General features: G+C 69.3%; 44 protein-coding genes (2 of these 44 running past the window's edge). 23 read left to right on the forward strand and 21 right to left on the reverse strand.

The window, feature by feature from the left end:
- Together F4560_RS08440 and F4560_RS08445 are read left to right on the forward strand one after the other, a co-directional pair.
- Window positions 1–354 carry the 3' end of an SGNH/GDSL hydrolase family protein gene (locus F4560_RS08440; RefSeq protein ID WP_184918359.1) on the forward strand. The gene continues 1,563 nt to the left of window position 1, outside the view, so 354 of the gene's 1,917 nt are visible here — the last part of the coding sequence; its start codon lies off the left edge, out of view; it ends in the stop codon at window positions 352–354.
- A gap of 55 nt (window positions 355–409) precedes the next feature.
- The gene (locus F4560_RS08445; RefSeq protein WP_184918361.1) at window positions 410–1,174 is read left to right on the forward strand and encodes a TylF/MycF family methyltransferase; all 765 of its coding nucleotides are present in this window, start codon (window positions 410–412) and stop codon (window positions 1,172–1,174) included.
- Between the two features lie 264 nt (window positions 1,175–1,438).
- On the opposite strand, the gene F4560_RS08450 is transcribed toward F4560_RS08445, so the two are convergent.
- From F4560_RS08450 to F4560_RS08470, 5 genes are all read right to left on the reverse strand, one after another.
- The gene (locus F4560_RS08450) at window positions 1,439–2,764 is read right to left on the reverse strand and encodes a ricin-type beta-trefoil lectin domain protein (protein WP_184918363.1); all 1,326 of its coding nucleotides are present in this window, start codon (window positions 2,762–2,764) and stop codon (window positions 1,439–1,441) included.
- 70 nt (window positions 2,765–2,834) lie between these two features.
- A complete protein-coding gene (locus tag F4560_RS08455) occupies window positions 2,835–3,533 on the reverse strand; it encodes a hypothetical protein (protein WP_184918365.1) in 699 nt (232 codons plus the stop codon).
- A gap of 81 nt (window positions 3,534–3,614) precedes the next feature.
- Window positions 3,615–7,088: a ThuA domain-containing protein gene (locus F4560_RS08460; protein WP_184918367.1), complete on the reverse strand. Its 3,474-nt coding sequence runs from the start codon at window positions 7,086–7,088 to the stop codon at window positions 3,615–3,617.
- Window positions 7,089–7,441: 353 nt separating this feature from the next.
- The gene (locus tag F4560_RS08465) at window positions 7,442–8,215 is read right to left on the reverse strand and encodes a FadR/GntR family transcriptional regulator (protein WP_221483405.1); all 774 of its coding nucleotides are present in this window, start codon (window positions 8,213–8,215) and stop codon (window positions 7,442–7,444) included.
- Window positions 8,216–8,487: 272 nt separating this feature from the next.
- On the reverse strand, window positions 8,488–11,352 hold the full coding sequence (locus tag F4560_RS08470) for a glycosyl hydrolase family 95 catalytic domain-containing protein (protein ID WP_184918369.1): 2,865 nt from the start codon (window positions 11,350–11,352) through the stop codon (window positions 8,488–8,490).
- 379 nt (window positions 11,353–11,731) lie between these two features.
- Between F4560_RS08470 and F4560_RS08475 the strand changes: the two genes are divergently transcribed.
- Both F4560_RS08475 and F4560_RS08480 read left to right on the forward strand, forming a co-directional pair.
- Window positions 11,732–14,551, forward strand: a complete 2,820-nt coding sequence (locus tag F4560_RS08475; protein ID WP_184918371.1) for a PQQ-dependent sugar dehydrogenase — start codon at window positions 11,732–11,734, stop codon at window positions 14,549–14,551.
- A gap of 140 nt (window positions 14,552–14,691) precedes the next feature.
- On the forward strand, window positions 14,692–16,389 hold the full coding sequence (locus tag F4560_RS08480; protein WP_184918373.1) for a ThuA domain-containing protein: 1,698 nt from the start codon (window positions 14,692–14,694) through the stop codon (window positions 16,387–16,389).
- A gap of 207 nt (window positions 16,390–16,596) precedes the next feature.
- Here F4560_RS08480 and F4560_RS08485 read toward each other — a convergent pair whose 3' ends face one another.
- Window positions 16,597–17,652 (reverse strand): LacI family DNA-binding transcriptional regulator, encoded by a 1,056-nt coding sequence (locus F4560_RS08485; protein WP_184918375.1) that lies wholly within the window; start codon window positions 17,650–17,652, stop codon window positions 16,597–16,599.
- A gap of 642 nt (window positions 17,653–18,294) precedes the next feature.
- Between F4560_RS08485 and F4560_RS08490 the strand changes: the two genes are divergently transcribed.
- The 8 genes from F4560_RS08490 (at window position 18,295) to F4560_RS08525 (ending at window position 28,963) form a co-directional block, all read left to right on the forward strand.
- Complete coding sequence (locus F4560_RS08490; protein WP_184918377.1) at window positions 18,295–19,563, forward strand: ABC transporter substrate-binding protein; 1,269 nt, start codon at window positions 18,295–18,297, stop codon at window positions 19,561–19,563.
- A gap of 159 nt (window positions 19,564–19,722) precedes the next feature.
- Window positions 19,723–20,487 carry a carbohydrate ABC transporter permease gene (locus tag F4560_RS08495; protein ID WP_312868838.1) on the forward strand — a complete coding sequence of 255 codons (765 nt, stop codon included), beginning with the start codon at window positions 19,723–19,725 and terminating at the stop codon, window positions 20,485–20,487.
- Window positions 20,487–21,314 (forward strand): carbohydrate ABC transporter permease, encoded by an 828-nt coding sequence (locus F4560_RS08500; protein WP_184918381.1) that lies wholly within the window; start codon window positions 20,487–20,489, stop codon window positions 21,312–21,314. The genes F4560_RS08495 and F4560_RS08500 overlap by 1 nt, the downstream gene beginning before the upstream one ends.
- 1 nt (window position 21,315) lies before the next feature.
- Entirely contained in the window at window positions 21,316–22,521 is a 1,206-nt protein-coding gene (locus tag F4560_RS08505; RefSeq protein ID WP_184918383.1) for a mandelate racemase/muconate lactonizing enzyme family protein, read from the forward strand.
- A 164-nt stretch (window positions 22,522–22,685) separates the two neighbouring features.
- Window positions 22,686–25,043, forward strand: coding sequence for an RICIN domain-containing protein (locus F4560_RS44245; protein ID WP_246477759.1), 2,358 nt, complete (start codon window positions 22,686–22,688; stop codon window positions 25,041–25,043).
- Window positions 25,044–25,262: 219 nt separating this feature from the next.
- Window positions 25,263–26,780, forward strand: coding sequence for an arabinofuranosidase catalytic domain-containing protein (locus tag F4560_RS08515; RefSeq protein WP_184918387.1), 1,518 nt, complete (start codon window positions 25,263–25,265; stop codon window positions 26,778–26,780).
- 81 nt (window positions 26,781–26,861) lie between these two features.
- Window positions 26,862–27,986 carry an RICIN domain-containing protein gene (locus F4560_RS08520; RefSeq protein WP_312868844.1) on the forward strand — a complete coding sequence of 375 codons (1,125 nt, stop codon included), beginning with the start codon at window positions 26,862–26,864 and terminating at the stop codon, window positions 27,984–27,986.
- Window positions 27,987–28,207: 221 nt separating this feature from the next.
- Window positions 28,208–28,963, forward strand: a complete 756-nt coding sequence (locus F4560_RS08525) for a GH12 family glycosyl hydrolase domain-containing protein (protein ID WP_221483406.1) — start codon at window positions 28,208–28,210, stop codon at window positions 28,961–28,963.
- An 86-nt stretch (window positions 28,964–29,049) separates the two neighbouring features.
- Here the strand turns inward: F4560_RS08525 and F4560_RS44250 are convergent, their stop codons facing one another.
- A complete protein-coding gene (locus F4560_RS44250) occupies window positions 29,050–30,456 on the reverse strand; it encodes a glycoside hydrolase family 10 protein (protein WP_246478233.1) in 1,407 nt (468 codons plus the stop codon).
- A 462-nt stretch (window positions 30,457–30,918) separates the two neighbouring features.
- Between F4560_RS44250 and F4560_RS08535 the strand changes: the two genes are divergently transcribed.
- Together F4560_RS08535 and F4560_RS08540 are read left to right on the forward strand one after the other, a co-directional pair.
- Window positions 30,919–32,712, forward strand: a complete 1,794-nt coding sequence (locus F4560_RS08535; protein ID WP_184918390.1) for a glycoside hydrolase family 6 protein — start codon at window positions 30,919–30,921, stop codon at window positions 32,710–32,712.
- Between the two features lie 77 nt (window positions 32,713–32,789).
- Window positions 32,790–34,061 carry a glycoside hydrolase family 6 protein gene (locus tag F4560_RS08540; protein WP_312868847.1) on the forward strand — a complete coding sequence of 424 codons (1,272 nt, stop codon included), beginning with the start codon at window positions 32,790–32,792 and terminating at the stop codon, window positions 34,059–34,061.
- 81 nt (window positions 34,062–34,142) lie between these two features.
- Here the strand turns inward: F4560_RS08540 and F4560_RS08545 are convergent, their stop codons facing one another.
- Complete coding sequence (locus F4560_RS08545; protein ID WP_184918394.1) at window positions 34,143–34,403, reverse strand: hypothetical protein; 261 nt, start codon at window positions 34,401–34,403, stop codon at window positions 34,143–34,145.
- Window positions 34,400–35,212 (reverse strand): phytanoyl-CoA dioxygenase family protein, encoded by an 813-nt coding sequence (locus tag F4560_RS08550; protein WP_184918396.1) that lies wholly within the window; start codon window positions 35,210–35,212, stop codon window positions 34,400–34,402. The genes F4560_RS08545 and F4560_RS08550 overlap by 4 nt, the downstream gene beginning before the upstream one ends.
- A gap of 70 nt (window positions 35,213–35,282) precedes the next feature.
- On the opposite strand from F4560_RS08550, the gene F4560_RS08555 reads away from it, so the two are divergent.
- Window positions 35,283–36,053 (forward strand): helix-turn-helix transcriptional regulator, encoded by a 771-nt coding sequence (locus tag F4560_RS08555; RefSeq protein WP_184918398.1) that lies wholly within the window; start codon window positions 35,283–35,285, stop codon window positions 36,051–36,053.
- A 4-nt stretch (window positions 36,054–36,057) separates the two neighbouring features.
- On the opposite strand, the gene F4560_RS08560 is transcribed toward F4560_RS08555, so the two are convergent.
- The 3 genes from F4560_RS08560 to F4560_RS08570 are packed head-to-tail and all read right to left on the reverse strand — an operon-like array spanning window position 36,058 to window position 39,073.
- Complete coding sequence (locus F4560_RS08560) at window positions 36,058–36,696, reverse strand: response regulator (protein ID WP_184918400.1); 639 nt, start codon at window positions 36,694–36,696, stop codon at window positions 36,058–36,060.
- On the reverse strand, window positions 36,693–37,895 hold the full coding sequence (locus F4560_RS46035) for a sensor histidine kinase (protein ID WP_184918402.1): 1,203 nt from the start codon (window positions 37,893–37,895) through the stop codon (window positions 36,693–36,695). Before F4560_RS46035 ends, F4560_RS08560 begins: the two co-directional genes overlap by 4 nt.
- The gene (locus F4560_RS08570; RefSeq protein WP_184918404.1) at window positions 37,892–39,073 is read right to left on the reverse strand and encodes a DUF418 domain-containing protein; all 1,182 of its coding nucleotides are present in this window, start codon (window positions 39,071–39,073) and stop codon (window positions 37,892–37,894) included. The genes F4560_RS46035 and F4560_RS08570 overlap by 4 nt, the downstream gene beginning before the upstream one ends.
- Before the next feature lie 619 nt (window positions 39,074–39,692).
- Between F4560_RS08570 and F4560_RS08575 the strand changes: the two genes are divergently transcribed.
- Window positions 39,693–39,830 carry a hypothetical protein gene (locus F4560_RS08575; RefSeq protein WP_184918406.1) on the forward strand — a complete coding sequence of 46 codons (138 nt, stop codon included), beginning with the start codon at window positions 39,693–39,695 and terminating at the stop codon, window positions 39,828–39,830.
- Window positions 39,831–40,238: 408 nt separating this feature from the next.
- Window positions 40,239–41,933 carry a GAF domain-containing sensor histidine kinase gene (locus F4560_RS08580; RefSeq protein ID WP_184918408.1) on the forward strand — a complete coding sequence of 565 codons (1,695 nt, stop codon included), beginning with the start codon at window positions 40,239–40,241 and terminating at the stop codon, window positions 41,931–41,933.
- Here the strand turns inward: F4560_RS08580 and F4560_RS08585 are convergent.
- From F4560_RS08585 to F4560_RS46040, 6 genes are all read right to left on the reverse strand, one after another.
- Window positions 41,930–42,583, reverse strand: coding sequence for a response regulator transcription factor (locus F4560_RS08585; RefSeq protein ID WP_221484106.1), 654 nt, complete (start codon window positions 42,581–42,583; stop codon window positions 41,930–41,932). The genes F4560_RS08580 and F4560_RS08585 overlap by 4 nt on opposite strands.
- Window positions 42,584–43,164: 581 nt before the next feature.
- Window positions 43,165–43,437 (reverse strand): DUF6544 family protein, encoded by a 273-nt coding sequence (locus tag F4560_RS08590; RefSeq protein ID WP_184918410.1) that lies wholly within the window; start codon window positions 43,435–43,437, stop codon window positions 43,165–43,167.
- An 88-nt stretch (window positions 43,438–43,525) separates the two neighbouring features.
- Entirely contained in the window at window positions 43,526–44,722 is a 1,197-nt protein-coding gene (locus F4560_RS08595) for a globin domain-containing protein (RefSeq protein WP_184918412.1), read from the reverse strand.
- 592 nt (window positions 44,723–45,314) lie between these two features.
- Window positions 45,315–46,268, reverse strand: coding sequence for a transposase domain-containing protein (locus F4560_RS08600; protein WP_221483408.1), 954 nt, complete (start codon window positions 46,266–46,268; stop codon window positions 45,315–45,317).
- A 279-nt stretch (window positions 46,269–46,547) separates the two neighbouring features.
- Window positions 46,548–46,787, reverse strand: coding sequence for a hypothetical protein (locus F4560_RS08605; RefSeq protein WP_184918414.1), 240 nt, complete (start codon window positions 46,785–46,787; stop codon window positions 46,548–46,550).
- A gap of 1 nt (window position 46,788) precedes the next feature.
- Complete coding sequence (locus tag F4560_RS46040) at window positions 46,789–46,959, reverse strand: hypothetical protein (protein WP_184918416.1); 171 nt, start codon at window positions 46,957–46,959, stop codon at window positions 46,789–46,791.
- Between the two features lie 843 nt (window positions 46,960–47,802).
- On the opposite strand from F4560_RS46040, the gene F4560_RS46045 reads away from it, so the two are divergent.
- Both F4560_RS46045 and F4560_RS08620 read left to right on the forward strand, forming a co-directional pair.
- Window positions 47,803–49,113, forward strand: coding sequence for an RICIN domain-containing protein (locus F4560_RS46045; RefSeq protein ID WP_221483409.1), 1,311 nt, complete (start codon window positions 47,803–47,805; stop codon window positions 49,111–49,113).
- Window positions 49,114–49,211: 98 nt separating this feature from the next.
- Window positions 49,212–50,720, forward strand: a complete 1,509-nt coding sequence (locus F4560_RS08620; RefSeq protein WP_184918417.1) for an RICIN domain-containing protein — start codon at window positions 49,212–49,214, stop codon at window positions 50,718–50,720.
- Here F4560_RS08620 and F4560_RS08625 read toward each other — a convergent pair.
- The 3 genes from F4560_RS08625 to F4560_RS08635 all read right to left on the reverse strand — a co-directional run bounded on the left by F4560_RS08625 (window position 50,693) and on the right by F4560_RS08635 (window position 52,926).
- Window positions 50,693–51,625: a helix-turn-helix domain-containing protein gene (locus F4560_RS08625; protein ID WP_312868858.1), complete on the reverse strand. Its 933-nt coding sequence runs from the start codon at window positions 51,623–51,625 to the stop codon at window positions 50,693–50,695. The two genes, F4560_RS08620 and F4560_RS08625, sit on opposite strands and share 28 nt — an antisense overlap.
- A gap of 9 nt (window positions 51,626–51,634) precedes the next feature.
- Window positions 51,635–52,468: an alpha/beta fold hydrolase gene (locus F4560_RS08630; protein ID WP_246477761.1), complete on the reverse strand. Its 834-nt coding sequence runs from the start codon at window positions 52,466–52,468 to the stop codon at window positions 51,635–51,637.
- 86 nt (window positions 52,469–52,554) lie between these two features.
- Complete coding sequence (locus tag F4560_RS08635; protein ID WP_184918419.1) at window positions 52,555–52,926, reverse strand: winged helix-turn-helix transcriptional regulator; 372 nt, start codon at window positions 52,924–52,926, stop codon at window positions 52,555–52,557.
- 96 nt (window positions 52,927–53,022) lie between these two features.
- Between F4560_RS08635 and F4560_RS08640 the strand changes: the two genes are divergently transcribed.
- The 4 genes from F4560_RS08640 to F4560_RS08655 form a co-directional block, all read left to right on the forward strand.
- Window positions 53,023–53,862 (forward strand): SDR family oxidoreductase, encoded by an 840-nt coding sequence (locus F4560_RS08640; RefSeq protein WP_184918421.1) that lies wholly within the window; start codon window positions 53,023–53,025, stop codon window positions 53,860–53,862.
- A gap of 212 nt (window positions 53,863–54,074) precedes the next feature.
- Window positions 54,075–55,409 carry a hypothetical protein gene (locus tag F4560_RS08645; protein WP_312868861.1) on the forward strand — a complete coding sequence of 445 codons (1,335 nt, stop codon included), beginning with the start codon at window positions 54,075–54,077 and terminating at the stop codon, window positions 55,407–55,409.
- Window positions 55,410–55,485: 76 nt separating this feature from the next.
- A complete protein-coding gene (locus tag F4560_RS08650; protein ID WP_221483410.1) occupies window positions 55,486–56,718 on the forward strand; it encodes an AAA family ATPase in 1,233 nt (410 codons plus the stop codon).
- Window positions 56,715–57,671: the 5' portion of a vWA domain-containing protein gene (locus tag F4560_RS08655; RefSeq protein WP_184918425.1), read on the forward strand. Its footprint extends 267 nt past the window's final position; 957 of the gene's 1,224 nt are visible here — the first part of the coding sequence; the start codon lies at window positions 56,715–56,717; its stop codon lies beyond the right edge, outside the window. Before F4560_RS08650 ends, F4560_RS08655 begins: the two co-directional genes overlap by 4 nt.

The raw sequence follows: 57,671 nt of genomic DNA on the forward strand, positions 1-57,671 counted from the left end.
CGTGCGCACACCGAGGAGAGCCGCTTCCTCTTCATCGCGGCCGGACCGGCCGTGGTCCACGTCGAGATCACCATGCGGCTGGGCACATCCGGGGAGGGAACGACCCAGGTGCTGATCAACGAGCACGAGGTCGGCAGCTTCGAACTCGGCGACCGCTGGCACCTCTGCCGGTTCTCGGTTCCGGCCGAGCAGGTGGAGACGGGCCGCAACGAACTGGTGATCCGGTGGCAGCGAAGCCTGATCGAGACGACCCCTTTGCCGATCCTTGCCCGACGGATCGAACAAGGTCTCGGCCAGGAACTCTCGATCGTCTTCGGCGAGGTGCACTCGGTGCATGCCACGGCGGCGGCGTGAGCGTGGCGAACGCGTAGTGGCCAGTCGAGGCGGTTTGCACAGCGGAAAGGTGCGGATGAAGGCGGACGGTCAGCTGTATCTCGATCTCATGAAACGCACCCTGACGAACACGATCTACCGGGGTGTGCCGGTCGCCTGGGTCGAAGGCCAGCCGGTCTTCGACACAACGCGCCGCGAGCACGGCACGCCGTGGCTGAACATCGCGCACACGATGGTGAGTGTGAGAAGGCTGGACAACCTCCAGTTCTGTCTGGAACGCGCGCTCGCCGATGGTGTGCCCGGTGACTTCATCGAGACGGGCGTGTGGCACGGCGGTGCCTGCATCTTCGCCCGTTCCCTCTTCAAGGCACACGGGGTGCAGGATCGCACGGTCTGGGTAGCAGACTCGTTTCAGGGAGTGCCGACCACTACAGCCGGCAGTCACCCGATGGACCAGGAGCTTGCGTTGCACGAGAAGAACGCCATGCTCGCGGTCAGCGAGGAGACCGTTCGGGAGAACTTCAGCCGGTACGAACTCCTCGACGAGCAGGTGTCTTTCCTGAGTGGCTGGTTCGCCGACACTCTTCCTGGCGCCCCGATCAGCCAACTCGCGGTCATCCGGCTGGACGGTGACCTGTACAGCTCGACGATGGACGCACTCGAGCACCTGTACCCGAAGCTTTCGCCCAGGGGGTACGTCATCGTGGATGACTACGGCATACCTGCTTGCGCGACCGCGGTGCACGAGTACCGGGAGCAGCACGGCATCGAAGACGAGATCTGCTTCATCGACCCCTACTCGATCTACTGGCGACGCAGCACTGGCTCTTCTGGCTGGTGAGCACCTCTGGCCGGTGTCAATGCGGAGGTGGAAGGTGTCCGCATGACGTAGCACCAGCAGTTCGACGGACCTCGGGCTGGCGATGGCCGGCTCGTTCCTGTCCACCATCCCGCTGGTCGTGGTGTTCATCCTGGTCGAGCTGCGCATGGTCGCGGGCATCCTGGACGGCGCTTTCAAGGGCTGATGCCGCGGGCCTGTCACCGGCCACATCCCGCCGACTCACGGTCGGTGGGATGTGGCCGGTGACGACGATCAGCGAAGCGCTTAGGCGCGGGCCCAGCGCTGGTTCGCGCCGGTGTGGCAGTTCCACAGGATCACTGTGCTGCCGTTGGCGGTGGCGGCGCCGTTGACGTCGAGGCACAGCCCGTTCTGGGCGTTGCTGACGGTGCCGTTGCTGTTGACGTTCCACTGCTGGTTCGTGCCGCCGTGGCAGTCCCAGATCTGCACCCGGGCGCCCGCGGCGGCGTTGGCCGGCGTGTCCAGGCACTTGCCCATCACCTGAAGCGCCTTGCCGTTCAGGGTGAACTGCTGGTTGGCGCCGCTGTTGCAGTCCCAGATGATCATCGCGGTGCCGTTGGCCGAGTTCGCGCCGTTGACGTCCAGGCATCGGCCACTGGCCTCACCGCGCAGCCGGAACGTGGTCGGGTCCGGACCCGGACCCGGACCCTGGTCACCGGTGAAGAACTTCCACACCTCGCCCTTGACCCAGCTCCTGGCGCCGCTCTCGCAGCCCGCGCACCCGTCCACGGGTCCCTGCTGGTGACCGCCGTCGAACGGCGCCCAGACCACCGGGTACCCGGTCCGGCACCCGGAGTAGGCGGTGCTGATGTGCGTGTTGCTGCCCCGGGCCGGCTCCGGCGGGTTCTGCGCCGTGCAGCCGTTGTTGCGGACCCACCTGTCGCGCTGGGCGCGTCCACCTCCGATGTTGTCGCTGAGGCCGTGGATGCCCATGTAGGCGACGGGTGCGGTGCCGCCCGAGCACCCACTGATCTCACCGGGCGAAGCGATGGCGGCGATGGCGCGGAACATCGTCGGCCGGGAGCACGCGAGCGAGATGCTCATCGCGCCGCCGTAGCTGAAGCCGAGCGAGAAGCGCTGCGTGGTGTCGACGCAGAGATCGTCCTCGATCCGCTTGATCATGGCGTCGACGAAGTTGACGTCCTCGCCGCCGGAGTTGCCCCAGCCGTTGTTGAGGCCCTGGGGCGCGACGAAGATCGCCGTGTTGTTCGACAGCTGCTTCAGTCCGTAGTGGGCGTAGACGGCCCCGTCGCTCCCGCCACCGGCGACCTGGTTCATGGTGCCGCCCAACCAGTGGAACCCGAAGACCAACCGGTGCTGGTAGGTGTTGTTGTAGGTGTCGGGGACGCTCAGGATGAAGCTGCGGGTCTTGCCGCCGCTCTGGATCGTGTGCGTGCCGCTGCGCAGGGTCGGTGTCTTGCCGCACCCAGGGGTCGCGGCGGCGGTGACGACATCGGCTGCGACGGGTGCCCGCGCGGGTTCGGCGCCGGCGACATCGGCGCCGGTCAGGAGGAGCACGGCGGCGGCGCCGATCAGCGTCCAACGCCGGTGGAGGCGGTTTTCCTTTGACACGTGGGTGCTTCCGTTCTGTGTGGTGTGCCTTCTTGATGGGTGCACGCCGGCTGATGGGTGCGAGCCGACGTCACCCGCTGCCTTCCGGCGCGGTGTCGGCCGGGATCGTGCCGGAGTCCGGGCCGGACGGCAGGTACACGTGCACGTGCCCCTTGCCGGCGTCGACGCTGATCACGTCCAACTGGAGCGCGGCGACCGACCAGGTGCGCAGTGCCAGCGTGCGTTGGGCGCCGGCCAGGGTCAGCAGGTCGCGCGCCAGTGGCTCGGGAGCGGTGACCGCGGTGGCGAAGCCGTCGACCGCGGCGGCGAGTTGTTGGACGGCGGTGCGCATCCCGGTGCGGGCGACGTTCACCCCGTTGCCCGCGGACGGTGTGTCCACGTAACGCTGCGTCTCCGCGGACACCACCTCGCGCCAGCCGCGCACCTCGTCGATCGTCGGCGCGGTCGGCGGTGCCGTGTCGGGGAGCGGGGACGCTTTCGCCATGGCTTCCAACACCGGTGTCAGGCGTTCCCGGCCGCCCTTGGCCAACTCGATCAACGTCCCGACCTGGTCGATGTCGCGCCGTGCCTCGGCCTCCTTCAACTCGGCGATCCGGCGTTCCGTCGCGTCCGGCCCCGATGTCCACGAGCCGGACACGAACGCGACGGCGAACCCGAGCGCGAACGTGGTGACCAGGGCGGTGGCCGATCCCCACAAGGAACGCGGTGCCTCAGGACGGCGTGCGGGCTTGCCCGGCCGTGCCCGCCCCACCGACGTGGTCCTGCCCATGACCGTCCTCCTTGCCGTGCGGTGAGATCTCGCGGTGGAGGTCCGCGGCTCCGGCGCGTGCCGGAGCCGCGGACCGCCCGCTCAGGACAACGTCCACCGTTGGTTGGCGCCGCCGTTGCAGGTCCAGATGATCAACTGGGTGCCGTCGGCCGAACTGCCGCCGTTGGCGTCGAGGCACTTGGCGCCGTTGCGGATCGTGCCGTCGGACTGCACGGCCCAGTTCTGCGCGGACGAACCGTTGCAGGTCCACAGTTGCACCAGCGCGCCGTCAGCGGTGCTGCCACCGTTGACGTTGAGGCACTTGCCCAGGGCTTGGAGCGTCTGCCCCGTGCGCGCCCACGTCTGGTTGGCGCCGCCGTTGCACGTCCAAAGCTGGACCTTGGCGCCGTCGGTGCTGCTGTTGCCGTTGACGTCGACGCACTTGCCGCCGACGCCGACGATGCGGCTGGTTCCACCGCCGGGACCCGGTGTGCCGACCCCGTTTCCGGTGAAGGTCATCGAGTCCAGGTCGTACGTGGTGCCCGTGCCGGTCTTGAACACCACGAACAACTGCGTGGTGCCACCGGGATTGGTGACGTTCACGGCGGGCGTGCTCGCGTAGTTGTCCCAGCCGCCGGTGCTCGGAACCGGAACGGTGGCGATCAACGCCCCCGTCGGCGAACCGGCGCGCAGTTCGACCGACCCACCACCGCCCGGCGACGACAGCCGCAGCGACACCTGGTTGATGCCGGTGAAGTTGTACGGGGTGAACGAGATCCAGTCGTTGTTGCCGATGTCCCCGACCCGCGCGCCGGACTCCGCCCCGGCCTGCGCCACCACGCGCACGCCGGACGAGCCGGTGAAGTACTCGGCCTGCTTGCGCTTGGGCTGGAGCAGGACCTTGCGGCTGCCGTCGAGCGCGGGCACCCCGGTCGTGCCGTTGTCGGTGTACTTGCTCGCCGCCACCCAGAACGAGTTCAGCTCGGCGTGCGCGGTGTCGGTCTCGGCCTTGAGCGTGCCCGAGCAGCCCGGGATCGGTGAGAGGTCGTGCCCGTGCTGGTCGTGCCCCAGGGCGGGGGTCGTGGTCACGCGAGCGCAGTCGATCGTGGTGTCCTCGGGATCGGTGACCGTGACCGTGTACGGGATCGAGTCACCCCAGCCGAACATGCCGCCGTCCGGGATGCTCAGGTTGACCGTGGGCGCGGTGTTGCCCGAGGTCACGATCACGCTGGTCACACCGGTCTTCCCGCCGACGTCGGTGACGGTGAGCTTGGCGTTGAACTGTCCCCTGGCGGTGTAGGTGTGCGTGGGGTTGGCTGCGGTGGACGTGCCGCCGTCACCGAACTCCCACCGGTACGTCACCGGGCCGCCTTCGGGGTCACCGGAGCCCGCGCTGGAGAACCGCACCGACAACGGCGAGGTGCCCGAGGTGGGCGTCGCCGTGGCCGTCGCGACAGGACTCCGGTCACCGCTCTTGTAGTCGATCCGGTAGAGCCCGGAGTCCGGGTTGTCCCGACCGTAGCCGGATCCCCACTCCAGCAGGTACATCGCTCCGTCGGGGCCGAACTTCATGTCCAGCGGCGACTTGAAGCTCAGGTTCGACAGGAAGTCGTTGATCTTCAACAGCTTCCCGTCCTGGCCGACCCGGAACTCCCACATCCGGTTGCGCGACCACTCGCCGAAGAACGGTGTCTGGTCGAAGTAGGCCGGGAACTTGGTGGCCGACGGGTTGTTCGCGTCGTACTGGTAGATCGGGAACGCGCCGGGCGCCTCGCCGCCGCTGGGGCTGCCCAGCTCCGGGAACTTGTTCCCGTTCGCGCCGTTGCCGTACCAGACGTCGGCCTTGCGCGCGGCCGGCAGCTCGGTCAGGCCGGTGTTGTTGGGGGAGTTGTTCACCGGCCGGTCGCAGTTGAACTTCGCGCCCGACTGCCCGGTGGCGAAGTTGTAGTCGTTGAACGGGATGTTGTCGCCGATGCAGTACGGCCAACCGTAGAAGCCCGGTGACGTGATGATGTTCCACTCCACGGTCCCGCCGGGCCCGCGGTTCGCGTTGTCGTTGGCCGCGTCGGGGCCGTAGTCGGCCGCGTAGATCGCGCCGGTCGTCGGGTGCACCGAGAACCGGAACGGGTTGCGGAAGCCCATCGCGTAGATCTCGGGCTTCGTCCTGGCCGTGCCCGGTGCGAACATGTTGCCGGCCGGGATCGTGTAGGTCCCGTCGGTCTCGGGGTGGATGCGCAGGATCTTGCCGCGCACGTCGTTGGTGTTGGCCGACGTGGCCTGGACGTCGTTGCTCGCCCAACCCGGCCGCTCGTCGATCGGCGCGTAGCCGTCGGAGCGGTGCGGCTGGACGTCGTCACCGGTGCCGATGTAGAGGTTGCCGTTCGGGCCGAACGCGATGTAGCCACCGGTGTGGCCGGGCTCCGGCGCCTGCCGTGACGACGGCACCTTCATCAGCACCCGTTCGCTGGCGATGTCCAGCGTGTCGCCGTTGACGGTGAACCGGGAGACCCGCGCGATGTCCTCGTTGCCGCCCGCCGGCGAGTACATCAGGTAGATCCACCTGGTGGTGGCGAAGTTCGGGTCGAGCGCGAGCCCGGTCAGCCCGTCCTCACCGCCGGTGTAGACGTTGAAGGTGGCCGCCGTGACGGTGGTGCGGGTGCTCGGCTTGTAGACCTTGACCTTGCCGCCGTACTCCGCGTAGAACACGCGGCCGTCCTTGGCGACGTCCAACGCCGCCGGCCCGACCGTGTTGTCGTCCAGCGCCACCTTCTCGAAGCTGCCCCACGAGGTGGGACCGCAGTCGGCCTGGACCTTGGCGCCCGCCGACTCCACGCCGCCCTTGACGTGCTCGCGGAACAGCGGCTCGGAGTAGCTGGACGCCTGGTGGCCCATGGCGGTGGCCCACAGCCGACCGCCCTCGAAGTTGCGGCACCACGAAATCGGGTGGTCGTAACCCATCCGGCTCGTGCCGGGGTCGTACGTCGTCTCGTCGGCGGTCACCAGCACGTGCGCGTTGCCGCGGACCGAGCGGGTGAAGTTGTACCACTCCTCGGTGCGCGTCCAACGGTCCGGCAACGCCGTGCCGGACGGGTGCTTGCGGTCGGCGACCTTGGCGGTGCCGGACACGGTGGCCGAGTGCTGCGTCATGGTCGCGCCGAGCATCTGGTCCCACCACGGGAACTGCTGCTCGACGTTCATGTCCGTCGCGTTGTGGATCGCGACGAAACCGCCACCGGCGCGCATGTACTTCTGCGCCGCGGCGCGCTGGGCGTCGTTGTCCCACACCATGCCGGACGTCTGGAGCATGACGACCACGTCGAACGTGGCGAGCGCGGCGTCGTTGAAGACCGAGGAGTCCTCGCTCTTGGTCAGCTCCCAGTCGTTCTGGGCGGCCAGCTGCTCGAACATCGTGATGCCCGCGGGGATCGAGTCGTGCCGGTAGGCCCCGGCGGCGGTCTTGCTGAACAGCAGGACGTGGAACCCTTCGGGGTGCGCGGGCGCCGGCGCGGAAGCCAGGCCCATCAGCACCAGCACGCAGCCTGTGATCGAAAGAAGGCGCGCGAATCTGTGTCGCATTGCCACTCCTCTGGGGCATCGAACGGCGACTGGCTGGATTACGCGGCGGCGGTGTACGTGTGGGTCAGGGTATGTGTCTGACTCATTTTGGAGGGCTGAGCGTGCAGGTCCAGCCGGCGCGGCACGGCACGGTGCAGGCTCAGTAACGCATTCCGGTTAGCCGGTAGAGGTGAGACCTTCGCAGGGCTGGATCGCCGGCAGACTGACACGTGTCATACAGAAAATCGCGTGGTCCTCGGCGATTTGTAGCACACATCCGCGCGGCGAGTCCAGATGTGCCAACACCGCGCGGAACCGGTGTCCAGGTCGTCGTGGACGTATCCCGGAGCGCTCGTGGGCCCGATCCCGGAGCGTCAGCCGAAGAGGCGGCGCTGGATCTCGCGGCGGTAGTCCTGGAGCGTGTTGTCGAGGTGGAGACCGGCCGCCGCCGCGGCGGCTTCGGGGTCGCCGGCGCCGATCGCCCGGTAGATCGCCAGGTGTTCCTCGACCGCCTCGGCCGCGTGGCCGCCGACGGAGCCGTGCAGCCCGATGGTGCTGGACTGGCGCTGGAGGCGGCGGGCTTCGCGCACCGCGGCCACCAGGAACTGGTTGTGGGACGCCGCGGCGACGGCGAGGTGGAAGTCCTCGTCGCCGCGCTCGAACAGCGAGGTCTCGGAGGTCAAGTGACCCTGCCGGCACGTTTCGGCGGCGTCGGCGATGGCGCGCAGTTCGGCGGGAGTGGCATGGGTCGCGGCCAGTCGGCTGGCCGCGGTCTCCTGCACGCGGCGGAACTCGAAGAGCATGTAGACGTGGTCGAGGTTGGTCGGCAGGAAGAAGCCTCCCCAACGGGAGGAGCCGAGCATTCCTTCGTCGTCGGCCACGTAGAGCCCACGGCCCTTGTGCGCCCGCACCCGTCCGATCGCGGAGAGGATCTTGATGGCTTCCCGCGCCACCGTCCGGCTGGTGCCCATCCGCGCGGCCAGCTCGTTCTCGGTCGGCATCCGGTCGCCCGGTTGCAGCCCCAGCTCGGCGATCAGCTGGAGGATCTGCTCCGCGACGAGCTCGTAGCCCGGCCGGTACGGACCGGGCGCCGGGGTGGCGTCCGGTTGCCCGGTCGGACCGTCCGGCACAAGTGCGCCATCCGTCAACGCCGCTCCTTTGTGACGGGTCGCCTGAAGAGTGTGTTGGCAGTTCACCGCTGTCCGCCCAGCCTACATCCGGGTAGGCCGGCCGGTGTCGAGCGTGCGTCGCGGTGTCGGGCACTACACGTCCCATGATCGTACTTGGCGCGAACGGATGTGCGATCAGCCGGGCAACGAATAGGTATACGTATTCGTCCCCTGGCTTGTGGGTTGCCGTGGGCGGTCGTGGCCGCAACGCCGCACGAATGCGGCGTTGCGGCCACGCGGGACAGCGGTGGTCAGGCGCGCTGGAGCAGGAATCGCTGGTTGTCGCCCCCTCCTGGGGTCCATTGCGAGATGCGCGCGCCGTCGGTGGTCGACGCGCTCCACACGTCCATGGCCAGGTTGCTGAGGCGGTTGACCAGGCTGATGACACCGCCGCCCTGGTCGACCACACGCCACTGCTGGCTCGTGGCGTTGGTGTCCGGCTGCTGGGTGATGTCGGCCCCCGTGCTCGCGCTCGCGACCTGGAGCACCAGCCCGCTGTGCCGAGCCCGGACGCGGTAGTAGCCGCCGCCCGAGTCGACGAAGTCGAACTGCTGGTTCAACCCGCCGGTCGGCGACCACTGTTGCAGCAGGGCTCCGGCAGCGGTGGACACGCCGCTGATGTCGGCGAACTTGCCGCTGTGCCGCGCGACGAGCCGGTAGTAGACCCCCGGCTGGACGACCGACCCGCTGCCGCCGCCCTGCCCGGTCGCCCGGTACGTGTGCCCGGCCTGGCCTTGGAACTGGATGACGTCGGCCTCGGGCTTGGTCGGCTGCACGATCGCACCGCTCGTCGTGTCGGTCAGCTCGAACGTGCCGGTGAACGCCCGGTTGCGGACCCGGACCGCGCCGTCGCGGTCAGGCGTGACGGACAAGGTGATCGCGGTGTTGCTCCAGGTCGCCCCGACGGTGTACCCGCCGCGCCCGCGCAGGCCCGTCACGCTGCCCGCCGACCACGCCGGCGGCAGTGCGGGCAGCACGTGCAGCTCGCCGTTGTGGCTGTGCAGCAGCATCTCGGCGATGCCGGAGGTCGCGCCGAAGTTGCCGTCGATCTGGAACGGCGGGTGCAGGTCGAACATGTTGGGCGCGAGCCTCGCCGGTGTCACCAGGTAGCGGATCAGGTCGTGCGCCCTGGCGCCCTCTTCCATCCGCGCCCAGTAGTTGATCTTCCAGGCCAGCGACCACCCGGTTCCGTCGTCGCCGCGCAGTTGGAGGGTCCGACGGGCGGCCTCGAACAGCTGGGGCGTGCCGCGCTTGGTGATCTGGTTGCTGGGGTGCAGTCCGTAGAGGTGGGAGACATGCCGGTGGCTCGGCTCGGTCTCGACCCAGTCGTAGAGCCACTCCATGACGTTGCCGCGGGAACCGACCCGCATCGGGGCGAGCCGTTGGCTCGTCGCGCGGACCCGCGTGCGGAAGTCGCCGTCCACTCCCAGCACCTCCGAGGCGCGGGCGCAGCCCTCGAACAGGTCGCGCAGGATCTGCATGTCCATCGTGGGGCCCGCGCACACGCTGGCGTTCGCGTGGTGGGGCAGCTCCGGGGAGTTCGACGGGTTGGTGACCAGCCACTTCAGCGTGGGTTCCTCCACCAGGGTTTCGAGGAAGAACTGGGCCGCGCCCTTCATCGCGGGGTAGTAGGACCGCAGGAACTCCACGTCGCCGGTGAACAGGTAGTGGTCCCAGATCATGGTGGCGAGCCACGCGCCGCCGGTCTGCCACATGCCCCAGAGCGCGCCGTCGACCACCGAGGAGCCACGCCACCCGTCGGTGTTGTGGTGTGTGACCCAACCGCCCGCGTTGTACTGGGCCCTCGCGGTGCGGGCGCCGGTCGCGGTGAGGTCGTTGATCATGCGGAACACCGGCTCGTAGCACTCGGCGAGGTTCGTCGTGTCGGTCGGCCAGTAGTTCATCGGCAGGTTGGCGTTGATCGTGTACTTCGAGTCCCACGACGGGGTCAACTGGTCGTTCCAGATGCCCTGGAGGTTCGCGGGCTGGGTGCCCGGCCGCGACGACGAGATCAGCAGGTACCGGCCGTACTGGAAGAGCAGGGCCGAGAACTGCGGGTCGACGGCGCTGCCGTGCTGGGCGATCCGGACGTCGGTCGGCTGGTCCGCCGCCGCCGTCCGCCCCAGGTCGATGGTGACGCGCCCGAACAACCGCTGGTAGTCGGCCACGTGCCGGCTGCGCAGCACGTCGTACGCCGTGCCCTGCGCGCCGCTCAGCCGTCCGCGGGCGATGCCCTGGTAGTCGCCGCTCACGTTCCGGTAGTCGACGTAGCTGGTGCCGATCGAGATCAACAGCGTCACGCTGGTGGCGTTGGACACCCGCAGCGTGCCTCCGGAGCTGCTGGTGGTCCCTCCCTCGGCGATCGCCTTGGCCAGCACGAGGAACCGGACGGAGCCCGGGATGCCCCGGTGGTCGCCGGACCGGCCGTCGAGGCCGATCGTCGTGCCGTCCGGGCTCGACGCCGTCGCCCGCTGCGGCGTGCCGAACGACGCGGTGAACGAGATCGAACCGGGCGTCTCGGCCGTCAGGCGCATGGCGATCACCTGGTCGGGCGCGCTGGCGATCACCTCCCGTCGGTACCGCACGTTGTTCGCCACGTAGGTCACGACCGTCGTGGCGGTGGTCAGGTCGAGCCACCGCTGGTAACCGGACATCCCGTTCGCGGTGGGGAACGCGAGCCTGAGGTCGCCGACGGTCTGGTAGGCGAGCTGGGCGGCCGGGTTGCCCAGCATCGCCTGGTCGATGAGGGTCTGGGCCTGCGACCACTGGTTCGCGAACACCAGGCGTCTGATCTCCGCCAGGGCGGCCGCGCCTCGCGTGTTGGTGTAGTCGTGGGGACCGCCCGCCCACACCGTGTCCTCGTTGAGCTGCAACCGCTCCGTGTCGACGTTGCCGAAGACCATCGCGCCGAGGCGGCCGTTTCCGATCGGCAACGCGCGGAGCCACTCCGCGCCGGCCTGCCGGTCGTACCACAACGCCAGGTCGTTGACCGCACGCACTTCCGGCGGCGCGGTCGAGCCGGCACGTGCCACCGCCGTCCAACCGCCCGGCATCAGCAGGGCTCCGGCGCTCGCCGCACCGAACTTCATCACTTGCCTGCGTGGCAGATCCGACATCCTGGGTCCTCCCAAGCGGATGATGATCGCGATGCGACGACGGCCGCACGCGGACGCCGCTACTCGAACGAACGTCGGAGTGCGGGCACAGCTGTCCTCAGTGGAGCTTTCCACCGCATGAATCGCCGTCATCGAAACCCGTTGGGCAAAAGTAGCCACCGGTGAACCCGGTCGTCAACGCCGGAACGGCCTGGTGCTAACACTTTTAGCAATGCGCTTGCCGGCGCGGGCGGTTTATCGAATGTATTCGACAAACCGGGCCGTTGCTTTAGCGGAATTTTAGCGCTTACGGTTTTCCCCTGATTTGAACCGGTTTGTGCCTCGGCTTCTGGGAGCGCTCCCGGCCCGTCCCCCCGACATCAGAGGGTGTGAGCCCGTCATGAGATACCGAGTCAGGGCGGCGTTGACCGCCGCTCTCCTCGTGGCCGCCGGTGTGGTCGCGACTGTGATCGGTTCTTCGTCGCCGGCCGCGGCGCACGCGGTCAACCCCGCCGACTTCCAGCAGGTCGAGCTGGCCCGAGGGGTCGGCGAAGTGGGTGAGCCGATGACGCTCGCCGTGCTCCCGGACCGCTCGGTGCTGCACACCGCCCGCAACGGGACGGTGCGCCGCACCACGGCCGCGGGCGTCACCAGCGTGATCGGCACAGTGCCGGTCTACACGCACGACGAGGAAGGCATGCAGGGCATCGGGGTGGATCCCGGCTTCGCCACCAACCGGTTCATCTACCTGTTCTACGCGCCGCCGCTGTCCACCCCGGGTGGTGACGCACCGGCCACCGGGTCGGACTTCTCGGCGTGGAAGGGGGTAAACCGGTTGGCCCGGTTCACCCTGAACGCCGACTTCACCCTGAACATGGCCAGCCAGATCACCGTGCTGGAGGTCGCGACCGACCGGGGCAACTGCTGCCACGTCGGCGGCGACATCGACTTCGACGCGGCCGGCAACCTGTACCTGTCCACCGGTGACGACTCCAACCCGTTCGACTCCAGCGGCTACACCCCGATCGACGAGCGGACCAACCGCAACCCGGTCTACGACGCGCAGCGCAGCGCGGGCAACACCAACGACCTGCGGGGCAAGGTGCTGCGGATCAAGGTGAACCCCAACGGGTCGTACTCGATCCCGGCGGGCAACCTGTTCGCGCCCGGCACCGCCAACACCCGGCCCGAGATCTACGCGATGGGTCTGCGCAACCCGTTCCGCTTCAACGTGGACCAGAAGACCGGCGCCATCTACCTCGGCGAGTACGGGCCGGACGCGGGCACGAGCAGCAACACGCGCGGGCCCGCCGGCCTGGTGGAGTTCAACCGGATCACCTCGGCGGGCAACTACGGCTGGCCCTACTGCGTCGGCTCGAACACCACGTCCGAGGCGTACGTGGACTACAACTTCGCCACCGGGCAGTCCGGCAGCCGGTTCAACTGCGCCGCGCCGGCCAACAACTCGCCGCGCAACACCGGGCTGGGCACGCTGCCGGCCGCGCGTTCGGCGTGGATCAAGTACGACAACTGCTCCTTCGCCGCGTTCGGCTGCGGTTCGGAGTCCCCGATGGCCGCGCCGGTGTACCGGTACGACGCGGCCAACCCGTCGTCGATCAAGTTCCCGGCCGCGCTGGACGGGCACGTGTTCGCCACCGAGTTCGGCCGGCGCTGGATCAAGACCATCGACGTCAACGCCGACGGGTCGGCCGGTCAGGTCAGCGAGTTCCCGTGGCGCGGCACGCAGGTCATGGACGCCACCTTCGGCCCGGACGGCGCGCTGTACGTGCTGGACTACGGCACGGGCTGGGGCAGCGGTGACGCCAGTTCCGCGCTCTACCGCATCGAGTACAACCCGGCCGGGAACAAGGCGCCGACCGCACGCGCCGCCGCCGACCGCACCTCCGGCGCCGCGCCGCTGACGGTCAACTTCTCGTCGGCGGGCTCGTCGGACCCCGAGGGCAGCGCGTTGGCCTACTCGTGGAACTTCGGCGACGGCACGACGTCCACAGCCGCCAACCCGAGCCACACCTACACGGCCAACGGCCAGTACTCGGTGACGCTCACGGTGACCGATACCGGCGGCCGCTCCGGCGCGGCCAACGTGTCGATCTCGGTCGGGAACACCGCGCCCACGGTGAAGCTGAACGCGCCGGTCAACGGCACCCTGTTCAGCTTCGGCGACGCCGTGCCGTACACGATCACGGCGTCGGACGCGGAGGACGGCACGATCGACTGCGCCCGGGTGAAGCTGAGCTACGTGCTCGGCCACGACAGCCACGGGCACCCGATCACCACGCAGACGGGCTGCTCGGGCACGTTGCAGATCCCGGTGGACGGTGAGCACGACACGGCGGCGAACCTGTTCGCGGTGCTCGACGCCGAGTACACCGACTCCGGCGCGAACGGTCAGCCGCCGGTGACCACCCACACGCAGCACGTGCTCCAGCTGCGGCACCGCCAGGCCGAGCACTACTCGACGCAGTCCGGCACCGGCCTCTACGACAAGGCAGCCGCCGAGGGCGGGCGGACCGTCGGCGACATCCAGAACGGCGACTGGATCGCGTTCGAGCCGTACGCGCTGGGTGGCACGACGAAGTTCACCGCGCGGGTGTCGTCCGCCGGCTCGGGCGGCACGCTGTCGGTGCGGACCGGTTCGCCCACCGGACCGGTGCTCGGCACGGTGACGGTGCCGGTGACCGGCGGGTGGGAGACCTTCACCGACGTGTCTGCCACCCTGTCCAACGTGCCGCCCGGAACCATCGCGCTGTACCTCACGTTCGCGGGCGGCACGGGCACCTTGTTCGACGTGGACGCCTACACGTTCGGCACGTCGACGGGTGGCACGCGGACCGGGCCGATCGTCGGGGTCGCGGGCAAGTGCGTGGACGTGAACGCCGGCGGTACGGCTGATGGCACGAAGATCCAGTTGTGGACGTGCAACAGCGGTGCGAACCAGCGTTGGACGGTCAACGGGACCACGTTGCGCGCGCTGGACAAGTGCATGGAGACGGCCGGTACCGCTGACGGCAGTCTGGTGCGGTTGTGGACCTGCAACGGCGGTAGTGGTCAGAACTGGACCGCCGGCGCCAACGGTTCGTTGGTGCACTCGCAGTCGGGCAAGTGCCTTGATGCCAACGGCGGCAGTTCCGCGGACGGCACGCAGTTGATCATCTGGAGCTGCCACGGCGGCACCAACCAGCGATGGACCCTGCCCTGACGATCCTGCCCTGACGATCCTGCCCCGACGAACTCTGCCCGGATGAACCCTGCCCGGATGACACCGGCAAGGACCGCGATGTGGCGTCGTTCCCACGACCGGAGCGACGCCACATCGCCCTCCTGCAAGGAGGCTAGGACATGCGAATTCCCTTCGCCCGGCGCGTGACAGGTGTGGCCGCTGCCGCCCTGACCATCGCCGCGCTCAACTCCGCTCCGCCGGCCGCCGCGGCCGACGCGCCGTACGACGTGCTGGTGTTCTCCAAGACCGCGGGCTTCCGCCACGACGCGATCCCGGCCGGCATCCAGCTGATCCGAGACCTGGGCGCGGCCAACAGCTTCACGGTGACCACCACCGAGGACTCGAACCACTTCACCACCGCCAACCTGGCCCGGTACGAGAGCGTGGTGTTCCTCAACACCACCGGTGACGTGCTCAACGCCACGCAGCAGACCGCGTTCGAGTCCTACGTCCGAGGCGGTGGCGGGTACGTCGGCATCCACTCGGCGTCCGACACCGAGTACGACTGGCCGTTCTACGGCGAGCTGGTCGGCACGTACTTCACCTCGCACCCGGCCATCCAGCAGGCGACGGTCCGGGTGGAGAACCGGGCGCACCCGGCCACCGCGCACCTGAGCCCGGCGTGGACCCGTACCGACGAGTGGTACAACTTCCGCGGCAGTGTCCGGTCGACGGCCCGGGTCCTGGCCACGTTGGACGAGTCGACCTACAGCGGCGGCTCGATGGGCGCCGACCACCCCCACACGTGGTGCAAGACCGTCCAGGGCGGACGCTCCTTCTACACCGGCAGCGGACACACGCAGGCCAGTTACGCCGAGGCCGGTTTCCGCGCCATGGTCCTCGGTGGCATCCGCTACACGGCCAACCGGGCCGATGCCGACTGCCGACCGGAGAACGGCTACACCGCGCTGTACAACGGTTCCACCACCGGCTGGTCGCAGGCCGGACCGGGCGGCTTCACCAACAGCGACAGCACGCTGACCTCGTTCGGCGGCCAAGGCCTGTTGTGGAACAGCGCGCGCGAGTACCGCGCGTACTCGCTCAAGCTGGACTGGCGGATGCCCGGTGACGACAACTCCGGCGTCTTCGTCGGCTTCCCGCCGAGCACCGACCCGAACTCCGCGATGGCCAACGGCTACGAGGTGCAGATCGACGCCACCGACACCGCGGACAAGACCACCGGCGCGATCTACGGCTTCAAGGGCGCCGACCAAGCCGCCCGTGACGCCGCGCTCAACCCGCCCGGCGCGTGGAACACGTTCGAGCTGCTGGTCGAAGGCGAGCGCCTCCAGGTGTTCCTCAACGGCACGCTGATCAACGACTTCACCAACACCGACCCGGCCCGGTCGCTGGTGTCCGGGCACATCGGCATCCAGAACCACGGCGCCGGCGACGACGTGTCGTTCCGCAACATCCGCATCAAGGAACTGGGCGGCACCGTTCCGCGCACCGGGCCGATCACCGGCGCCTCCGGCAAGTGCGTGGACGTCAACGGCAACAGCTCGGCCGACGGCGCGAAGGTGCAGTTGTGGTCGTGCAACGGTGGCGTGAACCAGCGTTGGACGGTCAACGGGACCACGTTGCGCGCGTTGGACAAGTGCATGGAGGTGGCGGGCACGGCCAACGCCGCCGCGGTCCGGCTGTGGACGTGCAACGGCAGCGGTGGCCAGAACTGGACCGCCGGCGCCAACGGCTCGTTGGTGAACCCGCAGTCGGGCAAGTGCCTGGACGCCAACGGCGGCAGTTCCGCGGACGGCACCCAGCTGATCATCTGGAGTTGCCACGGCGGCACCAACCAACGGTGGACCCTGCCTTGAGTCGAAGGAGTGTTCGATGAGGACCAGCGGGTGAGGCATCCGCCTCCCCATGGACACGACGCTATGCTCCGACCCGGTCGTGCCGCGATCGGTCGAGCGCGACGGGCGGCTGGCGGCCCACGGCCGTGCGCGACTTCCTGTTGGAGCTCCAAGGGATTCCGGCGGCGGAGGTCAGCCGCTGAGCTCACGACGTCGCGTGCGGCCCGCTCATCGCGGCGGCGCTACGGAGTCACGGTCGCGGACGGGCATGGGGACGTAGTGGGGCCTGCTCCGGTGCGACCGGCCCACGTCCTGCTGCGCGGGTTCGGCGAAGAGGAGGTCGACGGCCTTCGCGCCGAGGTCGTGGTGGGGGAGGGCGACGGTGGTGAGGGCGGGGCGCAGCCACGAGGCGATGGGGTGGTCGTCGAAGGAGACGACGGAGACGTCGTCGGGCACGGCCAGACCGGCGTCCTGTAATGCCTGGTAGGCGCCGAACGCGAGCCGGTCGTCCAGGCAGATCAACGCGCGCGGGCGCTGTTCGGCCAACAGGTCGCGGGTCGCTTCGAAGCCGTGCTTCGGCAGCCACCACCGGCACGGGCGTCCGCTTGCCACCTCGACGCCCATCGCACCCAGCTCCTGGCGGATACCGGTGAGCCGGTCGAACGCCGCGGAGCGCCCCGGAGGGACGTCGTCACCGGACGGATCGGCGCCGATGACGTGGATGCCCTCGTCGTGGCCCGCGTCGAGGAGCACGCGCGCGGCGGCACGGCCGGCTTGCACCTCGTCGGGCAGCACGGAGATCAGCGGCGACGGCTCCCGGGGCAGCACGTTGAGCAGCACCGCGGGGCCGGTGGCGAGTTCGCTCGGGATGCTGATCGTCCTGGTGTGCACCGAGGCGAGGATGATGCCGTCGACGCGGCAGTCGTGCATCGTCTCGATCAACGTCCGCTCGAAGCCGGAATCGCCCTCGGTCTCACCGAACAGCAGCGTCACGCCGTGCCGGCGGGCGGCGCCGAGCGCACCTTTGATCATGTCGCCGGCCAACCGTGAGCTGGCGACCGAATCGGACACGAAGGCGATCGTCTGCGTCCGAGGCCCGCGCTGTCCCAACGGGACCCGGTTGCGGCGGTACTCCATCTCCGTCGCCGCCTCGCGGACCCGCCGCTGCATCTCCTCGGAGATCCGCAGGTCCCGGCCGCGCCCCGACAACACCAGGGACACGGTGGTCTGGGAGACGCCGACCACCTTGGCCACGTCGGCCAAGGTGACCCGTCGTGTGCCCAACGTGGACCTCCTGTTCTCCGAGTCCGGCCTCCGGTCAACGGCGACCAGTGCGTGCACGACAAGGGACGGGCCGTTCGGATCGTGACCGGCCGTCGGGAGCGCTCCCAGAGCTGGTGTGGCTTCGCGCGACGGCTATTCGACGGCCATTCGACGGTCATTCATCGGGAACCCGGCGGCAGCCCGTCAGTCGGGGCCGCCGGGCGGGGCCGCGAGGCGGGGCGCGCAGGGTGCGCGGCCGTTGGGCCGTTGTGGCATGAGCTGCTCCACTACGTCGTGGTGCTCGTGGGTCGGAGTCCGAGAAGCAGGAGCCTTGTCGATGAGTCTGACTCATCGAGCCGTAGGCCTAGCAACCTATGACAGCCCCTGAGCTGCCTTCCCGTCAAGGGCGCAGCATGTCTATTTTGGGGAGACAACCCTGCCGACTGGTGGGTTTGCCCGGTTGCCGGGTCAACCGGGCGGCGACGTCCCCAGATTGAGTACTACTCATCGTTCCCTGTTGGGCCATGGATCGGTATGGTGTGCCGCAGTCGTTGGCCGTGCGCCTCGCGACGGTTCAGCACAGTGGCCGTGCGAGGGAGTCGTCCACCACGCAATCGCTCCCGTGCGCGCAGGCGCCGGTCGCCGTTTGGAAAGTGAGCCGCAATGAAGCAGCGCGCACTGTGGTCGGCTGCCTTGGTGCTGGGTCTGACCCTGGCGTCCGGCTGCGGAAGCGCCACGGCGCCGGGATCCTCCGGCGGCTCGGGCGACAAGCTGGTGGTCTGGGACTGGAAGTCCGGCGATGCGAACGTGGCCGCGTACCTCGACAAGGCGAAGGCCGATTTCGCCAAGAGCCACCCGGACACCGAGGTCGAGTTCGTGGCACAGCCGTTCGACCAGTACTACACGCTGCTCGGGGCGGCGATCCAGTCCGGCAAGGGGCCCGACGTCATGCTCTTCAACGGTGGCGGTCAGCTCCGCGACCGGGTCGACGCGCTGGTGCCGCTGGACGAGTACGTCGCCCAGGACAAGCAGCGGCTGGCCGGCTGGGACGCGTTCACCAAGGATGGGAAGACCTATGCCTCGCCGGTGACGCTGCAAGGCCACCCGCTCTACTACAACAAGGCGCTGTACAAGCAGGCGGGACTGGACCCCGAGGCGCCTGCCGAGACGTGGGACGACTTCGTCGAGGACTGCGGCGCCATCACGGGCAAGACGGGCGCCAAGTGCTTCGGCGTCGGCAACAAGGAAGGCATCGGCATCCAGTTCTTCCTGTCCGGCATCGGTTCGGCGGTGCTCACGCCGCAGGAGTACGACGACTGGATCGCCGGGAAGCGGGACTGGGCCTCGCCGAACGTGAAGCGGGTCTTCGAACTCTGGAAGCAGGTCGACGACGGCGGGCTGAACAACGACGGGGTCAACTCCACCGCGATGTTCAACGACGCGTTCGCCGTCTTCCAGTCGGCCAAGGCCGCGCACATCATCGGCCTGATGTCCGACATCGGGCACTGGAAGGACTTCGGCGAGTTCCTCGACCCGGACGACGTCGGCGTGATGGCCGCGCCGGTGGCCAACCCCGCGGCGACGCCGAGCCTGCCGTACGACGGTGGCATCGGCTACGCGGTCGCCAAGTGGACCAAGGACCCGAAGTCGGCCGCCGACCTGGTGCGGTCGTTGACGTCGTCCGAGGCGCTGAAGGCCTTCTACGCCGACGCGGGCGCGATCGCGTCCGACACCACCATCGACGTCTCCGCCGGCGGCCCGGCCGTCACCACGATCACCGCGGGGATCAAGACCGGCAAGCCCGCCCTGCACGTCGCCTTGTCCAGCAAGACGATCGACCTGATGGGTCGCCTCTCACAGCAACTGCTCAGCGGCTCGATCACCGTCGACGAGACCGTGGCGCAGTTGGCCGCCTCCGACAAGGCGAGCTGATCCGTGCCGCCCGGAGGTCCTCTGTCGGTCCGCCCGGTGGTGGCCGGACGGACCGGGGGAGAAGCGGTCACGAAAGCGGTGGGCTTGCCACCGACCAAGCCGTCACGGCGGCGTGTCCGTCGCGGGTCGCGGGCCGAGCGCCTGGCTCCACTGGTCCTGGTGGCGCCGACCGTGCTGATCATCGTGGCGCTGCGGTTGTGGCCGCTGGTGCTCGGGGTGAACTTCTCGTTCACCGGCGACGGCGCCCGCAACGGCGCGGCGGTCGGCCTGCTGGTGCTGCTGCTCCCGGTGGCCGTGGCGATCCCCGGTCTGCTCGCCACGTCCATCTACCTCAGGGTGCCCGGACACCGGGTCTACCGGGGTGTCTACTTCTTCCCGGCGGTGTTGTCGCCGGTGATCGTCGGGGCGATCTTCAACCTGCTCCTCGCCTACGACGGTCCGCTCAACACACTGCTCGGCGGCGTGGGCCTCGGGCCGGTCGACTGGCTCGGCGACCCGGACGTGGCGATCTTCGCGGTCGTCGGCGTGCACGTCTGGGCCACGTTCGGCATGGCGCTGGTCGTCTTCCTGGCCGGGTTCGCAGCCCTCGATCCCTCGCTGCTGGACGCGGCCAAGGTGGACGGCGCGTCCCTGCCGCAGACTATTTGGCACGTGATCATCCCAGGGCTGTCCCGCACGATCCAGTTCGTCTTCGTCACCACGATGATCGGCATGCTGACGTCGATGTTCGGCCTGCTGTTCGTGATGACCAGCGGCGGTCCGGAGGCGTCCACCTACCTCCCCGAGTACTACATCTGGGTCCAGCAAGGACAGTTCAACCAGCCCGCGCTCGCCTCCGCGGCGTCGACGGCCCTGTTCCTGATCATGCTCGTGGTGGGACTCGCCCAGATCGGCGTCCTGCGACGTGCCGGCAGGGAGAGCTGATGGCCGGTCGGCGGTTGACGAAGTGGTTTGTCGCGGTGCCGATGGCGGCACTGGCGTTGGCGACGGTGTACCCGTTGCTGTTCACCGCCAACGTCGCCATGAAGACCCGCCGCGAGTACGTCCTCGACCGGTTCTCGTTGTCGGGGGCACTGCGGTGGGAGAACATCGCCTCGGCGTGGACGAGTGTCGGCATGTCCCGGTACTTCCTGAACTCGGCGATCGTGGTGACGTGTTCGGTCGCGTTGCTGCTGCTGTTCGGGTCGATGGCGGGGTTCGCGCTCGCCCGGTTGCGGTTCCGCGGTTCCTCGGTGTTGTTCCTGGGCTGCCTCGCCGCGCTGTTCATCCCGTTCCAGGTGATCATGATCCCGCTCACCCGGGTCATGGCCGACGCCGGCCTCGTCGACACCTACCCGGGGCTCGTCCTCGCCTACGTGGCGCAGTTCCTCCCCTTCACGGTCTTCCTGATGACCAGCTACTACTCGACCGTGCCCGCGGAGATCGTGGACGCGGCGCGGATCGACGGGAACACGCTGTACGGCGTGTACTGGCGGATCATGCTCCCGCTGGGCCGCCCGGCACTCCTGTCGGTCGGCGTGCTCAACGCCCTGTTCTGCTGGAACGACGTCCTCATCTCCCTGCTCATGATGCCGTCCGCGGAGAACCGCACGCTCATGGTCGGGGTCACCTCGTTGCGGGGGCAGTACTCGGATGACATTCCCGTGTTCGCCTCCGGCGTGCTGATCGCCGCGGTACCCGTCCTCGTCGTCTACCTGTTCCTGCAACGCCAGATCGCCGACGGCGTCACCGCAGGGGCCACGAAGGGCTGATATGCGCATCACCGGTTACCGGACGCTCACCACCGTTCAGAACTGGGGTCGACCGATCGGCGACGCCAACGGCGTCTTCGCCGACGGCGTCGTCCGGGTGCCGATCGTCATCGTCGAGACGGACGTCGGCATCACCGGCGTCGGACTCGGGCATCACGTGGAGATCGAAACGGTCTTCGCCGCCATCGAAGGCGAAGACCCGCGTGCCGTCACCGCCCTCTACGACCGGATGCTGCGCCACGTGTTCAAGGCGGGCCACGCGGGCGCGGTGTTCGGCACCATCGGCGCACTCGACACCGCGTTGTGGGACATCAAGGCGCAGGCCGCAGGTGAACCGCTGTGGCGACTGCTCGGCGGACGCGACCGCCGGGTGCCCGCGTACGCCTCCGGTGTGGACATCGGGCTGGGCGACGACGAACTCGTCGCGCTGTACGAGACCTACGCCGACCGCGGACTGCGCGTGGCGAAGATCAAGGGAGGCCTCGACGTCGACCGGGACCGGGACCGCCTGATCCTGGTGCGCGAGGTGCTCGCCGAAGCCGGTCGCGGCACCCGGCCGGGCTTGATGCTCGACGTCAACGAGGCGTTGACCCGCAAGCAGGCGGTGCGCCACGTCAGCGAACTCGAACGGACGCTCGACCTGATCTGGATCGAGGAGCCGGTCCGGCGGTGGGACGCGGAGGGGCACGCGGTCGTCGGCCGTGGCGTCCGCGCCTCGATCGCCAGCGGCGAGAACCTCACCGGGCTCGAGCAGTACCGTCCGCTGATCGCGGCGGGCGCGGTCGACATCGTCCAGGCGGCGGCGGGCTGGGGCGTCACCCACTTCCTGCGCGTCTCTGCCTTCGCGCACGCCCACGACCTGCCCGTGAGCCCCATCGGCAACACGCCGGTCGGGTTGCTGCACGCCGCGACGTCCGTGCCGAACCACTTGGTCAGCGAGCTCCAGGACCTCCAGCCGCCGACGGGGATCTCGATCGACCTCCACGTCGAGGACGGGGCGTTCGTCCTGGGCGACAGCCCGGGACTGGGCATCCGCGTCGACGAGGACGCGATCGTCGCGTCCCGCCGCCGACTCGCCGTCCCGGCGACCGAAGGTCCGCACGTCCGGCCGGAACGTGCCGGCCAACGCATGTTGGCGGTAGTGCAAGGCGCAGTCGCGGAACCTGAGTACCTCCGATCTGCGGCGGTCGTGATGGACGAGGTGTGACAACGCTGTCACGTGGTCGTCGGCCGCGCACCCGGCTGAACCACGTGCCCGAACGCCGTGCCAGAACGACGTGCCCATCCGGCACGTCGGTAGAGCTTGCAGACCACACTCCAAGTCAGGAGGTCTCCTTGTTCGCGTCCTCTTCCTCTGCGGTACGAAGGCCGTTGTCCGCGAGTGCCGCCACGGTGGTGTTGACCGCCGCGGTCGCCGCGGTGGCTCTCGCACCTTCCGCGTCCGCCGCCACCACGACCCTCTACGCCTCCCCTTCCGGCACCGGCACCAGCTGCACGGTCACCCAGCCGTGCTCGGTGCCCGCCGCCCAGGCCGCGGTGCGGTCGCAGAACGGCAGCATGTCCGGTGACATCGTCGTGCAGTTGGCCGACGGGGTGTACCGGCTCTCCGAGCCGCTGCGGCTGACCGCGGCGGACTCCGGCAACAACGGCTACCGCGTGCTGTGGCAGGCGGCCCCGTCCGCGCGTCCCGTCATCAGCGGCGCCCGCGCCGTCACCGGCTGGTCGGTGGTCGACGCCGGCCGGAACATCTGGCGTGCCAACGTCCCCACGGGGATCGACTCACGCCAGCTGTACGTCAACGGCGCGGTCGCGACCCGGGCCCGCACGCAGGTGAACCGGGCCGACTTCAGCTTCACCAGCACGGGCATGAGGTTCTCGAACTCCGCGCTGAACTACCTGAACAACCTGGGCAACCAGAACCGGGTCGAGGTGGAGAGCGTCAACTCGTTCACCGACCGGTACTCGCCGGTGCAGAGCATCAGCGGGAACTTCCTCACCATGCAGCAGCCCGCGTGGAACAACAACACCTTCGGGTACGACACGCTGACCCAGCCGCACCGGGCCGGGCCGTTGTACCTGGCCAACGCCTACGAGTTCCTGGACTCACCGGGGGAGTGGCACCTCAACCCCGGGACGGGCGCGCTGTCCTACATCCCGTTGGCGGGGCAGAACATGAGCGCCGTCAGCGTCGAGCTGCCGTTGCTCCAGTCGCTGGTGGACGTCGGCGGCACCTATGCCGCGCCGGCGCACCACATCTCGTTCAGCGGGATCACGTTCACCGGCACCAGTTGGCTCGGCCCCAGCAGCAACCAGGGGTACGCGGACCAGCAGACCGGCTCCTACATCGGGGGCAACTGGAACTGGCCGGGCGACCGGCTGACCTCGTGCCAGAACGGCTGCACCCAGTTCGAGGCGGCGCGACCGCACTGGAACCAGATGCCCGCCGCCGTGCAGGTCTCCGCCGCCAACAACATCACCTTCAGCGAGTCGCAGTTCGTCAACCTGGGCCAGACGGCCATCGGCATCGGCAACGACGCGAACGCCCACGCCAGCGGTGTCGGCCTGGGCGCCAGCAACATCACCGTCACGCGGTCCGAGATCGCCCGCAGTTCGGCCGGTGGCATCGTGGTCGGCGGCGTGCGCGCCGACGCCCACCACCCGAGCGACCAGCGGATGGTCAACCGGGACATCACCGTCAGCTACAACCGCATCCACGACCTCGGCATCGAGTACCGGGGCAACGTCTCGGTGCTGAACACCTACGTCAGCACCGCCACCGTGTCCCACAACGAGGTCTACAACATGCCGTACTCCGGCATGTCGATCGGGTACGGCTGGGGCGCCAACGACGCCGGCGGCAACAACAACTACGCCACCCGCGGCCTGTACAACTACCAGCCGCGCTACACGACAGCGACCACGGCGTCCAACAACCGGCTCGTCAACAACTACATCCACGACGTCATGCAGCAGATGCACGACGGCGGGTGCATCTACACGCTGGCGTGGAACCCGGGCGCCTCGATCAGCGGGAACCACTGCCAGCGGACCAACGGCTACTTCGGGGTCTACTTCGACGAGGGCTCGAAGTACTACTCCGTCACGGGCAACGTCTTCAACAACACCGGCACGTGGGCCACCGCGAACTACTGGGGTGGCGAGAACATGGGCAACTGGACGGTCACCAACAACTGGTCGACCAACAGCAGCACCAACGTGACCAACGGCGACCGCGGCAACGTGGTGTCCGGCAACACGGTCGTCAGCAACGGAAACTGGCCGTCCGGCGCGCAGGCCGTGATGGCCAACGCCGGGCCAGGGGGCGGCGGCACCACCGGCCCGCAGAACGCCATGCTCGTGGGAACCCAGTCGGGTCGCTGCGCCGAGGTACCCGGCGGGAGCGCCAACGGCGCACAGACCCGGCTCTGGGACTGCAACGGCGGCGCCAACCAGCGGTGGACCTACACCTCCGGCAAGCAGCTGATGGTCAACGGCAACAAGTGCCTGGACGCCAGCGGCGCCGGGACCGCGAACGGCACCGCGGCGATCATCTGGGACTGCCACAGCGGCACGAACCAGCAGTGGAACGTGAACGCCAACGGCACCATCACCGGGGTGCAGTCCGGGCTGTGCCTGGACGCCAGCGGCAACGGGACCGCGAACGGCACCCTGCTCCACCTCTGGTCGTGCCACGGCGGCACGAACCAGCAGTGGAGCGCGCGCAACTGACCCACCGCGCGGAGGCCGTCCGCCGGCCTCCGCGCGCTGGTCATGTCAAGCGCTGCGCCACCGTTGCTTTAGCGCTGGTTTAGCACCTACGGTCGGCAGTAGTCGAAGCGATTCGAAACCCTGCCCAACGAGCTGTTTCGGCACTTCACGCACCCGGCGCGTCCTGGTGCGCTTCCGCCGCCGCACACCCTGCCCTCCCACATCGTCGTAGGAGTGAGAATGCAGCCCTTACCCGGTTCCCCGCAGGCGTCCGTGAAGCGTTGGTGGCGCTCACGGGCGGCGGTGCGCGCGCGTGTCGTGATGGCACTGGCCCTGTTGCCCGCGGCGTTGACGACGTGGTCCGCACCGGTGACCGCGTTGGCGGCCGGCACGGGACCGTGCGACATCTACGCATCGGGCGGCACGCCCTGCGTGGCCGCGCACAGCACGACGCGGGCGCTCTACGGCTCGTACGCCGGAAACCTCTACCAGGTCAGGCGTTCGTCGGACAACACGACGAGGAACATCGGTCTGATGGCCGCCGGCGGCACCGCCAACGCCGCGACCCAGGACTCGTTCTGCGCCGGCACCACCTGCGTCATCACGGTGGTCTACGACCAGTCCGGCCGGGGCAACGACCTGTGGTACCAGGGATCGGACGTCGTGCCCGGGTCGCCCCAGAGCAGGCCCGCGCTCGCGACCTCCGAGTCGCTGGCGGTCGGCGGCAGCAAGGCCTACTCGCTCTACATCAACCCCGGCAACAGCTACTGGCGTGACGGCCACCTGACGGGCGTGCCGACCGGCGCCCAGCCGGAAGGCATGTACATGGTGACCAGCGGCACCCACGTCAACAACGGCTGCTGCTTCGACTACGGCAACAGCGAGACGACCCGGAAAGCCGACGCGGCCGGCGCGATGGACGCGATCAACTTCAGCACGCAGTGCTGGTTCGGCGGGTGCTCCGGAACCGGTCCCTGGGTCCAGGCGGATCTCGAATGGGGTCTCTTCCCGGGCGGCAGCCAGTCGTGGAACCCGAACCAGCGCGCCTTCACCAGCAAGTTCGTCACGGCGATGCTGAAGAACAACGGGACCACGCGGTTCGCGCTCAAGGGCAGCGACGCGCAGGTCGGCAACCTCACCACGCTGTGGGACGGCGCGCTGCCCAACGGGTACAGCCCGATGAAGAAGCAGGGCGCGATCATCCTGGGCAGCGGCGGCGACTGCTGCAAGCCCGACGGCGGCGCGAACCTCAGCGCCGGCACGTTCTACGAAGGGGCCATGGTCGCGGGCTACCCGTCCGACGCGACCGAGAACGCGGTGCAGGCCAACGTCATCGCGGCCGGCTACACCACCGGTGGCGGCACCACCCCGAGCGGCGCGGTGCGCGCGGTGGGCGCGGGCAAGTGCCTCGACGTGCCGAACGGGACGGCGGGCGCGCAGGCCCGGATCTGGGACTGCCAGGGCGGCGCCAACCAGACGTGGACCCGGACGTCCTCGGGCCAGTTGGCCGTGTCCGCTGGCTCCGGCCAGATGTGCCTCGACGCCTACGGCCAGGGGACGAGCGCGGGCACGAGGGCGGTCATCTGGTCGTGCAACGGCCAGGCCAACCAGCGCTGGAACGTCAACTCCAACGGCACGATCACCGGAGCGCAGTCCGGCTTGTGCCTGGACGTGTCCGGCGCGTCCACGGCCAACGGGGCGCAGGTGCAGCTGTGGACCTGCAACGGTGGTGCCAACCAGAAGTGGGGCGTCAGCTGATTCCCCACCACCATCAGAGTTCGTGACTCGACAGCGGTCCGGCACGCCGTGCCGGACCGCGGCTCAACCCGAGGAGTGCAAGTGCGACAACGCCTCAGCAGATTCGCCGCCCGTGCCACTGCCCTGGTCACCGCCTCGCTGGTCACCGCCGCGCTGCTGCCGGCCGGCCAGGCCGTCGCGGAGTCCAACGGCGGCGTGCGGGTCATGCCGTTGGGCGATTCGATCACCGAGGGGACGCAGGTGCCCGGCGGTTACCGGATCGGGCTGTGGCAGCGGTTCGGGTCCGGCGGCTACCGGGTGGACTTCGTCGGCTCGCAGTTCAACGGTCCGGGCTCGCTCGGCGACCACGACCACCAGGGCCACCCGGGCTGGCGCATCGACCAGATCGACGCGAACGTCGTCACCTGGCTGCGGAACACGACGCCGCGCACGGTGCTGCTGCACATCGGCACCAACGACATCCTGCAAAATTTCAACGTGGCCGGAGCGCCCGCCCGCCTGTCGGCGCTCGTCGACCGCATCACCGCGACCGTGCCGGACGCCGACGTGTTCGTCGCGACGATCATCCCGCTGGCCAACGCCGGGCAGAACACCGCCGCCCGGAACTTCAACGCCACCATCCCCGGCATGGTGCAGAGCAAGGTCAACGCGGGCAAGCGCGTGCGCCTGGTGGACATGCACGCCGCGTTGACGACGGCCGACCTGATCGACGGCATCCACCCCACGGCGACCGGCTACGACAAGATGGCCGCGACTTGGTACAACGCGTTGCGTGCGGTGCCCGGGAGCATCGGTGACCCGGTCGCACCGCAGGGCAAGCAGGTCGTCGGCGCGGCGTCCGGGCGTTGCCTCGACGTGCCGGGCTCCACGACCACCAACGGCACGCAGTTGCAGCTGTGGGACTGCCACGGCCAACCCAACCAGTCGTGGACGCACACCTCCGGCAAGCAGTTGGTCGTCTACGGCACCAAGTGCCTCGACGCCTACGGCCGTGGCACGGCCAACGGCACGCAGGTGGTGATCTGGGACTGCCACGGCGACACCAACCAGCAGTGGAACGTCAACGCCAACGGCTCCATCACCAACGTGCAGTCCGGCCTGTGCCTGGACGCGTACAACTACGGCACCGGCAACGGCGCCAAGTTGGTCCTGTGGTCCTGCTCCGGGCAGCCCAACCAGCAGTGGACCCTGCGCACCCCGGCCTGACCGTGCGACCGGGCGCGCCCACCGGGGCATTTCGACGGCGATTCGGAGTATCCGGGTCCCGGTGGGCGCGTGTTCGGAATTATTCGACGAAATCGACCAAAGAGGCCACGCCATTCGAATCGAAATTCGCCCTGTCATTCGAATGTTGACAGTCGCGAAAAGCGGTGCGTAGCGTTTCGTCCGCGTTAACCGCCGAATTTCGATGAGAAAGGTGGACCTTCGTGCTCAAAAGGTTCATGGTAGCCGTGCTGACCGCCGCCGCACTGACCTTGCCGACGACCGGCACCGCGCAAGCGGCCGGTAGCTGCGAAGATTTCTACTCGATCACCATGGGCAAGTACTGGATCAACAACAACGTGTGGGGCCAGAACTCGGGCCAGGGGTGGCAGTGCGTGTGGGACGGCTCGTCCGGCGGCTCGATCTCGTGGGGCACGGCCTGGGACTGGAGCGGCGGGCCGGGTCAGGTGAAGTCCTACGCCAGCTCCGTGCTCGGCTGGCACTGGGGCACCAAGCTGTCGGGCACCGGCCTGCCGGTCCGGTTGTCGGACAACCGGTCGGTGAACACGGGCGCGAGCTACACGGTCAAGCAGAACACTGCGAACGTCATGAACGTCGCCTATGACCTGTGGCTGCACCCGATGTCCAACCCGGGCACCACCAACCCGTCCGACGAGATCATGATCTGGACCTACCGCGCCGGTGGCGCCGGACCGGTCGGCACGCGGCAGGCCACCGTGTCGATCGCCGGCGCCAACTGGGACCTGTACCGGGGCAACATCGGCTGGGAGGTCTACTCGTTCGTCCGGACGGGCAACACCAACTCCGCCACGTTCAACCTGCGCGACTTCACGTCGCACTTGGTCAACCGGGGTTGGTTGAGCAACCAGAAGTACCTGACGAGCGTGCAGCACGGCACGGAGATCTTCAGCGGGAACGGGCAGCTGGACGTGCATTCGTACTACGCCAACGTCAGCTGATCACCCCTGTGAGTGGGTGGACGGTCGGAACGGGCCGGCGCCCGTGGCCACTGCGGCCACGGGCGCTGGCCCGTTCCGTTGCCCGATCAGCCGACGCGGACGAGCTGCCATTGCTGGTTGGCGCCGCTCCAGTCGCTGTACTGGACGACGTTGGCCCCGTCGGCCGTGGAAGAGCCCTGGACTTCGACGGCCTTGTTGCTGTTGCGGTTGAGCAGCTTGTGGTAGCCGCCCGACTCGACCGCGCGGAACTGCTGGTTGGCGCCGCTGTGGTCGCTCCACTGCTGGATCGCGGCGCCGTCGGCGGTGGAGGAGTTCGGCACGTCGAGGACCTTGCCGGAGTGGCGGGACTTGACGCGGTAGTAGCCGCCGCCGGAGTCCAGGAACTGCCACTGCTGGTTGGCGCCGTCGTTGCGACTCCACTGGGCGATGCGGCCACCGTCGTTCGTGGCCAGCCCGTACACGTCCAGCGCCTTACCGCTGCTGCGGTTCACCAACACGTACCACGCGGTCGGGTCGATGACGCCGGGCTGGGGGATGGAGCCCTCGTTGAGGGCGTTCAGGACGGCGGTGTAGGCGGGTTTCTTGTTGCCTGAGCCGTCGAAGAGGAGTGGGGTGCCGTAGGCGCGCCAGGAGTCGGTGTCGCGGATGCCCCAGACGGTGATGCCGGTGCAGCGGGTGACGGCGAGGCAGGCTTTGACCACGCGCTCGTAGTTGGACGCCTGCGCGCTGCCGGAGCCTTCGATGTCGAGTTCGGTGATCTGGACGTCGACGCCGAGGTTGGCGAAGTTCTGGAGGGTGGTCTGGTAGTTGCCGGGTACCGGGGACTGGGCGTTGAAGTGTGATTGGAGGCCGACGCAGTCGATGGGGACGCCGCGCTGCTTGAAGTCCTGGACCATCCGGAAGATGGCCTGGGTCTTCGCGTGCGTCCAGTCGTCGGAGTTGTAGTCGTTGTAGCAGAGCTTCGCGCCCGGGTCCGCCGCCCGCGCGGCGCGGAATGCGGCTTCGATCCAGTCGTTGCCGGTGCGTTGGAGGTTGGAGTCACGACGCGCGCCCGATGAACCGTCCTGGAACGCTTCGTTCACCACGTCCCAGGCGTAGATCTTGCCCGAGTAGTAGGAGGCGACTCGTGTGACGTGGTTGAGCATGGCGGACCGCAGCGCGGAGCCCTCCATGCGCTGCATCCAGCCAGGCTGCTGGGAGTGCCAGGCCAGGGCGTGGCCGCGGATTCGTTTGCCCTGGGAGCGGGCGAGGTTGACGATGCGGTCGGCGTTGCCGTAGCTGAACTGGTTCTGGTTCGGCTCGGTCGCGTCCATCTTCATCTCGTTCTCGGCGGTGACCATGTCGAACTCCCGCTGGAGGAGTCCGGAATAGGTCGAATCACCGAGCCTGCCCGCGGCTACCGCGGTGCCGAAGTACCGGCCCTTCTCGGCAGCTGCGGTGGCCAACGTCGTGCCCGCCGCCTGGGCGAAGCCGGTGAACGCCATCGTCATCATGGTGGCGATCAGTCCTACGACGAGCAGCAACGCCGTTGTTCTCGGTCGACGCGCGGGCGTCGACCGAATGACCGCTCGTATCGAATGTTCCATCACATGTCCTTCGGGTCGGACACCGCGGGGCTCAGGTGCCCGCGGTGGCAATGGAAGCGCATTTGGGCACGCCAATTACCGGCCGCGAGAGTCGGGTCGTGCTCTTCAGACTGTGAATGATCGCGCACGCTCGGTCAAGGCGTCACGCAACTGTTTCGCGTCAGGTCCGGCGGAAAGCTAAATTCTGCTCAAAAGTTAGCGCACGCGTTTAGCCCGCTAAAGTCTGCGCTAACAATTTTAGCATTCCGGTAATTGACTGGGCCGCTTTGCGTGGTTACATTCGCGTTTGGTGACCACGCTTCTGGGAGCGCTCCCGGAAAAGCTAGGAGCCGTCCCCCCCAACACAGCATCGACGCTGCGAGGACCTGAATGAGTGCAACGAAACTGGCACGTGGCGGCGCCGCTGCCGCCGCCCTGACCCTGTGTTCGGGGCTGCTGATCCTGGCGAGCACCTCGGCCAGCGCGGCCCCCGGATGTTCGGTCGACTACAAGGTCAACCAGTGGGACACCGGCTTCACGGCCAACGTCACGCTGAAGAACCTCGGCGACGCGATCACCGGCGGGTGGACCCTGGAGTGGGACTTCCCGGGCAACCAGAAGATCACCAACGGCTGGAGCGCGACCTACGACCAGTCCGGGCAGCACGTGAGCGCCAAGAACCCCGGCTGGGCGCCGTCGCTCCCCACGGGCGGAAGCGCGACGATCGGTTTCAACGCCTCGTACTCGGGCGCGAACGCCCTGCCCACGGTGTTCAAGCTCAACGGCAACACGTGCGGCGGTGGTCCTACGACCACGACGTCGACCTCCACGTCGACCTCCACGTCCACGTCGACCTCAACCTCGACGACGACCTCGACAACGACGACCACGACCACGCCGGGCAACCCGGGTGAGCACGTGGCCAACCCTTACGAGGGCGCCAAGGGCTACCTGAACCCGGACTACGTCGAGAACGTGAACACGCTGGCCGACGCGACCGGCGGCGCCCTCGGCACCTCCATGCGCAAGGTCGCCCAGAACTCCACTGCCGTGTGGATGGACCGCATCGGCGCCATCACCGCCGGACGGGGGTTGACCGGTCACCTCGACGAGGCGCTGCGGCAGTCGGCCGGCGGCACGCCAGTGGTGATCCAGGTCGTCGTCTACGACCTGCCCAACCGCGACTGCGCGGCACTGGCGTCCAATGGCGAGCTGAAGGTCAGCGAGAACGGCCTGGCCCGGTACAAGGTCGAGTACATCGACCCCATCGCCGCGATCCTGGCCGACCCGAAGTACCGCGACCTGCGGATCGTCGCGATCGTGGAGCCGGACTCGCTGCCCAACCTGGTGACGAACCTCGGCAAGGCCAAGTGCGCCGAGGCCAGTTCCAGCGGCGCGTACGTCCAGGGCATCCAGTACGCCCTGAGCAAGCTCAGCGCGATCTCGAACGTCTACAACTACGTGGACATCGGGCACGCCGGGTGGCTGGGCTGGGACACCAACATGGGTCCCTCGGTGCAGCTGATCGCCAACACCATCAAGGGCGCCACCAAGGGCGTCAACAGCGTCGACGGTTTCGTGTCGAACATGGCCAACACCTCGCCGACCGACGAGGTCAACCTGCCCGACCCGAACCTCACCGTCGGGAGCCAGCAACTGCGGTCCGCGGCCTTCTACCAGTGGAACCCGTACTTCGACGAGGCCGACTTCGGCGCGGAGATGCGCAACCGGTTCATCTCGGCCGGTTTCCCCAGCGGCATCGGCATGTTGATCGACACCTCCCGCAACGGCTGGGGCGGCCCGAACCGGCCCACCGGCGCGAGTGGTTCGACGGTGGACGCGCACGTGAACTCCGGCCGCATCGACCGCAAGCTCCACCGGGGCAACTGGTGCAACCAGGTCGGTGCCGGTATCGGCGCACGGCCCACCGCCGCGCCGCGCGCGGGCTTCGACGCCTACGTGTGGATCAAGCCGCCCGGTGAGTCCGACGGCATCGCGACCAAGACCGACGGCCCGAACGAGGAAGGCAAGCAGCACGACCCGATGTGCGACCCGGCCTTCCGCGGTGACGACCAGGCCAACGGCGGCAACCTGACCGGTGCCATGGCCGGTGCGCCGCACGCCGGCTCGTGGTTCCCCGCCGGGTTCACCTCGCTCGTCCAGAACGCGTACCCGGCACTGTGAGGGGCGGGATCACGATGACACACAGGAAACGGACCGCGGCCGCGTGCGTCCTTTCGAGCGCACTGGTCGCTGGGGCAGTGGCCCTGGCGGTGAGCGGCGGTGCGACCGCTCAGGCGGCCGACTCGGCGTTCTACGTCGACCCGTCGAGTTCCAGCGCGAAGTGGGTCGCCGCCAACCCCGGCGACTGGCGGGCGCCGCTCATCCGTGACCGGATCGCCTCGGTCCCGCAGGCGCGGTGGTACACCACCACCAACACGTCGACGGTGCGCTCGGAGGTCAGCTCCTTCGTCGGCGCGGCGGCGTCGGCCGGGAAGATCCCGATCCTGGTGGTCTACAACGTCCCCAACCGGGACTGCGGCGGCGCGAGCGGCGGCGGTGCGCCTTCCCACTCGGCGTACCGGGCGTGGGTGGACGAGGTCGCGGCGGGACTGGCCGGTCGTCCGGCGACGATCGTGCTCGAGCCCGACGTGCTGCCGATCATGAGCAACTGCCAGAACGCGAGCCAGCAGGCCGAGACCAGGGCGTCCATGGCCTACGCGGGCAAGAAGCTGAAGTCCGGTTCCGGGCAGGCCAAGGTGTACTACGACATCGGCAACTCGGCGTGGCTGAGCCCGGCGGAGGCCGCTAACAGGCTCCGTGCGGCTGACATCGCCAACAGTGCCGACGGCATCGCGTCGAACGTGTCGAACTACCGCAGCACGCCCGACGAGGTGAACTACACCAAGAACATCCTCAACGCCCTCGGTGACAGCAGGTTCAAGGCCGTGATCGACACCAGTCGCAACGGCAACGGCCCGCAGGGCACCGAGTGGTGCGACCCGCCCGGTCGCGCGATCGGCACGCCCAGCACGACGAACACGGGCGACGCGAGGATCGCCGCCTTCCTGTGGGTCAAGCTGCCGGGCGAAGCGGATGGTTGCATCGCGCAGGCAGGCCAGTTCGTGCCGCAGCGCGCGTACGACCTGGCGATCGCGGCGGGTCCGACGTCGACGACGACATCGACGTCGAGGACGACGACCACCACGAGCAACAACCCCGGCGGCGGCTGCACGGTGACCCACCGCGTGGCCAGTCAGTGGACGGGCGGGTACACCGGCGAGATCGTGATCACGAACCGGGGGCAGCTGATCAACGGCTGGACCCTCACGTTCTCGGCGCCGGGTGTGACCGTCTCGCACGGTTGGAACGGGACGTGGACCGACACGGGCGACACAGTCCGGGTCGGCAACGCGTCCTGGAACGGGTCGCTCCCGACCGGTGGAACGACGACCATCGGTTACAACGCGAGCTACAACGGAACGACGCCGCCGTTCACCGCACCGACGTTGAACGGCACTGTCTGCTCCTGATCCCGTAGCCGGCCGTGACACAGCGGTTCCCCGTCCGGGACAGCCTCCTCCGGACGGGGAACCGCTGTGTCGGTGGGGACGTCACTCCAGCTTCTCGAACAGGAACTCGTGCTTGAGGAACGAGGTGTCGTACTCGTGCCCCGGGTAGGGCGGGATGAGTTGGGAGGCCTGGAAGAGTCGCCAGCCGTCGAGCAGGGCGTCGGTCCCGGTCTCGTACGGCGGGCGGTCGGTGTCCCCGGTGGTGGGTCGGGTGCGTCCGGTGCCGTCGTAGGACGCCCAGCCGACGACCCGGTCGTCCAGGGACGACGAGGACAGGTAGAGCACCAGCACTCGCTGCTTCACGCGGTCCTCCCGGGACGGTTGTGCACCCTGGTCGCCCAGTGCTCGATGTCGAAGGTGTCGTCGCCGGTCAGCGTCCGCCACAGCGCGATCCTGTTGTAGATCTCCAGTCGCCCGGTCGCCTGTTCGTACCAGGGGAAGGTGGTCGACAGCTCGGCCACGACGGCGGGATCGTCCAGGTCGCCGGTGTCCCAGAGGCGGACCTGGGGTTCGGCGGGGTTGAACCTGATCTTGAACATGTAACGGCGGCGTGCGGAGTCGTTGCGCCTGCCGCCGTGCCAGATGCCGTGGTGCAGCAGCAGCACCGTGCCCGCGGGGCAGGTCAGCCGGATCTGCCCGAGCAGGTTCTGGTAGCGCCCGGTGTCGCTTTCGTTGGTGAGGCGCAGGTGGCTGCCGGGAACCAGGAGCGTTCCGCCCATGTCCGGCGTGACCACGTGCGGGTAGTACATGAGCTGGACGTCGAACGCGTCGCGCCGGGTGTCGATGATCGCGTCGCCGTGCAGGGGTTGGGCGCTGCCCTCGTTCGGCTCGCGCACGTGCACGGCGATGTGGTCGACGGTGGGGTCGGGGCCGACGAGGCTGTGCAGCGCCCCGGCGACGGGTGGCAGGTCGACGAGGCGGCGGGCGAACGAGTCGTCCGGGAACGCCGCTTCCAGCGGAACTCCGTAGGGCACGCCCGGGACCCCACGCGTCATGGCGTCGATCGCCGTGGCGTTGAGGTCGTCGGGCACGACCGCGTCGAGGCGGAGGAATCCCTGTGCGGCGAAGCGCGCCATCAGCACTGAAGACAGCAGGTGGCTGGTGGTTTCCATACATCGGACACTAGGAGCGCGATGCGGCGGTGTAATGGGTTGTGTTCACCATTAGTGGTAAATTCTCACCATGGATCACGTCACGGTCCGGCTGGACGCGCCGCCGGTCGTGGTGAACCTGGGCGTGGGTGTGCACGGCGTGGCCGGCCGTCGTGACGAGTTCCTGTTGCCCGAGCTGTGGCAGCTGCACCTGTACGGCTACACCGCCGATCTGACCGTTGACGGCACGACGCACCCCATCCGCCAAGGCCACGTGAGCCTGATTCCGCCGGGTGCGCGGGTTGCGTACCGCTACCAGGGCCGATCCGAGCACCTTTACGCGCACCTGCGCCTGCCCGGGAAGGGCGAGGCGTTGACCGTGCCGGTCATGCAGCACGCGGGCGTCGACACACCGCTGCTCGCCGGTCTGCTGCGGCACGCCATCGCGGTCGCGCCCTCCGCCCCCGACATGGCGGCGGCGGAGGTCTGGACCGTCTTGTGGCGGGTAGCCCACCTGGCCGCGTCCGGGAAGCCGCACAACGCGGTGGCCGCGGCGGTCGCGCACGTCGAGGCGAACCTGGCCGAACCGCTGACCGTGCCTGGCGTCGCCGCCGCTGCGGGGGTGTCGCACAACCACCTGACCAGGCTGTTCCACGCCGAGACAGGGCACACCGTGGTCGCCTACATCCGCCGGCGCCGACTGGAGCGGGCACGTCACCTCCTGCACGAGTCGACGTTGCCCATCCCGGCGGTCGCGGCGGCGGTCGGGTTCGGCGACCTCCAGGCGTTCAACAAGGCATGCCGCCGTGAGCTCGGCGCTTCGCCACGTGCGGTGCGTGCCGGCACACCGAACACCGCCTAGGCGGTCACCCGTCCAGGACGCCGCGCCGGTAGGCCGCCGCGACGGCTGAGGCGCGGTCGGGGACCTCCAGCTTGGCGTAGATGTGCAGGAGGTGGGTCTTCACGGTGGCCTCGCTGATGTAGAGGCGGGCGGCGGTCTCGCGGTTGGTCTTGCCTTCGGCGACGAGCGCCAGCACCTCGCGTTCACGCGCGCTCAGCCGGACCTCGGTCAGCGGGCGGTGGGGGCGGATGCGGGTGAGGAGCAGGGCGGCGACGGACGGGGCGAGGACGGTCTGGCCGCGCGCGGCGGCGCGCACGGCGCGGAACAGTTCCTCGCGGGGGGTGTCCTTGAGCAGGTAGCCGATCGCACCGGCCTCGATGGCGGGCAGCACGTCGGAGTCGGTGTCGTGGGTGGTGAGGACCAGGACCCGGATGGTCGGGACGCGGTCCATCAGCAGGCGGATCAGGGTGCCGCCACTGGGCTCGGGCATCCGCAGGTCGGTCAGCACCACGTCCGGACGGGTCGCGGCCACCACGGTCAGGGCCTCGGTCCCGGAGGCCGCCTCGCCGACCACCACCAGGTCCGGTTGCGTGCCGAGCATGCCTCGCAGCCCGTCCCGCACCACCGGGTGGTCGTCGACGACCACCAGCCGCAGCGGCGTCACCGGTCCACCCCGATCGCCGGGACGGTGACGCTGACCGCCGTCCCGCCACCCGGCGCGCACTCGATGTCGACGTCACCGGCCAACGCGCGCACCCGCTCCCGCAACGCCGTGAGCCCGAAGCCGCCGGTCTCTCCGGGCGTGAACCCGGTCCCGTCGTCGCACACGTCCAAGACGACCACGTCCTCCATATAGGACAGTGTGACGTCCACGCGTCGCGCCTGTGCGTGTCGGCCCACGTTGGACAGGGTCTCCTGGGCGGCACGCAGGACGGTCACCTCGACTTCCGAGTGCAGCGGCTGGGGTGTTCCGGTCACGGTGAACGTGGCGGGGACGCCGTACTGGTCCCGCCACGTCGTCACGGCCTGCCGCACGGCGTCACCCAGACGGGCGTCCTGGAGCGGTCCGGGGCGCAGCGCCTCGATCGAGCGGCGGACCTCCACGAGGCTGGTGCGGGCCAGGCCGCCGGCGATCTCCAGCCGGGAGCGCACCGGACCGGGCGGGACGGCGCGCTCGTCGATCGCCTCCAGCTGGGTGACGATCCCGGTCAGCCCCTGGGCGACCGTGTCGTGGATCTCCCGGGCCAGCCGCGCGCGTTCACCGGCGACCCCGGCGGCCCTGGCCTGCTCGACCAGGAGCTCGTGCAGCCGGGCGTTCTCGGCGGCTACCGCGACCAGCTCGGAGTTGATCTTCCGGCGCCGGATCGCCTCCCGTTCCATCGCCCTGATCATGGCGCCGACCAGCACGGCCAGCGCCGTGCTCAGGGTGAGGTTGACCAGCAGTTGGCGCGGTTCCGTCCCGGGGATCATCAGCCACGGGATGTTCGCCGCCACCACGCCGAGGTACGCGGGCCACCCGGGCAGCGTGGTGAACGCGAGCACGTAGCACATGGGGACGAACAGCTGGAACGCTTCGTCGCGCAGCACCAGGACGGAGGTGAACGCGAGCAGGCCGACGAAGTACCCGACCATCGGCCACACCCAGCGGTCCCACCACTGCGGGTGCATCAGCACGAACCACCAGTGCCACACCGCGAGAGCGGCGGCGATGCCCAGGGTGGCGGCCTGGTCCGACGAGTCCTCCGGGCCGGTGGCCACCGACACCGCGCAGGCCAGCAGGAGCAGGCCCAACGGGGCCAGCGCCCACGCCTGGTTCCACCGCCGCTCCCGCAACAGGCCCAACTGTTCCTCCACCGACGTCACACCGCCATCTTCTCCGTTGGGCGGCGATAAGTCAGGCGACGCAACAGCGCCTCGGCGGGTCCGCGCCGGCCCGTGCGGCGGAGCAGGACGGCGAGCAGCACCGAAACCAGCCACGTGCCCAGGGCGACCACGGCGACCTCGGCGGTCCCGAGCGTCGCACCCAGCCCCAGGGTGTAGGGCATCAGCAGCGCCACGAACACCACCGACTGGAACAGGTAGCAGCTGAGCGAGTACTGCCCGGTCGTGACGAGCGCCCGGACCACCGGTCCCCGCCGCTCGCCGACGCGGATCGCGACCAGGCCGATGAGGGCCGCGTACCCGAGACCACCGGCAACACCGGTCACCGCGTGCGCCGCCGAGATGCCCCACAGCGTGAGCGGCGACGTCGGTTCCCAGAAGCCGCCCACCGCCAACGCGATCGGCAACCCGCCCACCACGGCCGCCGTCAGCCCGATTACGGCGGTGCGGAGGAGCAGGGCGCGGTGCGCGGCCGGGTCGGTCAGCACCCCACGCCTGGCGGCCCACGTGCCGACCAGCACCGCGCTGCCCACGCCGAGGATGCCGAACGGCGTCAGCAGCCAGTCCGTCGGTCGCAGGACGAGCGCCGTGATCGGGTCCGCCGCCTCGAAGGAGAAGAAGTGGGAACGCCCGCCGTCCGGCGGCATCATCGCGGTGGCCCCCTGCACCACCGCCACGACGACCAGCCACCAGGCGGCGGCGGTGAGCAGCTTGCGGTCCGGGGTCCGTCGCCACGCGACCACCAGGAAGCCCAGGATCCCGTACGTGATCAGGATGTCACCGGGGAACAGCAGCACCACGTGGGCCGCCCCGAACACGATCAGCCACCGGCTCCGCCGCCGCAGGAGCCTCGTTGCCTCCCGGTCGTCCACCCCACCCGCCCGTTGCCGCTGGTACATGTGCACGACGCCGTACGCGAAGAGGGCGGCGAACATCGGGTACGCGCGCCCGTCGACCAAGGCCACGTCCAGGACGCTGACCACCCGGTCGAGCACACCGTCCTCGACGATGTGCTGGCGCACGCCGTACGGTCGGCCGTAGAGGTACACCACGGAGTTCGCCAGGGCGATCAGGGCGAGCATCAGCCCGCGGGCCAGATCCGGCGCGAGCGCCCGTTCCCCGCCCGCGACCGGCCCCACCGCGGTAGTCGTCTGTGTCATGGCCCCAGCCTGGTGCGGCGCGGGGCGCGGCGGATCGGTGAGCTGTCCGACCCCGCGCATCCACCCGAGCCGTCCGCCGGTCAACCGATCGGTGGATGCGCGACGCGCCCCGGCGTGCCCGTCGGGACCACGCGCGCTGAATCCGACACGGCTTGGGATCGCCCACCGAGGTCCGGGGCTAACCCAGCGTTAGCCCAGGACGCGGATGCCGCGCAGGAGCTTGTTGTGCGCGCGGTGTCGACGTGTAGCGGGCTGATGATGTCCGGGTGCGGCGGGAACGGGGTGTGCACGCCTGCCCTTGCCCCGGTGTAGCCGACGCCGGCGAGGGCCGGAAGCCCGTCGTGGACGGCCTTGTACAGGGTGGGAAGTGCGTGGGCGCGGGCGGCGCGCGGATCGACCGGATGGCGAGCCCGGTACAAACGGTGGGGTGGTAAGGCGGGGTTTTCTTCGGAGAAGGCCGCCGAAGAGTGGGGTGTTGAGCAAGGGGCGTTGATCCGTCGGAACATGTGGCTCGATCCGAGGGACGGGGGAGACGTCGGTCGGTGAGTTCGTCGGGGTGTGGTGTGAGGCGGTCTCGTCTTGTCTGGAGCCCAACACCGGGGTCAAGTACCGGTTCTACATGGACAACCATCTGTTGCCGTGGTGGCGGGCGTGGCCGGTGATCGGCATCTTCAACGGCTACGTCGAGATCGAGCGGTGGCTGTCGTGGTTGCAGGACGAGGAGTACGCCGAGTCGGGCATCGCGTCGATTTCGTGAGGTTCTCGGCGATTCTCAACGCCGGTGTCCGGGTGAAGATCATTCCGGCCGACCCGTGTTACGGCGTCAGGGTCACCGGTGGTGGGTTCGAGAACGAGCGATTGTTGGCCACTCCGGTGCAGGTGTTGCGTGCGGCGATGAGGTTGTACGGGTCGGAGATGGGCCTGTCGGGGTTCACGCTGTGCCTGCTCGACTTCTGCACCGGAGGCCGGTGGATCGAGTTGGTCGGCAGGAGCGGCACGAGTACGACGAGGTCGAGCGGGCGATCACCATTCGGTACCTGCTCAAGGAGATCAACGACACGTTGCTCAACTGTGCGTCGCCGGGGAGCGGGAACACACGGTCGAAGGTCCCTGCCGTGCAGGGTCCGCCGGACTTGGTTGCGCCCGGTGGTGGAAGGCTGGTCCCGTGGCCGGATCTGCTGACAAGGAGACGCCGCACCGCCTGCTGGGCGGGCTGCGGTTGGACGAGTTGCTCGACGAGGTGCGGGAGCGGCTGACCGAGATCGGCTCGACCCGGGACAAGATGCAGGGTCTGCTGGACGCGGTGCTGGCGGTCGGGGCGGGGCTGGAGCTCGATTCGACGCTGCAGCGGATCGTGCAGGCAGCTGTGGAGCTGGTCGGGGCCCGGTACGGCGCGTTGGGCGTGCTGGGCACCCAGGAGAACCTGTCGGAGTTCGTCTACGTGGGCATCGACCCGGAGACGCGGTCGCACATGGGTCACCTGCCGCAGGGCAAAGGGCTGCTCGGGCTGCTGATCAAGGATCCGCGGGCGATCCGGCTGCACGACCTGTCCGAGCACCCGGCGTCGGTCGGTTTTCCGGCCAACCACCCGCCGATGCACAGCTTCCTCGGCGTTCCGGTGCGGGTGCGCGACGAGGTGTTCGGCAACCTCTACATGACCGAGAAGGTCGACGGCAACGACTTCAGCGCCGATGACGAGGTCGTGCTGACCGCGCTGGCGGCCGCAGCGGGTGTCGCGGTGGAAAACGCCCGGTTGTTCGAGCGGTCCCGGATGCGCGAGCGCTGGCTGGAGGCCACGGCGGAGATCAACACCGAGTTGCTGGGTGGTGCTTCGGCGGACGACGCGCTGCGGTTGATCGCGCAGCGGACCCGTGAACTGTCGGCGGCGTCGATGTCGCTGATCGTGCTGGTCGACAGTGCTGACGGGCAGCGGCTGCGCATGGCCGCCGGTGCCGGTGAGCGCGTCGAGGGCCTGGTCGGCAGTGTGCTGACCGGATCCGGGTCGGTGGTGGAGCAGGTGTTGGCCTCGGCCACGCCGAGGCTGGTCGAGGAGTTGGAGGGGCGGCTCGGTGACGCGCTCGTCAACGTGGGCCCGGGCGTCGCCGTGCCGTTGCGGGCCGGTGCGAGCGTGACCGGGGTGCTGTTGGTGGCGCGGGAGAAGGGCGGGGCCAGGTTCGGCGCGGAGCAGGTGCCGTTGTTGGCGTCGTTCGCGGACCAGGCGGCGGTGGCGTTGGAGTTCGCGGAGAACCAGCGGGCGCGGCGGTTGGTGGACGTGTTGGAGGACCGTGACCGGATCGCGCGTGACCTGCACGATCACGTGATCCAGCGGTTGTTCGCCACGGGCATGAGCTTGCAGGGCGCGTTGGGCGCGATCCGCGAGCCGCAGGTGCGGGAGCGGGTGCGCAAGGCGGTGCACCAGCTGGACGAGACCGTGCTGGAGATCCGCACGTCGATCTTCGACCTCCAGTCCGGTGACGACCTGCCGGGTGTGCGGCGGCGTCTGCTGGACCTGGTCTCCGAGCTCACCGAGCACGCCGCCGTCACGCCGACCGTGCGGATGACCGGGACGGTGGACAACTCGGTGCCCGACGACGTCGGCGAGCACGCCGAGGCGGTGGTGCGGGAGGCGGTGACCAACGCGGTCCGGCACGCCAAGGCGAAGGAACTGGTGCTCACCGTGGAGGCGGGCGACGAGTTGACCATCTCGGTCGTGGACGACGGTGTGGGCATGCCGCCTGCCGTGGCCCGCAGCGGACTGCGCAACCTGGAACAGCGGGCCGCCGCGTTGGGCGGCACCTGTTCGGTGACGGCCGAACCGGACGGCGGCACTCGGCTGACCTGGCAGGTTCCGCTGGCTTAGCCCTCCGACTGCGGCGCGGGCTTGCGCAGGCGGGTGGCGAGGACGGCGGCCTGGGTGCGGCGTTCGAGGCCGAGCTTGGCCAGCAGGTTCGAGACGTAGTTCTTGACGGTCTTCTCGGCCAGGAACATCTTCTCGGCGATCTGCCGGTTGGTGAGGCCCTCGCCGATGTAGTCGAGCACGGTGCGTTCCTGCTCGGTGAGCATCCGCACCGGATCGCCCTGCTCGCGTTCGCGGCGGATGCGGTTGAGCAGCGCCGCCGTGGAGCGGGCATCGAGCAGGGACTCGCCGGCGGTGACGGTGCGGACCGCCGTCTGCAGGTCGGTGCCGAGGATGCGCTTAAGCACGAATCCGGACGCGCCGGCCATGATGGCGTCGAACAGGGCCTCGTCGTCGGTGAACGAGGTCAGCATCAGGCACTTGAGCTCCGGCATCTGCGACCGCAGCTCGCGGCACAGCTCGATGCCGTTGCCATCGGGCAGCCGCACGTCCAGCACGGCGACGTCCGCGCCGCTGCCAGGCACCCTGGCCAGCGCCTCGGCCACCGACCCGGCCTCGCCCACCACCTCCAGATCGTCCGCGCTGTTGAGCAATTCCCGCACGCCGACGCGGACCACCTCGTGGTCGTCCACCAGAAACACCCGAGCCACCAGCTCCCCCTCTCCGTCTTCCGCCTGCACCAACCCTCGTCGGGGAAAGTCGTCCGACACAGGGTCCAAAGACCCTCCCCGCGCCCTCGAGGTCCTTCTACCGAGTAGGTGCACGGCGTGGACCGCTTGATCCTGCTCGGCGGAACGCGGGGGTGCGACGTCCATCGGGTCACGGTGCCACGAGGACAGGGCACGGCGCGTGGTGCAAGGCCGCTCGGGTGGCCGGACTCGTCCGACCAGGATGAGCAGGTCTGTCTCGGCGTACCGGGTGATCGCCTCGTGCGGGTGCATCCTGGCCGGCACCATCGTGTGGTGGGTGCCGCGCAGCACGTCGTCGGCGTGGGTGACCGGCCACATGGGTCCGGCCCGTACCGGCAGTGACGATGTGGCGTGCAGCACGCGCAGCGCCACGTGCTGCCCTTCGGCGTAAGCAACGGCACGGGCCAGGGCCAGGTCGTCGCCGGCCACGTCGCCGGACAACAGGCGCGGGAAACTCGGTGAGTCATGGATTCACGGTGGTCCACCCGACGGCGGCGGCACAGGGCCGTGGGTGGTGTCCGGCGGTGCCCCAAGGGCCCTACCGGTCAGGACCTGGCCTCGCCGTCGGCGACCGGGATCAGGCCCAGGGCGGTGGCGTGCATCCGACCGTGCCTGTTCTCGTAGACGTCCTCGGCCCGCACCGGGACGACGTGTGCGAGCTTGAGGTGCATCCGGAAGAAGCCGTGCGTGGTGGCGTGGAACGACACGTCGGCCGGACGTCCCGGCACGCGGGCGAGCCTCAGGTAGCGCTGCGCCGGCTCGGGCAGGTGGGCGATGTCGTCCGCGGTGATCGGACCGGTGTGAATCGTGCTCGTCATGGGTGGCACCTCCACCTCCAAGCCTGCTCGACCCGCTGTCCGGGCCGCAGAGCCGAAGGCGATCATCGGGAAGGGACTTCCGGCCGCGTCAGGCCGGTGAGCCGTTCGTGCTGTCGACCATGCCCGGCCCGAACACCTCGTAGTGGATGCGGCCGGCGGGCACACCCTGGCGCAGCAGGCCGTCCCGCACGTGGCGCATGAACGGCAGCGGGCCACACACGTGGGCGGTCACGTCCTCGGGCAGCGGCAGGGCGTCGATGTCGATCAGGCCGGGCAGTCCGCCTTCGCCGGTCTCGTACCAGGTGAGCACGTCGGCGGCGGCCAGGCCGGAGACGAGGTGGTTGATCTCGGCCCGCAGGGCGTGCCGGTCGGGGAAGCGTTCGGCGTGCGCGACCACTACCCGTCGGGTGGGGTCGGTGCGGGCGATGTGGTCGAGCATCGCCGCGGTCGGGGTGATGCCGATGCCGCCGCTGATCAGCAGCACCGGGCCGGTCCCGGTCGCGAGGACCTTGTCCCCGGCCGGTGGGCCGACCAGGAGGGTGTCGTCGGCGTGGACGTGGTCGTGCAGGTGGTTGGACACCGCGCCGTCGGGAGCGTCGTCCAAGCCGTGCACGCGGCGCACGGTGATCCTCAGGGAGCCGCGCGCCGGGCCCTGCGACAGGGAGTACTGGCGGGGTTGGCGGTGTCCGTCGGGCAGGTCGACGGCGACGGAGACGTACTGGCCGGGTGCGAAGTCGGGCACCGGGCCGCCGTCGTCGGGTACGAGGGTGAATGACACCGCGTCGACGGCCTCGTCCTGCCGCTTGGCCACCCGCCAGCGCCGCCAGAGCGTCACGGGGTCGGCGTCGCCGCGCTCGTACAGCCGCGCCTCGGCGGCGATCAGCTCGCACGCGAGCAGCCAGTAGACCTCGTCCCAGGCTGCGGCCACCTCGGCGGTGACGGCGTCGCCGAGCACCGTGCCGACGGCGGACATGAGGTGGCGACCGACGATTGGGTACTGCTCGGCGCGGATGCCCAGTGACACGTGCTTGTGGGCGATGCGCTCGGCGATCGGGCCGAACGGCACCGCGCCGGGGTCCAGCAGGTGCTCGGCGAAGGCCACGACGGCGGAGGCCAGCGCGACGCGCTGCTGCCCACTGGCCTGGTTCCCCTGGTTGAACAGGTCGAGCAGTTCGGGGTGGGCGGCGAACATCGACGGGTAGAACACGCCGGTGATCTCCATGGCGTGGTCGCGCACGGCGGGCAGCGTGGCGCGGACCACCTCGGCGGAAGCAGCGGACAGCACGGATGTCTCCTCGGTGGGGTTGGTGGAACGGGGTGGCGGCGGGGGTCGCGGCCGGGCACCCGCTCTGGTCACGACCACAACACTGGCCGACGTCCGCTTGAGCAGCCAGGGATCATGTGACCATGTTGATCGGGACCTTGGCCTCTGCCGGATCGTCCGCGCGGCACCCGCCGTCGTGCGGCGCGCAAGGCGTCGTCGCCACCGCACACCTCGGGGTACCTCCGGCAGACCGACACGACCGGCACGGTGCCGCCTCGGCATGCCGCAAGGTCCGCTCCAGGGCGGCGGTCCCCGACGGTGAGGAATCCACACCGACCACGGTCCTTTCGTCCCGATCACGATCCCGCCCTCATCCCCGGACACGTCGGAGCGGGCGAGCCGCGCCCGCCCGCTCCTGTTCGCGTCACCGCAGCCAGGCGTGGTCGCGGACCACCGGCAGCGTCGCCCACCAGCGGCCCAGACCCCAGGTGGCGTCCGCGACGGCGATCAGCGCGACGGTGTAGGTGATGTGGTAGTCGACGATCGGTTTGGTGGACGTGCTGGGCTCACCGGCCGCGACGGGTGCTCGCCGTGGTCGTGTCGGTCCGGGGCGTTAGTCGCAATGCCGCGTAGTCAGGGCGGTGGGTTGGTCGTCAACCCGGTCGTGATGTGGATGGTCGTGCGGTGGTTGGTGCGGTCGGGGTTGCCTTTGGCGCGGTGTTTGGAGATCGCGCGTTTGACCACGCGGGGGCAGGTCCGGCTGCGGCGCGCCGGCAGTAGGTGGGCGAGCACGGCGTGGCCGACGCGTCCGACCAGGTGGACCGTGGTGCCGGTGATGACGCCGGCGGCGTGGACGACCTGGTCGCGGGCGGTGAGCAGGGCGACGGTGAACCCGGCCCGGTCCGGTGTGCCGCTTTCCGCCGCTGAGCACGGCGGTGATCTCGGCGTCGACCACCCGGACCGCGACTGCGCCCATCGTCGAAAGCCTGGAGCCGTCGGACAGCGTGCCGAGGTCGGGCAGTGGGCGGCCGTCCTTGCAGCGGATCAGTGCCTGCGCGCCGGTCGTGGCGATCGCGGTGAGCAGGTCGGCGACGGCGAAATTGCGGTCGGCCGGCAGCAGCATTCCCGGCCGCAGGCATTTCAGCAGGTGTGGCGCCTGGGTGGTCTCGCCGACACCGATCGGCCCGAACACCGCGCCGATCACTGTGCGGGTGCCGCAGGCCACCACCGCGACCAGCCGCAGCAACGGATAGCCCGACCCGCCGTGGGAACCGGTCTGGCGGCCGTAGGCGGCCAGGTTGGCCGAGGTGTCCGGCACCGACATGGTGGTGCCGTCGATGGCGCAGACCAGCAGCCCGCACCAGCGGGCCGCCCCGGCCGCCGGACCGGCGAGCAGGGCGAACGACGCCCGCAGCGGGGCCGCACCGATCCGGCGTCGGGCCTGGGCCGGCGCGGAGGAAGTCGGCATCGCCACCGGCAGTCCGTCCAGACCGGCAACCAGCCTGGCCCACACCTGCCGGTAACCGGCCTCGGCGAACAACCCGGCCGCCAGCAGCAGGTAGACCACCACCCGCGAGGGCAGGTCACGGACTCTGGCCTGTGTTTCCCGGTCGTGGCCAGGACGTCGTCGACCATCTCGAACGGCACGATCCGGGTCAGCTCGCCCAGATGGCCCGGCGCGAACCGGCCCCCTGCCACAGCCGAGACACGGGTGATGAAACACTGATCTTCCAACGGAGTTCCTGTACTTCAGTGATCTTGGTCGACACTGTTTCCAGCAGGAACTCCGTTGTCATCTCGCCACTCTTGACAGGCGCACCCCAACCTCAAATAAGCGGCATTGGGGCTAACCCTCCGCACGCCGCGCGAGGACGTCCACAGTGGCGACGAACCCGGGCCACCACGACTCGGCCAGCGCGGGATCGTTCCGCGTGCGCGCGGCCTGTTCCACGCAGCGGAAGTAGCGGGCCAGCAGTCGGTCGAAGGCGTCACGGCCGACGTTGACCTCCTCATTCCACGGCATGAAGACGACCACGCCCGTGAACGGCTCCTCGTCCAGCATCTCGTCGGGCAGCATCGTCGCCACCTCAGAAGTTTACGAAGATGGTTCTGATGTCGAAGTTCCGGATGAACCCGGACATGTCGAGACCGGCCGCGGCGGCGCCCGCGAACCCGCCGCCCCCGACCTCCTTGGGCATGGTCAGGCGCTTGATGGCGTCGTTGGCGGCCTGGTTGCCCAGACGGGCCCACTCGTCCACGTTGGACGCCAGCCCGTCGATGACCGGGCGGCTCGGGTGCGGCGGCGTCCAACTGCTCCAGGCCCGTCACCCGACCGGACGCCTCCTGCCGCCCCGGTGGCGATCTGCGCACGTCCGGCCTCGGCCTGTCCGGCGATCTGGGCGCGTGAGGTGGCGACGTTCCGCTTGGCTTGTCCTTGGGCCGCGGTGAACGCCTCGCTCAACCGCTCCCGCCCCGCGTCGGTGGCGCCGTCGATCCGCCCGACCAGCGCGTCGGACCGCCGGCTCATCTCGCCGAGACCCTCCCCGGCGACCCGCCCGCCTTCCCGCGATCTCGCGGTCGTAGGCGGCCTCGATGTCCGATCGCATTCGGTCGAAGGCACTGCCGAAGACGGCGACCAGGTCGACGCCCGCGACGGGTTCGCCTCCGGCGCCGACGGGGCCGACCGGGCCGACCGGTCCTCCGTCCTGCGCGACGACGGGTGGTGCGACCGGATCGGCGGAGGTGTCGTGGCGGGGGCAGTGGTCGCTGCCCTCGCGGCCAACCGTCCAGGGGCGTGTTCGAGGCCTGCGGTCCGCGAACTCGATTCCCGTGTCCGCAATTCGACACCTTCGACATTGTTAGCGCTAACAGGCGTCGAACCATTCGACAATTCCGCCGGTGCTTTGTTCGCATATAGCAAGGAATTCGCTCTTGAGTGGATAGGTCACATACTGTTAGCGTTCACACGGATCGGTGGCGTCGCGCGCACCCACCACGAGCGTCGCTTTCCCGATGTCGCCCGGCGGCCGTGGAGCCCAGCCCGGCGTTCACCTCGTCCCAGGCCGACTCTCACCGGCACCTCACCTGCTAGGAGACCATCCGTGAACGGACAGCTGAAGGTCAGACGTTGGCTGGCGCGGCTCAGCGTCGTGGCGCTCACCGCCGCCTGCGCTGCGGTGGGCGTCGCATCACCCGCGCAAGCCGCCCCCGGCTACGTCTACACGACGTTCAAGGGAGACGCCGCCGCCGACCAGGAGCTCTGGGTCTACTCGTCGGCCAACGGCACGAATTTCAGCGTGCTGGCCGACACGAACTACCGCGGCCCGTCCGGCGTGCTGCGCGACCCCAGCATCATCCAGCACAACGGGCTTTACTACATCGCGCACACCGTCCAGTCGTGGACCACGAACTCGACCCACTTCAACATCGCCTCCAGCCCCGACCTGGTCAACTGGACGCACGTGACGAGCGTGAACTCCGGCGTCGCCAACACGCGGTTCACGTGGGCGCCCGAGTTCTACGTCGAGGGCAGCACCGTCCGGATCATCGTGAGCATCAACCAGACCACCTGCTCCAACTGCTTCCGCCCGTACATCTTCACCGCCCAGAACGCCGCGCTGACGTCCTGGAGCGGACCGGCGCAGATGGGTGGCCTCGGCTACAACTACATCGACACCTACGTGGTGAAGTCGGGTAGCACGTACCACGCGTTCACCAAGAACGAGACCTCCAAGTACATCGAGCACTGGACCAGCACGAGCCTCACCAGCGGGTGGGCCAACCGGGGCCAGTTGTGGAGCTCGGGCTACGAAGGACCGGCCGTGCTGCGGATGAGCGACGGCTCCTGGCGCATCTGGATCGACAAGTACACCAACGGCGGCATCTGGACGGCCACCAGCTCGAACCTGGACTCCTGGTCGGGCCTGAGCCAGATCACCTGCCCCGGTTGCCGCCACGGCACGATCCTGCCGGTGGCCGACGTGCCCGGCTCGACTCCGGCGTACAGCGTGACCAACCGCAACAGCGGCAAGGTGATGGACGTCGTGTCGGCCTCCACCGCGAACAACGCCGAGATCAAGCAGTGGACCTGGAACGGCGGCGGCAACCAGAAGTGGCAGTTCCAGGACGCCGGCAGCGGCTACTTCCGCATCGTCAACCAGAACAGCGGCAAGTGCCTGGACGTGTCGAGCGCCTCCACCGCCGATGGGGCCAACGTCATCCAGTACACCTGCGGTAGCGGCACAAACCAGCAATGGCAGTGGCAGGCCACCGGCAGCTACTTCCGGATCGTCGCGCGGCACAGCGGCAAGTGCCTCGACGTCGCCAACTCCGGCACCGGCGACGGCGCCGACATCCAGCAGCACACCTGTGGCAGCGGCGCCAACCAGCAGTGGAGCCGCACCCAGGTCTGAGCCCGGCCAGTAGGTCGAGCACGTCCAGCAGGGAAACTCGTCAGCACGCCGAGGCGCAGCAGTGGAAAGCGCTTACCAGGTCCAATAAGGGAGATTTCATGACAGTGATCACCGCGTCCGACGGCTACTCGTCAGGTCCACCGCGGCGCACCCGGTCGGCGCGCCGGTTGCTGACCACCCTTGCGGTGACCGCGCTCGCCGCGGCGGGGCTCGTCGTCACCGCGTCGCCGGCCGTTGCCGCGACCAGTCAGTTCCGGGGCATGAACTGGGCCGTGATGGGCGACAACTTCAGCACCGGCACTCTCGTCGTGCAGGGCTTGAGCCAGTCCGACAGCAACGCGACGGTGCGGGCCAAGGCGAACGCGCTCTACGACGACATGGCCGCCACCCTGGGCGTCAACACCGTCCGGCTGCCCATCAACACCCATACCGTGTCCAACACGACTTGGTGGAACGCCTACCGGGGTGCCATCGACGCCGCCACCGAACGCGGGTTCAAGGTCATCCTCGCCTACTGGGAGGACGGCGCGGCCTCCGGCGGCAGGATCACGAACCTCGCCGCGTGGAACACGATGTGGTCCAGCGTGACCAACACGTACGGCTCGAACAGCAACGTCTACTTCGAACCGATGAACGAGCCGCACGGCTACTCGTCGACGGACTGGCGCAACGTCGCGGCGAACTGGCTCAACTACCACACCTCCGCAGTGCCCGGTCGGGTCCTGATCGGTGGCACCGGCTACAGTCAGGACCTGCGGGACGTCTGCAACGACAGCCGCTTCAACTCGACGCTGCTGTCCTTCCACCACTACGCCTTCTTCTACGGCGCGATGACCTACGACCAGTTCCGCAGCCACATCCAGACACGTCTGGGCAATTGCGCGTCGCGTGCGGTGGCGACCGAGTTCGGCGCTCCGATGTCCACCGGCCTCGACTACAGCAACGCGAACAGCGCCGATAACTTCGTGCGTCACATCCGCGCCATGGCCCAGGTCATGCGTGACAACCAGATGGGCGGCACCTACTGGCCCGCGCTCGGCGGCAAGTACAAGGACAACCTCGGTTATGACTGGTACTCGATGTACGCCTTCAGCGGCAGCGGCACCAACCTCAACCTGACCATCCGCAACACCTCCGGCGCCGACCGGCTCCGGTACGCCTGGGGTGACGGCTCCACGAACCCGACGCCGACCTACTACCGGATCGACGTGCGCCACAGCGGCAAGACCATGGGCCTGCCGCAAGCGACCGTCGACAACAGCGCACGCGTCGGCCAGTACACGTACGGCGGCAACGCTTGGCAGCAGTGGCAGTTCCAGGACGCCGGCAGCGGCTACTGGCGCATCGTCAGCCGCCACAGCGGCAAGTGCCTCGATGTGACGGGCGCCTCGACCGCCGACAGCGCCGAGATCATCCAGTACACCTGCGGCACCGGCACCAACCAGCAGTTCCAGATGGTCGCCAACGGCAGCTACTTCCAGCTGCGTGCACGACACAGCGGCAAGTGCGTGGACGTGCCGGCCGCGTCGACGGCGGACGGCGTGATCATCAAGCAGTACACGTGCAACACCGGAACCAATCAGCAGTGGTCGCGCACGGCCGTTTGACGTTCGTGACAGCCCCCGGCGCCGAGCTCTCGTGCTCGGTGCCGGGGGCTGTCTGTACCGGGGTTCCGCGTTGGAGATGAGGCCGGCCACGCGATGTCGTCGATCGCGAGCCACGGCGCGACGGCCACGGCCGAGGGTGTGAGCCCGGTGAACGCCTTGACCTCGCGGTGGAGGTGGGACTGGTCGACGTAGCCGCTCTCGGCGGCGACGCGGGCGGCGGCGTGACCCGCGGCGAGGAGGTGGGCCGCGTGGTCGAACCGCACCAGGCGGGCGGCGCGTTTGGGGCTGGTTCCGAGTTGGGACCCGAAGCGGGACCACAGGCGCTTGCGGCTCCAGCCGACCTCGCCGGCCAAGCTGTCGACCCGTGCCCGGCCTCGGCTGGTGAGCGTCTGCCGCCAAACGTGGGCGACCTCCGGATCGACCGGAGAGCGGGCATCCAGCCGCCGGCCGAGAATGTCGGCCGCGATCGTGAACCGTTCGTCCCACGACGCGGCGGCGCGCAACCTGTCCTCGACCCGCGCCGCGTCCCGGCCCCAGACGTCCGAGAAGGAAGCGATCGTCCCGCTGAGCTCGGGTGATGCGCCGAGCGCCGCGGCTGCCACGTCCGGTTCCAGCCGGATCTGGAGACAGTCGCCCACGCGGCCACCCGCCCGTAGTTCGCCTGGCATCAGCCCGATGACGACGCTGCCGCGCTCGTGCCGGCCGGGGGTGTCGTAGACGATGCCGTCTCCCTCGCCCAGGTCGATGAGCAGGGTGACGGCCGGGTGCGCGACCATGGTGATGTCCACGGGTGAGGGGACGCGCTGGCGGAACCCGGCCATGCTGATCCCCGGCAGGCGATCCGACCGGCGGGGGACTGCGATGTCCACCGTGGTCCAGTCCGGTGGTGCCCCGGTCGACGTCACGTCGCCAGTCTAGGCATCGGGGGCCATGCCGACGGGCGGTTGCCGCGAGGCCCAGCCCAGCAGCAGTTCGCCGGTCGTCTCAGGCGCTTCGAGCATGGGGATGTGCCCGACCCCGGGCAGCAACTCGATCCGCGCGTTCGGAACCACCTCGTACTGGTGCGCCGACGACGGGTCCCAGCGAGGGTCGGCGGCGCCGAAGATCACCAGCACCGGGACGGTGAGGGCGGCGAGACGATCGGGCACGCTGCGTTCCGCGATGTAGGCGAGGTTCCGGCGCAACGTCATCCTGAAGGCGCGGTAGGAGGTCCGCTTCAGATCGGCGACCGTGTCGTCGGGCACGTCCACCGGGCGAGCGGTCGTCGCCCCGATTCCCGCGCGGATCATGGCATCCGAACGCCTCGACCAGATCAGCCGGCCGAAAGGCGGCCCCAGCAGGAACCGGAAGATCAACGGCTGGGGGAGCAACGCGTCCGGACGCGGGCCGCTGCTGATCAGTGCGACCGACCGCACCAGATCAGGGCGCTGTTCGGCGAGCGCGGTCGCGGTGTAACCGCCGCTGGAATGCCCGACGACGGCGACGTGACGCAGGCCAAGATCGTCGAGGACCGCCGCCACCCGGCTTGCCTGCACGGGCACGTCATAGGACGACGGGGGCGGGGACTGGCCGCAGCCCGGGAGGTCGACCCGGATGACGTGGTGGTGGTCGGCCAGTGCCGGGACCACCGGGCTCCACGTGGCACCGGAGGCCCCCGATCCGTGGATGAGCAACAGCGGCGGCGCCTGCCGCGGGCCATCGTGCACCACGTGCATCCCGTGCGAATGCCGAACACCGTTCTCGCCCATGCGAGAGATACTGCGCGGTCCGCCGACCACCGGTCTTGGACAAATGTCACGCAGTTCCAGGTGGCCCTGTGACGGCCGCTGCTTCGCTACGCCACGCCGCGCTGCGGCAGTCGCCGTGTGATCCGGTCGAGCAACTCCGTCAGCGGCTCGCCGACGTCCCGGCCGAACTCGGTCAGCCCGTAGGTGACCTGGGGTGGTGTCGTCGGTTCGACTTTCCGCCAGACCATCCCGTCCTCGACCAGCGCGCGCAGGGACTGGGCGAGCATCTTCTCGCTGATGCCCTGGATGCTCTCGCGCAGCTCGTAGAACCGGAGGTCGTTGCTCAGCAAGGAGATCAGCACCCAGACCCCCCACTTGCTGGTCACGTGGTCGACCACGTTGCGAGCGGGGCAGTCGGTGTGAAACACCTCATACCGAGGCCCGGTGTCGACCTGCGTGAGCTGCGCGCCTCCAGTCATGTCAGGAGCTTACCTCAGGGTACGTCCTTACCAAGAGTTAGCCCGGCTCCTAACGTCATGACCACAGAGGACATTCAGACCAAGAGGAGCTGTTTCATGATCGTGGTGACCGGAGCTACCGGGAACGTGGGCCGACCCTTGACGCAGGCGCTGGCCGAGCGGGGACAGCAGGTGACGGCGGTGTCGCGGCACACCGCGGCGGTGCCGGAAGGTGTCCGTCATGTGGTGGCCGACATGGCCGAGCCCGCCGGCCTCGAGTCCACGCTGGCCGGGGCGAAAGCGTTGTTCCTACTGCTGTCCGGCGACCTGCACGCCGCCGGAGCCAGTCCTGCCGACATCATCGGCCAAGCAGCGGCCGCAGGGGTCCGCCGGGTCGTCCTGCTCTCCACGCTGGGCGTGGCGACCAGGCCCTTCGGCACGACGCGGATCATGATGCGCGGGCTGGAGGACGTGGTGCGGGAGTCCGGACTGGACTGGGCCATCCTGCGGCCGGGCGGCTTCGCCTCCAACGCCCTGTGGTGGGCCGAGTCCGTCCGCTCGCAGCGGGTGGTCGCCGCGCCTTTCGGCGACACCGGGGTGCCGATCATCGACCCGGCGGACATCGCCGAGGTCGCGGCGGCCTGCCTGCTGGACGACCTGCACAGCGGCGGCGTGTACGAGCTGACCGGACCGGAGGTGATCACGCCGCGGCAGCAGTCGGAGGCCATCGCCGCCGCGTTGGGCTCGCCGGTGCGTTTTCACGAGCTCACCCGCGCGGAGGCCAAGGCCGGCATGACCCAGAGCATGCCGGGGGAGCTCGCCGACGACACCCTGGACATCCTCAGCTCTCCGAACCCCGCCGAGCTGCGCGTCAGCCCGGACGTCCAGCGGGTCCTCGGCCGCCCTCCGCGCTCCTTCGCGCACTGGGCCGCCCGCAACGTCGCCGCGTTCCGCTGAGTCCGGTCGGCGCGGACGCGTGGTGATCGTCCGTCGAGCCGCCAGGCCGACGCCGGCAGCTTCCCGAACCCAGGCCCGCTCGGCGTCGATCCTGGTACCCTCGCCGCGATGATTACCAACCTGAACAGATCGGGGGTTCCATTCGCTCAAGGTGAGTGCTGATGCACCCCTTGACCGCGAATGAGAACTTCCGCCTCCTCTTCTGGTCGCGCGTGCGCGAGTTCGCCGTGCCGCCGTCGATGATCGAGTCGGCGACCACCCGCCGGACGGCGGGTGACTGGGCCGGGGCCTGTGCCGCCGCGCGCGTCGACGTGGATCTGAACCTGCGAGCCGTTGGTCACGCCCGTGGCCGACGGCTCGCGGCGCAGGTCCGCGCTGATCTGCGTCAGCTGGCTCCTGACCTGCTTCGCTGGCACTTTCCGAGAATCGGCCCGGACGGCCTGTTGCGTCCGGGCCTCACCGTGTCCCTGGCTCGATACCCTCCGCCGGCCGACAGCGGCGGCCCGATACACCTCGTGGCGCGTACGCCGCCGGCCTGGGCGGATGCCGGGCAGCGGATCAGCCTCGCCCTGTGGGACCCGTCCCAGCCCAAGGCGGGGGCCGGCCTGCATCCCCATCCCCGGCCCGACCGGCGGTTTCGCCTCGATCTGCACCGCCACCTCTGGGACGTGCGCAGGGTCGGTGAGCTGGGGGAGCGGTCCGGGGCGGGGCGATGGCTCACGGGCAGCGATCCCCCGGTGGACGCGATTCCTCCTGGGGTGGTGGCGGAGCCGAGCGGCTTGGCCGTGGACCGGTGGGCGGCGGAGGCGGCGCTTCTGCTGCGCGCGGAGGGATCGGCGGACGGCGTCGTCACGGTGCGGCTCACCACGCGATGCCGGCTGGCGCTGGACCTTGGCACGCAGGACGTGTCCACACCGAGGATCACGGAGTCTCCTCCGAGAGGGTGTAGCCGTGCGTGGCCGGTCCTGCCTGACGCCGCGACCCGGGTGCTCCCCGACCTGGAGTTGCTCCGCGCAGGGTTGATCGACGCCGATCGGCTGCATCCGCTTGTCGCGTCGGCACTTCTCCCGGACCACCGACCGGCCGGTACAACACGGAGTCCCGACAACTCAGGGAACTCGCGCCTTGTCGAGTGCCGTGGGGCCAGGCACCGAATCGGCGTCGTGGACGGGGTGCTGGTGCCGCTGGACCACCACCCCGACGAGATTCGTCGCGAAGAGCTGCTGGTCGCGTTGGGCGGTACCCCGCTGCCGTGCCTACAGGTCATTGACGGGGCACACCGGCACCCGGAATCTCTCGTGGACGTTCGCGCCCGTCTGGACCACGGCGACACCGCCGGCGCCCTCGCTGCCGTCGAAAGTCTGCTCGGACCGGATGTGCTGCTTCGCAGCGGGGCGTTGCGTGACGAGTTGGAAGCGGCGATGCGTCGCCGAGTGGCCCACGGGCTGTTCCGGGCCGGACTTGTCGGGTTGGGACCGAATCCGGCCGTCCAGGACAGCCATCGCCGTCGTGTCCGGGCCCACCCGCGCTACGCGACTCATCGCTGACCTTCATACCTCGCTTGCTCGCATGGCCGACGCACGGCCACACTCGACCCAAAGGTGATCGAACATGCCTACTGCCATGGACACTCGCTCCGAAACGGCCCACGTCCGACCGATGGACGCCGCCGCAGATCTGCTTGCCCTGCTTCAAAACACGAGGACCGAACCGCGTGCCGACACCCAGCTGGAAGCCTTGACCCTGGCCGTGTCCGCCGACTTGCCGGTGTTGCTGTGGGGCGAGCCGGGGATCGGCAAGACCGCGGCCCTGAACCAGCTCGCCGACGCGCTCGAACTGCCGCTGACCACGGTGATCGCCAGCGTGCACGAGCCCTCCGACTTCTCCGGTCTGCCGGTGGTCGGTGACGACCCCGCGGTGCAAGGTGTTCCGATGGCTCCGCCCGACTGGGCCGTGCGCCTGGTCCGTGCCGGCCACGGGCTCTTGTTCCTCGACGAGCTGTCCACCGCGCCGCCCGCCGTCCAGGCCGCGCTGCTTCGCGTCGTGCTCGAACGCCGGATCGGCGCCCTGCGACTCCCTCCAGGTGTCCGGATCGTGGCCGCCGCCAATCCGCGCTCTTCCGCAGCCGACGGCTGGGAGCTGAGCCCGCCGTTGGCGAACCGGTTCGTCCATCTACAGTGGACCTACGACCACGAGGTCGTGGTGCGCGGGCTGGGCGGAACGTGGCCGAGGGCAACGCTGCCGCGGCTGGACTCGGCGCGGCTGCCCGACGCCGTGGCGTTCGCCCGTCGTGCGGTGTGCGAACTCTTGGCAGCCCGTCCCAGACTCGTACATCAACTGCCGAAGAACGAAGCGGGCCGCGGTGGCGCGTGGCCCTCACCACGAAGTTGGGACATGTCGCTGCGGCTGATCGCTTTCGCCACCGCGGCCGGCGCGTCCCGGGACGTGCTGTCGATGCTGGTGCGGGGCACGGTGGGAGACGGGCCAGGGCTGGAGTTGCTGGCGAGCCTGGATCGGATGGATCTGCCGGACCCCGAGGTGCTGCTCGCGGATCCGGCGGCGGCCGTGCTGCCCGAGCGTGGCGACCTGCGTCAGACGGTGCTCGATGGCGTGGTGGAGGCGGTGCGCAAGCGGCCGGAGCAATCCCGCTGGGACGCGGCGTGGTCCCTGCTGGTGCTGGCATTGGAGACCGGCGCCCCGGATCTGGTGGTCGTGCCGGCGTCCACGCTCGCCGCGCTGCGCCGTGACGACTGGCAGGTTCCGGCGGCGATCGAGCGACTGGCCGGGGCGGTGTCGCTGTCGCAGCGAGCGGACCGAGCGAACCTGGCGGCGCTCGGCGCGGGCGTCTGCCGATGACGGCGGGGAACCTGGACGAGGAGAAGCTCTTCGCCGCCCGGTTGCTCGCGGTGCGGAGCCGACCATACCTGGCGACGGCGTTGTTCGCGTTGCACGCGGTGGAATCGCGGCGAGTGCCGACGATGGCCGTGGATCGGCACTGGCGCTGCTACGTCTCGCCGGCGTTCGTGGAGCGCACCCCGTTGGAGGAGCTGGCCGGGGTGTGGGTGCACGAGGTCTCCCACCTGTTGCGCGACCACCACGGGCGCAGCGACCGGTTCGCGGCGAAGCACGAGCTGACGCGGCCGGGAGAGCGGTTGCGGATGAACATCGCGGCGGACTGCGAGATCAACGACGACGTGTACGGCGATGGGTTGGCCCAGCCCGCGGGCGCCGTCCGACCGGGACTGCTCAGGTTGCCCGAGGGGCAGTTGATGGAGGACTACCTGCGCCAGTTCCGGCTCGGGCCGTACACCGACGGGTTCACCTGGCTGGACTGCGGCAGCGGCGCCGACGGGCTGGAGCGCGAGTGGGACCTCGGGCCGGACGGCGCGCATGGGCTCAGCGCTCAGGAACGGGACGCCGTCCGGTTCCGGGTGGCGCAAGGCCTCACCGCCCACCCGGGAAACGCCCCGCAGGGCTGGAAACGGTGGGCGGAGGAGGCGTTCCACCCGCCACAGCCGTGGCGTGAACTCCTGGGAGCGGCGGTCCGTTCGGCGGCGTCCGGCCCCGGTGTGGGCGAGGATTACACCTACGGCCGGCCGTCGCGCAGGTCGGCCGGTCTGCCCGGTGTGGTGCTGCCGAGCCTGCGGCGCCGACCGCCTCGCGCCTGCGTGATCGTCGACACCTCCGGGTCGGTGAGCGACGCCGAGTTGGGGACCGCGATCGTCGAGATCGCCGCGATCGTCCGTGCCGTGGGCGGCCGGCGTGATCTTGTCTCGATGCTGTCGTGCGATGCCGCCGCCCACGTCACC

This window comes from Saccharothrix ecbatanensis (assembly GCF_014205015.1).
GTDB classification, from domain to species: domain Bacteria; phylum Actinomycetota; class Actinomycetes; order Mycobacteriales; family Pseudonocardiaceae; genus Actinosynnema; species Actinosynnema ecbatanense.

Coding starts and splice junctions, on each gene's coding strand:
- F4560_RS08620 (WP_184918417.1), top strand. CDS start 49,212: ATGACAGTGATCACCGCGTCCGACGGCTACTCGTCAGGTCCACCGCGG.
- F4560_RS08575 (WP_184918406.1), top strand. CDS start 39,693: ATGGACAACCATCTGTTGCCGTGGTGGCGGGCGTGGCCGGTGATCGGC.
- F4560_RS08490 (WP_184918377.1), top strand. CDS start 18,295: ATGAAGCAGCGCGCACTGTGGTCGGCTGCCTTGGTGCTGGGTCTGACC.
- F4560_RS08570 (WP_184918404.1), bottom strand. CDS start 39,073: ATGACACAGACGACTACCGCGGTGGGGCCGGTCGCGGGCGGGGAACGG.
- F4560_RS08470 (WP_184918369.1), bottom strand. CDS start 11,352: ATGTCGGATCTGCCACGCAGGCAAGTGATGAAGTTCGGTGCGGCGAGC.
- F4560_RS08505 (WP_184918383.1), top strand. CDS start 21,316: ATGCGCATCACCGGTTACCGGACGCTCACCACCGTTCAGAACTGGGGT.
- F4560_RS08635 (WP_184918419.1), bottom strand. CDS start 52,926: ATGACTGGAGGCGCGCAGCTCACGCAGGTCGACACCGGGCCTCGGTAT.
- F4560_RS08590 (WP_184918410.1), bottom strand. CDS start 43,437: ATGACGAGCACGATTCACACCGGTCCGATCACCGCGGACGACATCGCC.
- F4560_RS08455 (WP_184918365.1), bottom strand. CDS start 3,533: ATGGGCAGGACCACGTCGGTGGGGCGGGCACGGCCGGGCAAGCCCGCA.
- F4560_RS08535 (WP_184918390.1), top strand. CDS start 30,919: ATGAGTGCAACGAAACTGGCACGTGGCGGCGCCGCTGCCGCCGCCCTG.
- F4560_RS08460 (WP_184918367.1), bottom strand. CDS start 7,088: ATGCGACACAGATTCGCGCGCCTTCTTTCGATCACAGGCTGCGTGCTG.
- F4560_RS08515 (WP_184918387.1), top strand. CDS start 25,263: ATGCAGCCCTTACCCGGTTCCCCGCAGGCGTCCGTGAAGCGTTGGTGG.
- F4560_RS08650 (WP_221483410.1), top strand. CDS start 55,486: ATGGACACTCGCTCCGAAACGGCCCACGTCCGACCGATGGACGCCGCC.
- F4560_RS08445 (WP_184918361.1), top strand. CDS start 410: ATGAAGGCGGACGGTCAGCTGTATCTCGATCTCATGAAACGCACCCTG.
- F4560_RS08500 (WP_184918381.1), top strand. CDS start 20,487: ATGGCCGGTCGGCGGTTGACGAAGTGGTTTGTCGCGGTGCCGATGGCG.
- F4560_RS44250 (WP_246478233.1), bottom strand. CDS start 30,456: ATGATGACGATGGCGTTCACCGGCTTCGCCCAGGCGGCGGGCACGACG.
- F4560_RS08550 (WP_184918396.1), bottom strand. CDS start 35,212: ATGGAAACCACCAGCCACCTGCTGTCTTCAGTGCTGATGGCGCGCTTC.
- F4560_RS08475 (WP_184918371.1), top strand. CDS start 11,732: ATGAGATACCGAGTCAGGGCGGCGTTGACCGCCGCTCTCCTCGTGGCC.
- F4560_RS08480 (WP_184918373.1), top strand. CDS start 14,692: ATGCGAATTCCCTTCGCCCGGCGCGTGACAGGTGTGGCCGCTGCCGCC.
- F4560_RS08640 (WP_184918421.1), top strand. CDS start 53,023: ATGATCGTGGTGACCGGAGCTACCGGGAACGTGGGCCGACCCTTGACG.
- F4560_RS08555 (WP_184918398.1), top strand. CDS start 35,283: ATGGATCACGTCACGGTCCGGCTGGACGCGCCGCCGGTCGTGGTGAAC.
- F4560_RS08630 (WP_246477761.1), bottom strand. CDS start 52,468: ATGGGCGAGAACGGTGTTCGGCATTCGCACGGGATGCACGTGGTGCAC.